Origin of the sequence: uncultured Arthrobacter sp., assembly GCF_947495145.1 — a bacterium.
Lineage (GTDB): Bacteria > Actinomycetota > Actinomycetes > Actinomycetales > Micrococcaceae > Arthrobacter_D.
Genome location: NZ_CANLXP010000022.1, coordinates 1 through 56,775, shown reverse-complemented (window position 1 = coordinate 56,775; position 56,775 = coordinate 1). Strand labels below are relative to the sequence as shown.

53 protein-coding genes are annotated in these 56,775 nt (G+C 60.3%); 27 read left to right on the top strand and 26 right to left on the bottom strand.

Going from position 1 to position 56,775, the window contains the following annotated elements; all coding sequences use genetic code 11:
* Positions 1–44 precede the first annotated feature (44 nt).
* The gene (locus Q0877_RS14370; RefSeq protein WP_299169012.1) at positions 45–299 is read right to left on the bottom strand and encodes an AlpA family transcriptional regulator; all 255 of its coding nucleotides are present in this window, start codon (positions 297–299) and stop codon (positions 45–47) included.
* Between the two features lie 411 nt (positions 300–710).
* Between Q0877_RS14370 and mobC the strand changes: the two genes are divergently transcribed.
* From mobC to Q0877_RS14355, 3 genes are read left to right on the top strand one after another with little or no spacing between them, the layout of a single operon-like run.
* The gene (gene mobC / locus Q0877_RS14365; RefSeq protein WP_299169010.1) at positions 711–1,130 is read left to right on the top strand and encodes a plasmid mobilization relaxosome protein MobC; all 420 of its coding nucleotides are present in this window, start codon (positions 711–713) and stop codon (positions 1,128–1,130) included.
* On the top strand, positions 1,127–2,668 hold the full coding sequence (locus Q0877_RS14360) for a relaxase/mobilization nuclease domain-containing protein (protein ID WP_299169008.1): 1,542 nt from the start codon (positions 1,127–1,129) through the stop codon (positions 2,666–2,668). Before mobC ends, Q0877_RS14360 begins: the two co-directional genes overlap by 4 nt.
* A gap of 2 nt (positions 2,669–2,670) precedes the next feature.
* Positions 2,671–3,438 carry a hypothetical protein gene (locus Q0877_RS14355; RefSeq protein WP_299169007.1) on the top strand — a complete coding sequence of 256 codons (768 nt, stop codon included), beginning with the start codon at positions 2,671–2,673 and terminating at the stop codon, positions 3,436–3,438.
* Here Q0877_RS14355 and Q0877_RS14350 read toward each other — a convergent pair.
* Entirely contained in the window at positions 3,435–4,934 is a 1,500-nt protein-coding gene (locus Q0877_RS14350; protein WP_299169004.1) for a pentapeptide repeat-containing protein, read from the bottom strand. The genes Q0877_RS14355 and Q0877_RS14350 overlap by 4 nt on opposite strands.
* Positions 4,935–5,049: 115 nt before the next feature.
* On the opposite strand from Q0877_RS14350, the gene Q0877_RS14345 reads away from it, so the two are divergent.
* Positions 5,050–5,550, top strand: a complete 501-nt coding sequence (locus Q0877_RS14345; RefSeq protein ID WP_299169003.1) for a hypothetical protein — start codon at positions 5,050–5,052, stop codon at positions 5,548–5,550.
* A 152-nt stretch (positions 5,551–5,702) separates the two neighbouring features.
* Here Q0877_RS14345 and Q0877_RS14340 read toward each other — a convergent pair whose 3' ends face one another.
* A complete protein-coding gene (locus Q0877_RS14340) occupies positions 5,703–6,044 on the bottom strand; it encodes a hypothetical protein (protein WP_299169001.1) in 342 nt (113 codons plus the stop codon).
* A 136-nt stretch (positions 6,045–6,180) separates the two neighbouring features.
* Entirely contained in the window at positions 6,181–6,420 is a 240-nt protein-coding gene (locus tag Q0877_RS14335; protein ID WP_299169000.1) for a hypothetical protein, read from the bottom strand.
* 239 nt (positions 6,421–6,659) lie between these two features.
* Between Q0877_RS14335 and Q0877_RS14330 the strand changes: the two genes are divergently transcribed.
* Positions 6,660–7,301, top strand: a complete 642-nt coding sequence (locus Q0877_RS14330) for a hypothetical protein (RefSeq protein WP_299168999.1) — start codon at positions 6,660–6,662, stop codon at positions 7,299–7,301.
* Between the two features lie 16 nt (positions 7,302–7,317).
* The gene (locus tag Q0877_RS14325) at positions 7,318–8,292 is read left to right on the top strand and encodes a zeta toxin family protein (RefSeq protein WP_299168997.1); all 975 of its coding nucleotides are present in this window, start codon (positions 7,318–7,320) and stop codon (positions 8,290–8,292) included.
* A gap of 426 nt (positions 8,293–8,718) precedes the next feature.
* On the opposite strand, the gene Q0877_RS14320 is transcribed toward Q0877_RS14325, so the two are convergent.
* From Q0877_RS14320 to Q0877_RS14305, 4 genes are all read right to left on the bottom strand, one after another.
* Complete coding sequence (locus Q0877_RS14320) at positions 8,719–10,221, bottom strand: NAD-dependent succinate-semialdehyde dehydrogenase (protein WP_299168996.1); 1,503 nt, start codon at positions 10,219–10,221, stop codon at positions 8,719–8,721.
* A 158-nt stretch (positions 10,222–10,379) separates the two neighbouring features.
* Positions 10,380–11,873: an FAD-dependent tricarballylate dehydrogenase TcuA gene (gene tcuA / locus Q0877_RS14315; RefSeq protein WP_299168995.1), complete on the bottom strand. Its 1,494-nt coding sequence runs from the start codon at positions 11,871–11,873 to the stop codon at positions 10,380–10,382.
* A 30-nt stretch (positions 11,874–11,903) separates the two neighbouring features.
* Positions 11,904–13,271 (bottom strand): MmgE/PrpD family protein, encoded by a 1,368-nt coding sequence (locus tag Q0877_RS14310; protein WP_299168994.1) that lies wholly within the window; start codon positions 13,269–13,271, stop codon positions 11,904–11,906.
* Positions 13,272–13,303: 32 nt separating this feature from the next.
* Positions 13,304–13,966 carry a GntR family transcriptional regulator gene (locus Q0877_RS14305; RefSeq protein ID WP_299168993.1) on the bottom strand — a complete coding sequence of 221 codons (663 nt, stop codon included), beginning with the start codon at positions 13,964–13,966 and terminating at the stop codon, positions 13,304–13,306.
* A 152-nt stretch (positions 13,967–14,118) separates the two neighbouring features.
* Here Q0877_RS14305 and Q0877_RS14300 point away from each other — a divergent pair, with 152 nt between their 5' ends.
* From Q0877_RS14300 to Q0877_RS14285, 4 genes are all read left to right on the top strand, one after another.
* Positions 14,119–15,513 (top strand): MmgE/PrpD family protein, encoded by a 1,395-nt coding sequence (locus tag Q0877_RS14300; RefSeq protein ID WP_299168992.1) that lies wholly within the window; start codon positions 14,119–14,121, stop codon positions 15,511–15,513.
* A 5-nt stretch (positions 15,514–15,518) separates the two neighbouring features.
* Positions 15,519–16,706 carry a 2-methylaconitate cis-trans isomerase PrpF family protein gene (locus Q0877_RS14295; RefSeq protein ID WP_299168990.1) on the top strand — a complete coding sequence of 396 codons (1,188 nt, stop codon included), beginning with the start codon at positions 15,519–15,521 and terminating at the stop codon, positions 16,704–16,706.
* A gap of 99 nt (positions 16,707–16,805) precedes the next feature.
* Positions 16,806–17,873 (top strand): YeiH family protein, encoded by a 1,068-nt coding sequence (locus Q0877_RS14290; RefSeq protein WP_299168989.1) that lies wholly within the window; start codon positions 16,806–16,808, stop codon positions 17,871–17,873.
* A 55-nt stretch (positions 17,874–17,928) separates the two neighbouring features.
* Positions 17,929–19,107 (top strand): MFS transporter, encoded by a 1,179-nt coding sequence (locus Q0877_RS14285; RefSeq protein ID WP_299168988.1) that lies wholly within the window; start codon positions 17,929–17,931, stop codon positions 19,105–19,107.
* Positions 19,108–19,328: 221 nt separating this feature from the next.
* Here the strand turns inward: Q0877_RS14285 and Q0877_RS14280 are convergent, their stop codons facing one another.
* The 7 genes from Q0877_RS14280 to Q0877_RS17130 form a co-directional block, all read right to left on the bottom strand.
* Positions 19,329–19,766, bottom strand: coding sequence for a carboxymuconolactone decarboxylase family protein (locus Q0877_RS14280; RefSeq protein WP_299168987.1), 438 nt, complete (start codon positions 19,764–19,766; stop codon positions 19,329–19,331).
* 164 nt (positions 19,767–19,930) lie between these two features.
* On the bottom strand, positions 19,931–20,716 hold the full coding sequence (locus tag Q0877_RS14275; RefSeq protein ID WP_299168986.1) for an ABC transporter ATP-binding protein: 786 nt from the start codon (positions 20,714–20,716) through the stop codon (positions 19,931–19,933).
* Positions 20,717–20,721: 5 nt separating this feature from the next.
* Positions 20,722–21,558 (bottom strand): ABC transporter permease, encoded by an 837-nt coding sequence (locus Q0877_RS14270; protein WP_299168985.1) that lies wholly within the window; start codon positions 21,556–21,558, stop codon positions 20,722–20,724.
* Positions 21,555–22,391, bottom strand: coding sequence for an ABC transporter permease (locus Q0877_RS14265; RefSeq protein WP_299168983.1), 837 nt, complete (start codon positions 22,389–22,391; stop codon positions 21,555–21,557). Before Q0877_RS14265 ends, Q0877_RS14270 begins: the two co-directional genes overlap by 4 nt.
* On the bottom strand, positions 22,391–23,383 hold the full coding sequence (locus Q0877_RS14260) for an ABC transporter substrate-binding protein (protein WP_299168981.1): 993 nt from the start codon (positions 23,381–23,383) through the stop codon (positions 22,391–22,393). The genes Q0877_RS14265 and Q0877_RS14260 overlap by 1 nt, the downstream gene beginning before the upstream one ends.
* An 894-nt stretch (positions 23,384–24,277) precedes the next feature.
* Positions 24,278–24,661, bottom strand: a complete 384-nt coding sequence (locus tag Q0877_RS14255; protein WP_299168978.1) for a RidA family protein — start codon at positions 24,659–24,661, stop codon at positions 24,278–24,280.
* Complete coding sequence (locus tag Q0877_RS17130; protein WP_367182182.1) at positions 24,654–25,298, bottom strand: bifunctional 4-hydroxy-2-oxoglutarate aldolase/2-dehydro-3-deoxy-phosphogluconate aldolase; 645 nt, start codon at positions 25,296–25,298, stop codon at positions 24,654–24,656. The genes Q0877_RS14255 and Q0877_RS17130 overlap by 8 nt, the downstream gene beginning before the upstream one ends.
* 81 nt (positions 25,299–25,379) lie before the next feature.
* Here Q0877_RS17130 and Q0877_RS14250 point away from each other — a divergent pair, with 81 nt between their 5' ends.
* Entirely contained in the window at positions 25,380–26,522 is a 1,143-nt protein-coding gene (locus Q0877_RS14250; protein WP_299168977.1) for an ABC transporter substrate-binding protein, read from the top strand.
* Here the strand turns inward: Q0877_RS14250 and Q0877_RS14245 are convergent.
* Positions 26,491–27,660 carry an amidohydrolase family protein gene (locus Q0877_RS14245; RefSeq protein ID WP_299168976.1) on the bottom strand — a complete coding sequence of 390 codons (1,170 nt, stop codon included), beginning with the start codon at positions 27,658–27,660 and terminating at the stop codon, positions 26,491–26,493. The two genes, Q0877_RS14250 and Q0877_RS14245, sit on opposite strands and share 32 nt — an antisense overlap.
* Positions 27,661–27,694: 34 nt before the next feature.
* Between Q0877_RS14245 and Q0877_RS14240 the strand changes: the two genes are divergently transcribed.
* The gene (locus tag Q0877_RS14240) at positions 27,695–28,669 is read left to right on the top strand and encodes a Gfo/Idh/MocA family protein (RefSeq protein ID WP_299168975.1); all 975 of its coding nucleotides are present in this window, start codon (positions 27,695–27,697) and stop codon (positions 28,667–28,669) included.
* Here Q0877_RS14240 and Q0877_RS14235 read toward each other — a convergent pair.
* Together Q0877_RS14235 and Q0877_RS14230 are read right to left on the bottom strand one after the other, a co-directional pair.
* Positions 28,666–29,397: an IclR family transcriptional regulator gene (locus tag Q0877_RS14235; protein ID WP_299168974.1), complete on the bottom strand. Its 732-nt coding sequence runs from the start codon at positions 29,395–29,397 to the stop codon at positions 28,666–28,668. The genes Q0877_RS14240 and Q0877_RS14235 overlap by 4 nt on opposite strands.
* Positions 29,381–30,385, bottom strand: coding sequence for a sugar kinase (locus Q0877_RS14230; RefSeq protein ID WP_299169016.1), 1,005 nt, complete (start codon positions 30,383–30,385; stop codon positions 29,381–29,383). The genes Q0877_RS14235 and Q0877_RS14230 overlap by 17 nt, the downstream gene beginning before the upstream one ends.
* 127 nt (positions 30,386–30,512) lie before the next feature.
* On the opposite strand from Q0877_RS14230, the gene Q0877_RS14225 reads away from it, so the two are divergent.
* The 7 genes from Q0877_RS14225 to Q0877_RS14195 all read left to right on the top strand — a co-directional run bounded on the left by Q0877_RS14225 (position 30,513) and on the right by Q0877_RS14195 (position 37,991).
* Entirely contained in the window at positions 30,513–31,862 is a 1,350-nt protein-coding gene (locus Q0877_RS14225; protein ID WP_299168972.1) for an ABC transporter substrate-binding protein, read from the top strand.
* Entirely contained in the window at positions 31,859–33,424 is a 1,566-nt protein-coding gene (locus Q0877_RS14220; RefSeq protein WP_299168971.1) for an amidohydrolase family protein, read from the top strand. The genes Q0877_RS14225 and Q0877_RS14220 overlap by 4 nt, the downstream gene beginning before the upstream one ends.
* Positions 33,421–34,551, top strand: a complete 1,131-nt coding sequence (locus Q0877_RS14215) for a pyridoxal-phosphate dependent enzyme (protein ID WP_299168969.1) — start codon at positions 33,421–33,423, stop codon at positions 34,549–34,551. The genes Q0877_RS14220 and Q0877_RS14215 overlap by 4 nt, the downstream gene beginning before the upstream one ends.
* Entirely contained in the window at positions 34,527–35,306 is a 780-nt protein-coding gene (locus tag Q0877_RS14210; RefSeq protein ID WP_299168968.1) for an SDR family NAD(P)-dependent oxidoreductase, read from the top strand. The genes Q0877_RS14215 and Q0877_RS14210 overlap by 25 nt, the downstream gene beginning before the upstream one ends.
* On the top strand, positions 35,239–36,210 hold the full coding sequence (locus Q0877_RS14205) for a phosphotriesterase (RefSeq protein ID WP_367182181.1): 972 nt from the start codon (positions 35,239–35,241) through the stop codon (positions 36,208–36,210). The genes Q0877_RS14210 and Q0877_RS14205 overlap by 68 nt, the downstream gene beginning before the upstream one ends.
* Entirely contained in the window at positions 36,211–37,083 is an 873-nt protein-coding gene (locus Q0877_RS14200; RefSeq protein ID WP_299168966.1) for a carbohydrate ABC transporter permease, read from the top strand.
* A gap of 173 nt (positions 37,084–37,256) precedes the next feature.
* Positions 37,257–37,991 (top strand): carbohydrate ABC transporter permease, encoded by a 735-nt coding sequence (locus tag Q0877_RS14195; RefSeq protein WP_299168965.1) that lies wholly within the window; start codon positions 37,257–37,259, stop codon positions 37,989–37,991.
* Positions 37,992–38,497: 506 nt separating this feature from the next.
* On the opposite strand, the gene Q0877_RS14190 is transcribed toward Q0877_RS14195, so the two are convergent.
* The 8 genes from Q0877_RS14190 to Q0877_RS14155 form a co-directional block, all read right to left on the bottom strand.
* A complete protein-coding gene (locus Q0877_RS14190) occupies positions 38,498–38,902 on the bottom strand; it encodes a DUF4913 domain-containing protein (RefSeq protein ID WP_299168964.1) in 405 nt (134 codons plus the stop codon).
* Between the two features lie 3 nt (positions 38,903–38,905).
* The gene (locus tag Q0877_RS14185) at positions 38,906–40,699 is read right to left on the bottom strand and encodes a type IV secretory system conjugative DNA transfer family protein (RefSeq protein WP_299168962.1); all 1,794 of its coding nucleotides are present in this window, start codon (positions 40,697–40,699) and stop codon (positions 38,906–38,908) included.
* On the bottom strand, positions 40,696–42,396 hold the full coding sequence (locus Q0877_RS14180) for an ATP/GTP-binding protein (RefSeq protein ID WP_299168961.1): 1,701 nt from the start codon (positions 42,394–42,396) through the stop codon (positions 40,696–40,698). The genes Q0877_RS14185 and Q0877_RS14180 overlap by 4 nt, the downstream gene beginning before the upstream one ends.
* 5 nt (positions 42,397–42,401) lie before the next feature.
* A complete protein-coding gene (locus tag Q0877_RS14175) occupies positions 42,402–43,919 on the bottom strand; it encodes an SCO6880 family protein (RefSeq protein WP_299168960.1) in 1,518 nt (505 codons plus the stop codon).
* On the bottom strand, positions 43,900–45,546 hold the full coding sequence (locus Q0877_RS14170; RefSeq protein ID WP_299168959.1) for a hypothetical protein: 1,647 nt from the start codon (positions 45,544–45,546) through the stop codon (positions 43,900–43,902). The genes Q0877_RS14175 and Q0877_RS14170 overlap by 20 nt, the downstream gene beginning before the upstream one ends.
* Before the next feature lie 115 nt (positions 45,547–45,661).
* The gene (locus Q0877_RS14165) at positions 45,662–46,429 is read right to left on the bottom strand and encodes a hypothetical protein (RefSeq protein ID WP_299168957.1); all 768 of its coding nucleotides are present in this window, start codon (positions 46,427–46,429) and stop codon (positions 45,662–45,664) included.
* A gap of 35 nt (positions 46,430–46,464) precedes the next feature.
* Entirely contained in the window at positions 46,465–46,758 is a 294-nt protein-coding gene (locus Q0877_RS14160; protein WP_299168955.1) for a hypothetical protein, read from the bottom strand.
* 4 nt (positions 46,759–46,762) lie between these two features.
* Positions 46,763–47,365, bottom strand: coding sequence for a DUF6668 family protein (locus tag Q0877_RS14155; protein WP_299168952.1), 603 nt, complete (start codon positions 47,363–47,365; stop codon positions 46,763–46,765).
* Between the two features lie 179 nt (positions 47,366–47,544).
* On the opposite strand from Q0877_RS14155, the gene Q0877_RS14150 reads away from it, so the two are divergent.
* From Q0877_RS14150 to Q0877_RS17125, 8 genes are all read left to right on the top strand, one after another.
* Positions 47,545–47,802 (top strand): helix-turn-helix domain-containing protein, encoded by a 258-nt coding sequence (locus tag Q0877_RS14150; protein WP_299168951.1) that lies wholly within the window; start codon positions 47,545–47,547, stop codon positions 47,800–47,802.
* Positions 47,803–47,825: 23 nt separating this feature from the next.
* Positions 47,826–49,235 (top strand): hypothetical protein, encoded by a 1,410-nt coding sequence (locus Q0877_RS14145; RefSeq protein ID WP_299168950.1) that lies wholly within the window; start codon positions 47,826–47,828, stop codon positions 49,233–49,235.
* Between the two features lie 46 nt (positions 49,236–49,281).
* Positions 49,282–50,385 carry a transglycosylase SLT domain-containing protein gene (locus Q0877_RS14140; protein WP_299168949.1) on the top strand — a complete coding sequence of 368 codons (1,104 nt, stop codon included), beginning with the start codon at positions 49,282–49,284 and terminating at the stop codon, positions 50,383–50,385.
* A complete protein-coding gene (locus Q0877_RS14135; protein ID WP_299168947.1) occupies positions 50,382–50,984 on the top strand; it encodes a hypothetical protein in 603 nt (200 codons plus the stop codon). Before Q0877_RS14140 ends, Q0877_RS14135 begins: the two co-directional genes overlap by 4 nt.
* A 728-nt stretch (positions 50,985–51,712) precedes the next feature.
* Positions 51,713–51,859, top strand: coding sequence for a hypothetical protein (locus tag Q0877_RS14130; RefSeq protein WP_299168945.1), 147 nt, complete (start codon positions 51,713–51,715; stop codon positions 51,857–51,859).
* Positions 51,860–52,229: 370 nt separating this feature from the next.
* A complete protein-coding gene (locus Q0877_RS14125) occupies positions 52,230–53,906 on the top strand; it encodes a MarR family transcriptional regulator (protein WP_299168943.1) in 1,677 nt (558 codons plus the stop codon).
* Between the two features lie 1,189 nt (positions 53,907–55,095).
* Positions 55,096–55,923 carry a ParA family protein gene (locus Q0877_RS14120; RefSeq protein ID WP_299168940.1) on the top strand — a complete coding sequence of 276 codons (828 nt, stop codon included), beginning with the start codon at positions 55,096–55,098 and terminating at the stop codon, positions 55,921–55,923.
* Complete coding sequence (locus Q0877_RS17125) at positions 55,920–56,492, top strand: ParB family protein (RefSeq protein ID WP_367182180.1); 573 nt, start codon at positions 55,920–55,922, stop codon at positions 56,490–56,492. Before Q0877_RS14120 ends, Q0877_RS17125 begins: the two co-directional genes overlap by 4 nt.
* The last annotated feature ends 283 nt before the right edge of the window (positions 56,493–56,775 follow it).

Below are 56,775 nucleotides of genomic sequence, written 5' to 3'. Positions count from 1 at the left end.
CACAAGAAGCCCGGCGAGTCGACAAGTGGGGCCACTTCAAACCGTCACACCGGGGCCACTCCAACCTGCCACAGCCACCTATCCCCTACAGGGAAGTGGTGTAGATGCGCGCTGCGTAGATCGTTGAACCAGTCATCGACGTCGGCCATGTCGTAGCGGATTGCGTTGCGCCCGAAGCTGTAGAACGCGGGACCGATCTGTTGGCGCCTCCAGGACGCCAGCTCCGCAATACTGACGCCGTACTTCTCAGCCACCTGGCGTGGTGTCACCAACCCATACATTGTTTGTCTCGCTTTCATCTCTCGATCACCGTTCCTTTCGGCAACGCCGTCATCACTTGGCCGCGAAGTGAATTGGCAAGTCGGAGTCGGGGGACCGTGGAATACCGGAGGGAGCGAAGCGAGTGAGGATATGCCGCGAAAGCCGTCGGCGGAGACTTGCCAAGAGAAGGGCGGACAGTACCTTCACCAGCCGAAACGGAACGGCGCAGCCGTGCAGGTCACATGGCGCGGAGCGCCTTCCTCAAAAGCTTGAGAACCCCACCCGCGACAAACCGGTGGGAGACATTCAGACTGAGCACCTGCGGAGCAAGCTATGCGTTTATGTGCCATAAACGCGGTTTCGCGTTGGCGCCTGCGGCTGGGCGGTGGCACACTGGGGGTGCGGGGCCTCCGGGAGAGGGGCGCTGCGCTGGGCCGGAAGGGGGAGGCATGGCGGAGGATAACGAGGTTCGCGAGCAGGACACCGCTGCCAAACCAGCGCGCCGTGTGTGGTCTTCCCGGCGCAAGCGCATCGAGGGTAAGACCCAGTACGTGCGGGTCTCGATGTCCGAGATGGAGCGGGCCAGGCTGCTGAAGCTTGAAGCGCAAACCGGGATGTCCCCGTCAGCGATCTTGGTAGACGCAGCCCTGGGTACTGGTGACCCAGCTTCTTTGCAGTTGCGCAAGCAGGAACTCGCGACTCTTCTGGAGATTCGATACCTCGTTGCTACTGCGGCGAACAACATCAATCAGGTCGCGCGTCACCAGAACACAACCGGGGAGATGGCTTCGAACGGGCGAGCCGTGGTGCAGGAAGCCCGTGAGGTCATGGCGAAGATTGTCGACGTCATCGAGGAATTGAAGCCGTGATTCCGAACATCACCAAGGGTGACCGTCCGGTCGGGCTGATGAAATATTTGGTCGGTCCGGGCAAGCGCAATGAGCACACGGACCCGCACCTGGTCACCGGCAGTCCCACGATCATGGCGTGGTTCGATGACGTACAGCTGGACGAGGGATCCGCTGTCATGGTCGCGAAGGAGTTGGACCTGAACCGGCGCACCTTTGATATGGAGATCCCAAACCATGTGTGGCACTGCTCGTTGTCACTGCGGGCCGATGAGCGTCCCGTGACCGAACAGCAGTGGGCAGACATTGCCCAGGACTTCATGGACGAAGTGGGCTTCACCGAGACAAGTGGCAAGGCACCCGTGCAGTGGGTCGCCGTTCACCACGGCAAGAGCATCGCCGGGAATGACCACATCCACATCGTGGCCTCCCGTGTGCGCTCCGATGGCACGAAGTGGCACGACGGAGCCGACTATCCGAAAGCCCAGCGAGCGGCCCGCGGCATCGAGAGGAAGTACGGCCTGCTGGAGCTGGGACAGTACGCCGAACGCGGGTTCAAACCAGCAGAACAGGCGGCCGACCGCGGACAGGAACCGGCACGATTCCGGATGGAACGCCTGGTCCGTTCAAGCGCGGTCGCCTCCCAACATGAGGCGGAATTCGTGCGCAGGCTCCGCCGCGGTGGTTTGCTGGTCAGCGCCCGTTTCGCCGACGGCGGGCGAAGTGTTGTCACGGGTTACTCGGTGGCTGAAAGGCCTCCGAAGGGCATGCGCCCAATTTGGTTCGGTGGAGGGAAGCTCGCCAAGGACCTGACCCTTCCCGCGCTGCGAACCGGTTGGCCGGATACGCCGCAGCAGGCACAGGAAGCAGCCGAGGAATGGTGGGCCGCGAAGCGCCACCACAGGATCGCAAACCCGGACGCCCCAGACATGCAACCAGGCTCTCCAGTCACCTCAGCGGCAGGTAGAGCGTTCGATGAGGACCTGGCGCGGAAGTTCGCCCTGCAGCTGGCAGGAGCCCGCCGGGCGATGACGAAGGTCGCTCCAGAGGATCACCAGACCTGGGCGCATGTGGCACGTGAGACTTCCGGGCTGCTCGGTGCCTGGTCACGTGCGACTGAACCAACCCCCGGGCCGTTGGCGCAAGCCGCGCGAGCGATGGCGAGGTCTGCTCACCGAAGTGGCATGAAGATCACCGAACCGGTCGACCCGCCCCTGCGGATGGGCGGCACCACCGCCTTCCTCCTAGCAGCCACCACCACACCGTCACCGGTCGCACAGGCACTCATCATGCAGCAGATGCTCCGAACCTTCGGCGCAATCCGCGCCATGCACGAAGCCCGCAAGGAACTCCGTGAAGCCGACGTCCTAACCCAGACGATACGGAACCAGCTCGCCGCCGTCGCAGCACCACTGCCGGACGTTCGAGAAGTGAAACTTCAGCCGGCACATGACGGGCCTAATCGGCCAGTCAAACGTCTGACCGAGGTCGACGGGTACGCAGCACGGCAGCACCAGATCGAACAACACACCACACACGATCAAGGAATGGGGAGATAATCGTGGACCAAACACCAGATGGAGCCGATGACCTGCTACGCGGACAAGCCCAGGCCGCGCTAGCTGTAGCCGGAAGACTCGGAGAAATGCTCGCCCGCCAGCGAGCCGAACGGCAACAAGAACTACAGCGCGCAGCCGAGGCAGAACGCCGCCAGCTTGAGGAACGCTTCGAAGCAGAACGCGCTGTGATGCGGACTCAGCTCGCCGCTGTACACGAGCCGCAGTTCTGGAAATCAGCGAAACCCCAAGACATCGCTACCCGCTACGCCCTCGCGCAGCAGTGGGAACCCTTCGATGACATGGCGCGGCTGTCCCGCGAGCACATGCACGACGAGATCAAAGTCCGGTACGACCTCACCCCGGAACAGTTCCTCGACGGGAGCGCATCACCATTGGAGGCCGGTGTGGATGCACCTCAGGAGAAGGCAACCGAGGAGCAGGAAGGGCAGCAAAGCAACATCCAAGCCGGGCGGCAGTCAGCAGCGGTCGCTGCGGGAGACCTGCAGAACGACACCGACACGCAGAACGCTGCCGCAGTAACTGAAGATCTATGGGACTCCGGCGACCGCCGCGCACAGCTCGCCGAGCGGCTCATGGACACGTTCGGGCACACCGACGAAGGGAAGGAAGCCGTCACAGCCGTTCTCGCCGCAGACCGAGACCAAGGAACGCATCCTCGCGAAAGCGTTCGAAGTGGGCACAAGCTCGCGAAGGGAAAGGAGTTCACCAGTCGTGGTGCTACTCGGAAACGAGAGGTTGGCCTCGGCTAGGAAGCTTCTTCAGACCGGACCGAGGGAGGCCAGTCCCAGGGATGCACGTTTTCGGGTCTGGGGATTGCTGCGTCGCTAGTCGGGTCGTCCCAGTCGAAAACAGGGGCTGGACTCCATACCAATGGATCCTCGAAACTGATGGAGTCTGCGCGACCGAAGCGCGCCGCTAGAAACGAGGTGTACTTACTGTTGAAGGATGCTCCCGTGAAGTAGTGGTACTCGCCGCTGAAGGCCGCATCCCTGAAGGAGGTGGTCTTGCCGCTGAAGGCTGCTCCCTGAAATGTGGTGTACTCGGCGCAGAAAGTCGCTTCGCTGAAGGAGGTGGTCTCGCCGCTGAAGGCTGCTTTCTCGAAGGAGGTGGTCTCGCCGCTGAAGGCTGCTTTCTCGAACGAGGTGGTCTCGCCGCTGAAGGCCGCTTTGTCGAACAACGTGGTCTCGCCCTTGAAGGACGTTTCCCAGAATCTGGTGGTCTCGCCCTCGAAAGACGTTTCCCAGAATCTGGTGATCTCGCCGTTGAAGGTCGCTCCGCTAAAGCTGATGTTCTTGCCCCTGAAGGTCGCTCCGCTAAAGCTGGTGTTCTTGCCGCTGAAGGTCGCATCTTCGAACAGAGTGTTCTTGCCGCTGAAAACCGCCTCATCAAATGCTGTGGTCTCGCTGTTGAAGGTCACTCCATTGAACATGGTGGTCTTGCCGCTGAAGGTCGCGTCTTTAAAGTCGGTGGTCTCGCTGCTGAAGACCGCTCCATCGAACATAGTGAAGCCGCCATTGAAGGCCACTTGGAAGAACGATGTATACCCGCCGCTGAAGGTCGCTCCGCTGAATGTAGTGTCGTCACCACTGAAGGTCGCTCCTTCAAATTCAGACTCCTCGAAATGGGCTCCGCTGAAATCGAAATTATTGGAGGACCAAGAGTGCGGCGCGTTCTGCTGTAGGTGAGCGACGATGACTCTCACAAGTGTCTGACGTACTACCTTGTCGTTCTGACGATATTGAAACTGTAGTTCTTCTTCAGCGCCGCCTTTTGGGAGTACAGCCTTTCTCAGCACTAGGGCAGACTGGTGATTGTTGCCGAGCTCCGGAGAGTAGGGCAACCGGAGATAGCCGCAGAGCACATCAATGCACTGCTGCTGTTTCAGTTTGGAAGACTGGTCAGCGACGCCGGCCATCGCGTAAACCCCCGCCAGCCGCACTGCCACATCCGAGTCGCCTAGCTGTTTGGCCGCGGCTCCGAAGGCTTCAACGAACCTGCCCTGCTCAAGGTCACGTTGCCGCCGATACGCAACAACAAGGGCGACGACCCCGCCCACGCCGGCAGCAATGGTCAGCGCTAGCCTGATCAGATCGGTAGGAGAGGTTCTCTGTGTGCTAACGCTCAGCTGAAGTGCTAACAGCCAAGCCGCAAAGATCACAATGACTATGGCCCCCGTCAGAGAGAAGAGCAACGCGAACCACAAGTTGATGTGCCGTACCCTTAGTGCCTTTGGCCACTTCCACATTCGCCCATGTTGGCACGGTCCTGGCATCGCGTCGCGCTGTAGCCCAACATAATCCGTGATAAGTAGTGCCTGCCGAGTCCAGCTGCCTGGTCGAGCAGTCACTTAGGATCTGGACATGAGTAATGCAGTGCCAGCCTTGCCTGACAAAGATCGTGACTTCTATCAGGCTTACTACCTTCTTCAGGCTCAACGTCAAGCGCAGCATGAAACCAATCGCTTAGCTGTAAGCGGTTTCGTGCTGGCTGCGTCGCCTGCTGCTGTCGGTCTCTTAGCTGGGACGGAAGAACCTACCAACGCACTGGTATCCATTGTTTTGGTATCGGTTGTAGTACTGAACATACTTGCTGCCCTCTATGCCCAGCAGTCTAGATATTGGGTAAAAGTGCATCAGAAGCGGGCGAGATGGGTTCTCGAGAAGTTGGCGCCTGAATTGGTGGGTTTGCACGAAGCAATACGTCTGGAAGGGCGCAAGAAGATTTTGGCAGCGAAATCAGGAGATGGCTCTTTCATCTCCGACGCGGTCCGAAGTGAAAGACTCCTAATTACATTTCATCTGGTATTTATCGTGGGAGCCGCGGGCTTCCTCGCATGGGCCCTGTTCAGTGCGCTGGCCTAGCTGTATACGGAACGAGTAGCAGGGGATTTAGCTCCCAGTCGGAAGAATTCTAGGTTCTGATGAGCCCATCCTGCACAAATCCGCCTGACTAGTGTCTCATTACGCCGATAATCGAGATCTGTAAAAGCTGCTTCACGGGAGTCGAGGGCGGTCTATTCGCTCTTGCAAGACAGGTCAAGCATCCGAAAGGCGTGCTCGATGATGTCGCTTTCGGGGTGAAGCTCTTCTACTTGAATGTTCCGTAGCTGCGAACTGAGGAGACCGTCGCCTGGTCTTTCGAAGACCGCCCATAACTGCAGGTCGTCGCCGTAGCGGGATGCGAATGTAACGCCATGCAGATCGGTGGTCTCGTAAATCCAAGTAGCGACGGCTTGGGTGAGTTCACGCGGGCGGGCGCCTCTCAGTGCTGCGGCGTCCAGGTCCGCCAATCCTAGGCCGAGGACCATGCCGATAAAGTGCGGATACAGGGCTGCGGTGGATTCGGGGCCAGTCACGGCGCAGTAGTTCCCCGCCAGTCAGCTGAGGTTGCGGCTCGGGCATCCAGCCATTCCCAAGGAACCTGTCCTGGCGTAATGGTGGGGTGCAGCACCGAGTCCTCATCGTCTTCGACAATGTCATTCAGCTCTGTGGCTAGCCCGGCGTTCGGCCACATGATAGGCATGCCGCAGCCGGGTCATCACCTCGGTCGAGGGCTTCCGCCTCACCGCCAGCCCACTGGCGCACTGCCCGGGTTTCCTTCACCGAGCCGATGTAGGCCACCAGCTTCGCACCCAGGATGTAGCGCAGGTCACGAACCAGTTCAGCATCCGGAAGCCGAATAGAATCTTGGTGCGCCTTCAGCCCTCCACGTGCTCCGGCAGCTGCCGTCATGGTTCCATGCTTCATGTAACGCACCCTGAATCAAGGGCAGAATCACAGGTGGGATCACAGTTTCTAAAGTTCCGTTATGTAGGACTGAGGTCCTGCGAAACTTCGCTTAGATCTTAGACTGACCCACCTCAAAGAGATGAGGCCGCGAATAGATTTATAACCTTGGTTATGCTTGCTAGCATGAGGTAATAACGTAGGTTATGGCACGCAGGTAACTAGGAGGCCGAGGGAGGCCAGATATGGTGTTTTCCAGTACTAAGAAGCCCGTCGGCGCCAAGACAGGAGTCGGCACTAAGAGGGCGGCTGCGGCGACGAAGAAGGCTGTTGCTGGCAGGAAAGCTGCGGCGACGAAGAAGGCTGTTGCTGGCAGGAGGGGCGCTGCGACCAAGACGACCGCCAGCACCAAGATGGCCACCGAGATGACGGCCATTGAGGCTGCACGTCGCGCGAAGGCACGGCGGGAGCTGGGCAAGCTTGATTATGTGCGCAGCGTTCGTGCGGCAGCAGAAGAGCTGGACCAAGCGGCGATTGCCCGTGAGTTGGGTGTCTCCCAGCCGTCCATCAGCAAGCTTCTTGCAGGTGCGGAGGCCAGGGGAGTGAAGCCGGTTTCCGACGGCTTTAGTGGTGCAGGTCCTTACGAGATCGCTGAGCGTTATGCAGCAGGCGACATCGACAGGGACGCTATGATCCGCGAGCTATCAAGCTGGCCTTATCCAAGGAACGAAGGCGCGGTCGCAGCGGCGGCGGAGTGGGAGTCTACGCCCTACATGGACACCGCAGGATCGTTCGCGGAGGTCGGCCAGGCCTTTGATGAAGGACTCATTGACGGCGACGCTTATGACCGAATCTTGGACGCCTCCGATGAGGTCCCCGAAGTCTAATGACTACGCTGTAAGCGTGACTACTGAAGACCAGGCAGCAGCGCACCGCGCCACCTTGGAGCGCCTGGGCACGGAAGGGGGGCCGCTAACCGCCCAGAGTAAGACCGCGACCGCTCAGAACCCCGAGTGGTTCAATGTCCGTCGAGGTGAGCCACGCCAGGGCCGCCGGCGATTGCACAACGAGATTCTGGCACGCTTCATTGAGTCACGCTCTGAGGTCCGCCGTGAAAAGAAGGCGATTGTCCTTGCTGGCCCTCCAGGTGCCGGCAAGTCCACCGCGCAGGCTGCCCTCATTCAGGCAACCGGGACACAGCCGGACCACTGGCTGCCAATCAATGCAGACGACTTCAAGGACGAGTTGCTGCAGCAGGCCCGTGAGGATGGAAGCTACGACCTCCACCTGGTGCCTGACGAAGTGCGCGCACTACAAGCAGCGGGGGAGAAGTTCTACCCGCGCGAGCTGGCAGCCCTGGTTCACGTAGAGTCATCTATCCTCGCTAAAAAGGCACGCAACGAGGCGCTTGAGTCTGGGATGAACGTCATTATCGACGGCACTCTGGGCAACGAGAAGCAGGCCAGGATACTGCTGGATCGACTGCAGGCGACGGGTTATGACGTCCTGGTCGCCGACGTCGAGACAACGCAGAATGTCAGTGAGGCGCGCACCATTGGCCGCTGGGAACGCGGCTACCTAGACGCCGAAAATGGATCGGCCGTCGGTCTCGACGCCGAGCTAGGCGGGCGCTGGGTTCCGCAGTCGTTCCCTGCATCACTGTTCAACGAACGAAGTGACACGGAATCAATCTGCGCGGCCAATGCAGCGGCAATCGCCGCAGACTACGGATGTGTCAGCGAGTATCAGGTTTACCGCGTCGCGGACAAGGACGCCGCCCCCAAGCTGGAAACAAGACAGGGCCGTACCATGCCGGGCTTACCGCTCATCGACAGCGACACTCTGCCGGCCATTCGTGCCGCGGGAGAAGCTCTTTGATCAGTGGCGGAATCACACCCGAATGAGTGCCGATAACCTATCTTATGTCAAGTAGAACCCGGCGAATCGCATTGGATGCGAACTGTCCGGACTTGGACACCTGTCCCCTCCCGTCAAGCCGTATGGCACGGTATCTCGTCGACTATGGGGCTGGTGGCATGCCACGCATGTTTGGCTGGAGGGGAAATGACTGATCCAAAGTTGCGTTCAGGGAGTGTGAGAATGCGCGCCGTTTGTAGGCCTCTTTGCTGCGGGTCACAGATCAGGACTCCCGCGCGACTTTCACCAGTTCTTGGACACTGAGTCGCGAAGGTGAAGCAGCGGCGTCGCAGGCTCGGGCCACCGGCTCACCGGCGGCGCTATACGTAGTCATCAGATGACGTCGCTCAAGTCTTAACCCACACGGTCATTCCGATTCGGGATTGGTCAGTTGGTGTAGGGGTCCGAGAGGCCGATGTACTGGGTGGTGGTGTATTCGGCGATGCCCTCTGATCCGCCTTCGCGGCCGAGGCCTGATTGCTTGACTCCGCCGAAGGGTGCGGCGGCGTTGGAGATGACGCCGGCGTTGAAGCCGACCATGCCGAATTCGATCTGCTCCGCCACGCGCAAGAGGCGGTTGAAGTCCCGGCTGTAGAGGTAGGACGCGAGCCCGTACTCGCTCGCGTTGGCGAGGCGGATTGCGTCTTCATCCGTATCGAACGTGGTCACGGGCGCGACGGGTCCGAAGATTTCCTGGCGCAGGATGTCAGCGTTGTTCGGCACATTGCCGAGCACCGTCGGCTGGTAGAAGTAGCCGGGCCCGTCAACAGGTCCGCCGCCTGTCTCGGCAACTGCCCCAGCGCCGACGGCGGCGCTCACCAAAGCGTGCACCTCATCACGGGCCCCTGCATCGATGAGGGGGCCGACCTGGGTGGCGGGTTCGGTGCCGCGTCCTGTGGTGAGTGAGCCCATGGCTTCGGCGAACCGGCGCGTGAATTCTTCCGCGACTGACTCTTGGACGAGGAAGCGGTTGGCGGCGGTGCATGCTTCGCCCATGTTCCGCATCTTCGCGGCCATGGCTCCTTCGACGGCTTTGTCCAGGTCTGCGTCGTCGAACACGATGAACGGTGCGTTGCCGCCGAGTTCCATGGATGTCCGCAGCACATTGTGGGCGGCGTCTGCCATCAGTCGCTTGCCCACGGGCGTGGATCCGGTGAAGGAAACTTTGCGTAGCCGGGAATCCTGCAACAGCGGTCCCGAGATTCCGGATGCGCTGGCCGAGGAGACCACGTTCAGTACCCCGGCGGGCAGGCCGGCGTCGAGCATCGTCTGGGCGAAAAGCTGGGCTGTCAGGGGCGTGAGCTTTGCGGGCTTGAGCACCATGGTGCATCCGGCGGCGACGGCGGGAGCCACCTTCCGGGTGGCCATCGCCAGCGGGAAGTTCCAGGGCGTGATGAGCAGGCACGGGCCGACCGGCTTGTGCTGGACCAGGATCTTGTTTTTGCCCTCGGGTGTGGTGAGGTAGCGACCGTAATCCCTGACGGCTTCTTCGGAGAACCACCGCAGGAACTCGGCACCGTAGGTTACTTCGCCGCGTGCCTCGGCCAACGGCTTGCCCATTTCCAGGGTCATCAGCAGCGCGAAGTCCTCGGCGCGCTCGGTCACCAGGTCAAACGCGCGGCGCAGGATCTCGGCCCGCGCTCTGGGTGCAGTCCGCGCCCAGGACGCCTGCACTGCGTCGGCTGCGTCGAGTGCGGCGACGGCGTCTTCGCTGGTCGCCGAGGCCAGGGTCGCCAGGACCTCCCCGGTGGCGGGATCGTGCACGTCGAAGGTGCCGCCGTCGGATGCGTCCTGCCACTGACCGTTGATCAAGAGACCGGTAGGCACAGTCGAGAGGAGCTCAGCCTCACTAGGGGGCAACACGATAGGGGCAGATATTGAAACTGTCATGGGGGAAGTCCTTGGAAAATCAGTAGCTGGAGGGGGAGCTGACGTCACTTGCAAGCGGAGAGGGAACGCTCCGGAGCAGATCCTGTGCTTATGTTCTGTCACACGCTGAGGTCGCTACTTCAAGCGCGAATCCGCGCTGGGGCAATCAACGCCTCGAGCTAGGCGACGGTCCCGGCCCGGCGCCCGAACACCGCACCGGCAGCCAGCCCTGATCCTCCTGGATAGTTGTTGCTGAATAGTCCGCCGAGCATTTCTCCGGCTGCGTAGAGTCCGGGAATATGATTCCCGCGTTCGTCCTGAACACGCCCGAATGTATCCGTTTTGAGCCCACCAAAAGTGAAGGTGATGCCACAAGTGACCGGATAGGCGTAATAGGGGGCGGTATCGAGCGGGGAGGACCAGTTACTCTTCGGCGGGGCGGTCGAGGACCATTTGCCGTCCTTGACGGTGGGATCGAATGAGCGATCGGTGTTTATCCCGCTGTTGTAAGCGGCGACGGTTCGTGTGAGGTGTTCGACAGGTACACCTATTTTTAGTGCGATGTCCTCGATCGTGTCTGCCGTCGCCAGAGAGATTCCCGGCATGTCATATTCCTCGGCGCGCAGCAAAGGCCGTACCTTGCTGTCATAGATCTGGAATGCGATGGAGTCAGGCTGGTTTAGCACCACCTTCCCGTATTTGGCATAGGTGTAGTTTCGGAAGTCCTCTCCTTCGTCCAGGAACCGTTCGCCCTCATTGTTGACCAAAATGCCCAGGAAGTAGCCTTGCCGAGTGAGTCGATTGGTCAGCTCGTAGTTGCTCTCGTTGTCCGGGTAGTACGCGTCCCACTGGACGCTGTGAGCGGAATTCCAGTCTCCTGCCTTGGCGGCACCAATACCCAGCGCAGCGTTGAGCATCGTGCCTTGATTGTTTGGCGTGCCGCGTACTTTGGCCCGGGCCCAACCTTCCCCGAGGTACTTTTCACGCATTTCGGGATTGGACTCAAACCCCCCTGCGGCCAGAACTGTCGATTCTGCTCGAACTTCGAAGGGTGAGCCATGTGTGGTTCCCTTCACGCCTACAACACGTCCGTTTTCCACCAGCAGCTCGGTGGCCTCGTGCGAGTAGCGGATGTCCACTCCAAACCTCCTCGCCACGTTCGTATGGTCCTTGACGAGGCCTTCGCCTCCGCCAACGTTGCCAACGTGCACACCACCCCAGAACAGGTAGGTGCCATCAGGATTCGTGTATGCCTGGCGCTCGTACATCAGCCGGTACTTGAGGCCCAGCTTGTTAAGCCACCGGAGGGTTTCTTGGCCCTCCTCCACCAGCACACGGGAGAGTTCGGGGTCATTGCGGCCCTGGGTCAGCTTCTCCAGGTCGCCAAGATATTCTTCAGCACTGTACGGCGGGACGGTGGTTCGTGTGTGGCGTTCGTCCTCCTCGATGAGTCCCTTCAAGTCGTTCAGCCCGTTATGGACGATGCGCGTCGCCCCGGCGGTGTAATAGCTGTTACCGCCGGCCAGCTCCTCGGAACTTTTCTCCAGCATGATGACTTTGCGTCCGCGTTCGGCGGCGGCGTGTGCTGCGCTGAAGGCGGCGTTGCCGCCGCCAACGACAACGACGTCGCTGGTCAGAGGCAGGTTCTCAAGAGTGTCTTGTGGGTTGCCCATAGGTTCTCCTTGGTGGGTGGGTGCTAATTGCTATTCCGAAGTTGCAGCGGCGATCAGGTCAATGACGGGCGCCATACGAGGGGTGCCGCTGAGTCCGCACAGGCCTTCATAGAGATAGCCGGCAGCTGTGGGTGCAAGCTTTGAGGTCAGGGATAGGTACTTCTCGAAGCGCTCCTCCGCAGTGAAGGGGGAAGTAGGTTCACCGCGCGGTTCATCCAGTTGCTCTTCGACAACGCTTGCCCCGGTGATAATCCTGACCGTGGCACGTCGGTTACGGGGTTCAAGGGATAGGTCGGTAACCATTCGGACCCGGCGCGCCAGGACTAGTGCCGCCTCATCCGGGCGGTCTTGGAAATCACTGAGGGAAGTCCTGCCGTACAGCAGCCCCAAGGCGACGCCGTAGGGCGTACTGAATTGGCGCTGGAGCTCGTTCTTGGGGTTCTGCCCTCCGGTCTGCTCATGGCAGAGCGAACTGACGGCAACTTCTATCAGAGAGTGTGGAAAAACACGGACGTTCTGCCTGAACAGTTCGATGGCGGCGTCAATGGCGGTGTGGCAAAACCTGCAGCAGGCATGGCGCTTCGTCCCTACCGCTTCAATGAGGAAATTTCGACCCAAGTCCGAGAGGTCGAGCTCGGGCATATTGGGACCAACGCTGGTGGCGTAGAAGCCATGACTCCCTTCAAGAGCGGTCAAGGGGCCTTCGACTCCGCACGCCGCCAAATCACAGGACTGCACGGCAGTCGACGAGGCCTTTCCAGCGTGAACGCGCTTGAGGTTCGACCCTGCCTGGACGAATTCGAAGGTGCCCCCGGCATATGAAAGGGCAATACCCATGGCCGAGGCGCATTGGTCAATACTCATTCCTCGGAGTCGCGCGACTGCTGCCACAGCTCCCAAGGACGTGACAGTTGCAGTGGTGTGGAATCCGCGCATTCGATGTTCGGGATTGACCCAGCGGGACAGCCGGACAGCGACGTCGTAGCCAACTATTACCGCTTCGAGGAACTGGCGCCCGGTGACCGGTAATTCTTGGGTAGCGGCCAACGCCGCGGGAATGATCACGACACCAGGGTGGGTTAGGCCGATGGCATCGGTATCATCCAGCTCCAGCGAATGGGCGGCGGTCGCGTTGATGTACGCTGCCTGCGGTGCAGACTGGGTCTTGGAACCATCGAAGCACATGAACCGCCCGGGCATCCCCTGCAGATTGACGGCCGCCCTAACTGCCTGAGAGACAGGAAGACCGCTGCCGCGTAAGCCGCAGGCAACGGTATCGATTACGGCGGCGACCGCAGCCTCCAAAGCCGTTTGCCGAACGTCTTCTGAAGAAAGGGAAACCAACTCGGCCAAACGCTGCGTAACGGTGGTGGTTACTGCTTTAACAGGCGGTGTCATACATCACATATTGATACGTGATGTTTCACATGTCAATCACCATCAGTGGTCAGGACATTTTTCACTGCCTCGGTAGCATCGGCCAGATGCTCAGCCATCGCGGCCGCGGCGGCCGGATCGCCCGCGCAGATCGCATCCACAATCTTCCGGTGATGTTGAGCTGAAACGGAGAGGCGGCCGGGTTGGGCGAGGTTGATTTGCCGTAGGGTTCTAACCCGGGCGCGGAAGACGCGGTAAACGTCGCGCATCACTTCGCTGTCGGCCATGTCAAAGATCAGGTCGTGGATGGCATCGACGCTCTCGACCCCGCCATCAACGTTATCTTCCGCCGCTGCGAGCTCCAGGTTAGTCATGGCTACGGAGAGGCGTTGCCGGTCAGCAAGTGTTCCATGTTCTGCCGCCCAAGCCGCAGCCAACGGCTCCACGGCTGACTTCAGTGAGTAAACCTCCTTGATCTCACGCATCGTGATTTGCCGAACGAAAGCTCCAACGCGGGCCTGTATTTCGACTAACCCTTCCTGACGCAGATTCTGCAGCGCATCGCGCACGGGCGTCTTGCTGATGCCCAATTGCTGAGAGATTTCGTCACTGCTGATTCTCTCCCCCGGCTTCAAATCACCTGCGCGGATGCGATCCCGGATCTCGCGTGCCGCCAGTTCGGCTGCTGACAGAAGCAGGTTCGTTTGCATTGCCATGTCCGGTCCTCTCCTAAAAACTTCCCATCCAATCAGTATGGATTGTCTGAAACATCTGACACAACCCTTGACATGTAAAACATCACGTATCAGACTGAATGTAGTCTCTTGCTCCACTACTTCCAGGAGCCCCGATAGGAAGGAACGCTCCCATGACTGAAACCGTAGAAACCAAGCCCGAGGTCCAGCGCGAGAATGCAGAAGGCGCAACCCGCGCTTTGGCCGACTATGTCAGCAACCTGCAGTTCGAAGACCTTTCCGCAGACGTTGTGCACAAGGCCAAATTGTTGATCCGTGATGGTCTAGGCAATCAGTTGGGTGCCTCAACCATCGCCGAGCCGGCCCGCGTAGCGCACTCCCTCATCGCCGAGTTCGGTGGAGCGGAACAGGCCACGATCACGGGCTATGGAACACGAGTGCCCGTTCCCCATGCCGCGATGATCAACGCCATGCTCGGACACGGAGTTGAACTGGACGACGCCCATGGTGCGGCCCTGACGAAGTCGGGCTCCCTGCTGGTCCCGACCGTGATGACGACCGGCGAGTACCTGCACCGTACCGGTGCCGAGACAATCACCTCTGCTGTAGCCGGCTACGATCTCATGGTCCGTATCGCTTTGGCCATCAACCCAGGCCATCGCCAGCGCGGCTATCACACGACCGGCGCCGTCGGTTCCATAGCTTCTGCCGGTGCAGCTGCCAAACAGTTCGGCTTCGACGCCGAGCGCACCGCCGACGCCCTGGGGCTGGGTGCTATGCAAGCCGCAGGAATCCAGGCTTACCTTGACTCCCCCTGCATGGCCAAGCCGCTGAGCCCGGGCAAAGCTGCCCTGAACGGAACCATGGCTGCGATGCTGGTTTCCAAGGGTTTCACTGGGCCGAAGATGGGTCTGGAGTCCCAGGAAGGCTTCTTCAACGCCTACGCAGACGGTGTGAAGCCGGGCGAAATCTTTGACGGCCTTGGCTCAGACTTCAAAATTATGGAGGTCGGCTTCAAGCCACATGCCGCCTGCCGGTACGCCCATGGGCCTATCGATGCTGCTCAGGAAATCGCTCAGCAGCACAATCTTGCACCTGAAGACATTGCAACCGTCAGCGTTCGCCTTTGCGCCCTTGCTATCCGCCAGTCCGGCCGCACCGTCACCCCCAACCTGAACGCAGCAATGGGTTCAACTCCCTTCGGTGTCGCCCTTGCCCTAAACGGCTACCTGAACGGGCTCAAGGATTACGAAGAGGGTTTCAAGGACCAGCGAATCCACGAAGTCGCTGCCGAGATCGAACTGATCGCCGAGCCCAAGTACGGCCTCATGGGCCGCGAGGCCGTGGTGGAGGTCCGACTGAACGACGGGCGAGTGCTTAGCCACGCCGTCAAGGGCCCCAAGGGCGAGCCGGATCTGCCCATGAGTGACCAGGAACTGGAAAACAAATTCCTGGATCTGGCCACCATCTCCATCGGTGCCACTCGTGCCCGGGAAGTCAGCGATCTGGTAATGAACCTGGACAACGTCGAAGACGTTGCCCAGATCACCGCGGTTCTCACGAAGTAGCAACCATGTCAACTACCAGAAGCATCCCCTGTCTCTTTGCTCGGGCCGGAACCAGCCGCGGCGCGTTCTTCCTCAAGGAGGATCTGCCTACGGACCCGGCCGTCAGAGACGCTGTCGTGCTTGCAGCGTATGGCTCCCCCGACTCCCGTCAGATTGACGGCATAGGAGGCGGCGATCCGCTGACCAGCAAAGTCGCCGTAGTGTCGGCCTCATCCCGCCCAGAAGCCGATGTGGACTACACCTTCGGCCAAGTCGGCATCGACGTAGGGGAAATCTTCTGGGTGGGGAACTGCGGGAACATGTCCTCCGGCGTAGGGCCTTTCGCCATACGCCGTGGACTGGTTCCCGCAGTCTCCCCCATCACCCAGGTGCGCATTTACAACACCAACACCAACAAGCTGCTCATCGCCGACGTGCGCGTCAATGCCGCCGGGGAGGTCGAGGAAGACGGCGACACCACGATATCCGGCGTCCCCGGATCCGGTGCACCCATCCTCTTGGACTTCGGTGACTGCGGGGGCGCCGCAACGGGTTCGGTGCTACCCACCGGTCAAACCTGCGAACCCGTCACTCTTTCTAACGGCACTACCTGCCAGGTCTCAATCGTGGACGCAGCTACGCCATTCGTTTTCGTCAACGCCAAAGACCTGTCCATGACCGGAACCGAATCGGCCGCGCAAATCGACGCTCACCCGTCATTACCTGGCCTGCTGGAAGAAGTCCGCGCCTATGCCGCCCGTGCCATTGGGCTCGTGAGCGGGAACCAGGTGGCCAAAGAGGTTTCCCCGTCCATTCCCCGTGTTGTGGCTGTTTCCCAACCGCAGGACTACATAGCCGCCGACGGCACCTTAATCCCCGCGGAGACCCTAACCGTGATCGCACGCCAGCAGTCCATGCAACGGACCCACAAAACCTATGCCGTTACCGGGGCGCTATGCACGGCTATAGCCGGTGCCATCGAGGGCACCATCGTCAATCAGGTCGCCAAGCCCACCGGTAAGCACTTCGTCATCGGCCACCCCGGCGGCATCATCTCCGCACAGGTCAAAGTGGACGTCCGAGGCGCGGACATCGCGGTGTGCAAAGCCTCCATCGTGCGCACCGCCAGAGCCATCATGGACGGCTCTGTCATCATCCCGAGCAAGGTCTGGGACAACGCCGGCAAACCGCTGGCAACGGCTGGATTGCTGTAGCTTCCCCTGCACCGCCAAGAGGGCCGGGCGACGGCCCGGACCATGCCGTTCCGTACGCCCGCAAAGGCGAACAAGGACATGCCGATAGAAGGATAGATTATGTCAGCACGCGGACCGCAAACCGTCCGAAGCGCGGAGGGTTCCACCGGTTCAAGGGTGTGGACTTCACGCCTCACTTTCGGGTTCCGACCAGGCATGGTTGCCGGGGTCGTTGCTTGTTTTGCCGCTGCAGCAGGGGTCATTGCAGTGCTGAGCCTGTTCCCCGGGGTCAGCGCGTTGCTGGTCGCGATTCTGCTCGGTGTCGCCTTCCGGAACCTGGTCGGTGTCCATGAACGCCTTGAACCAGGCGTCATATTCACGTCCAAGACCCTGTTGCGGGCGGCCATCATCCTGCTTGGTCTGCAGCTGTCGATCGTGGACATCCTGTCCCTAGGCTGGGGCGTTCTCCTCATGGTCGTCCTCATCGTCACCATCGGAATGCTCGCCACGTACTACGTGGGCCGGTTGCTTAACCTAGGACGGACCCAGTGCCTGCTCATCGCGTCCGGATTCTCTATCTGTGGTGCAGCGGCCGTGGCTGCATCCAGTGACGTTACGAAGGCCTCCGAAGAGGAGACGCTGACGTCCATCGCCCTGGTAGTGATCTTTGGCACAGCGATGATCCCGCTCATCCCCTTCCTTAGCCAGCTGATCGGATTTGACGCCGGCGCCACCGGCCTCTGGGCGGGCGGCGCCGTCCATGAAGTGGCACAGGTCGTCGCCATCGGCGGGATTGTTGGCGGAACAGCACTCAGTGTCGCGGTCATCGTCAAGCTGGCCCGGGTCATCATGCTGGCGCCCGTTATGGCCGTCCTGGCATGGTCGACCCGCAGACAGGAAGCATCGACACCAGGAGTGGCGGCGGCCCGTCCTCCGCTGTTGCCGGTATTTGTCGTGGCCTTCATGGTCGCCATCGTCGTGCGCAGCTTCGGCATTCTGCCCGAACCGGCCCTGACCGGCGCGAGCGTGGTCCAAGGCATCCTCATGACTGCTGCAATGTTTGCATTGGGCTGCGGTGTCAAAGCCTCCTTCTTCCGCCACATTGGCCCCCGTCCGTTCCTCCTGGCCCTCGCCTCCACCCTCATAGTCGGCTCTGTCGCTCTGACCGGCACCTTCATCCTTCAGTGAAGGTCATACCCGGAACCGCAGGCAGGCCTGCCGCGCCCACATCCCGGCTGAGCTGATGACGCGGTTCACGCTGGTCAGCGTCCTGCTCCACGCATTCTTCCTGCAGCTCGCCGTTGCCCTCATCCGCCCCACCACGTCCTACATCGCCCTAGATCTCGGCGCTACTGCGGTGTCCCTCGGGTGGGTTGTGGCCAGTTTTTCCCTACTTCCCATCGTCCTGGCTTTTCCGCTGGGACGAATGCTGGACGTCGGCAAGGAAAAGCGGGTGCTGCTCATCGGAGCGCTACTGATGCTCGCCACCGGCCCGGGACTCATCTTCGCTACACCTAACCTGACGGCCCTGTGCTTTTGGTGCACCTTGCTGGGTTTGGGCCACTTGATGAGCCTGCTCAGCGAACAGAAAAGAATCGCAGCCGGTACCGCTAATCACAACCGGATTTTCGGGATCTACACGACCAGTGCAGCGGCGGCGCAGCTGCTGGGGCCGTTCCTGCTCGGACTTATCGGTGGGCAGTCGGTCACACCCGACACCACTGCGCTGCTGGTGGGTTACTGTGCTACCGTTCTGGGCCTGCTCCTGGTCAGCCTTTTGATGCTCCGCAATCCGGTCGTCCCGTCCCCCGCCGGCCGCAGTCCCGGGGGCATCAGGCGGGCCTTCGCGACCAGGCCCGGTGTGAAGGAGGGCCTGGCAGCGTCGATTCTGATAAGCATGCTGGTTCTTTGCGCCATTGATCTGCTTCAGGTTTACCTGCCTGCACTCGCCGTGGAACGCGGTATGGCGGTCTCCGAGGTGGGCTTGCTCCTAGCCCTCCGGGCCGCCGGCACCTTGGTCTGCCGTTTCGGGTTGGGCTGGCTGGTTTTCAGAATCGGCAGGAACCGCATTCTCGTGGTGTCGTCGGGTATGGCGGCTGCTTTGCTTGCGCTGGTAGTCGTTCCAATGCCACTAACGCCCGCGTTAGTTTTGATGTTCTGCCTTGGCCTCATGTTAGGGATCGGCCAACCCCTAAGCATGGCAATGATCAGCTCCTACGCACCGTCGGACCATCAGGGAACCTGGCTCGCCCTCCGGCTAACCGGCTCACGGGCTGGACAAGTGCTTATACCCGTAGGGCTGTCGACTCTCGCTATCGGCGCGGGTGCAGGTGCCGTCCTCACCGGTACGGCATTCCTACTTCTGCTCTCTTCCCTCGGTTCTATCCGTCCGCTGGCACGGCTCGAACGCAACGAGACTTAGTATTCGCCCCCACGTAGGGTATGGGCCAATCGGAGCAATGTATTACGCATAAGGCATGAAAATTGATGCCCGGGATGACCAGCGCCTGCAGGAGCTCGCCTTGCATCGGTAACGGACCCCATCACGAACACTGCTTGGCTGCCTGCATTGCCACCGTCCTTCACAGCGGTTCTGTGAAGGACGGTGGCACTGGGGGGTGGAAAGTGAGGCGAGCTCGTTGGCTAGGAACTGCCGTTTCCGCCGTGGTGGGCCTCAACGGTGGGCTCGATGCCTTCGGCTCCGACGACTTCGCGCCACGCGTCGAAACCGGCCTGAAAGGCGACGATGCCTGCTTCAGGCAGGGCGATCTCGATGGCTTCCAAGATCTCGGCGGCGGTCACTCCCAGATCGAGCGCGACGCGGATGTGTGACTGGATGTGTCCCTTGGAGGCTCGCATGACTGTAAGGCTCACGATGAAAATGAGCTCTTTGGTCCTTCGGTCCAAGGACCGCTGGTTCAAATAGGCAGCGGAAACCAGATTGTTCGTTGCTTGCAGGACCTCGAAGTCCTGTTTAGCCATGATCTTGTGATAGTCGAGCACGTAGCCGCGCGTACGGGCCATGTCGTTGATGTATCCCAAGGCGTCGGTTTCGCTGGCTGCGGGGCTGGTATGAGGCATGGAATCCTTACGTGTATCTAACATGGGTGGGGCGTATATTGACTGATCCGACAGCCGGATATGCAATCAAACCAGGGTGAATAGATGCATGAGCCGGAAAATGGGCCCTGACAAGGGTTGGGGCAGGGCCCGTCGGCTCCCTGCCCCTCAAAGCCATGGCTTTGTTATCCAGCGATGCTTTCGTGACGGGTCTCGTCTGCCAATAGGTCGATCAGTTTCGCCCGAAGCGCCTGTACTTCGGGGTCGGACTCCGTGCGCGGTCGGGGGAAGTCGACGCGGATATCGTCCTTAATCCTGGACGGGCGGGCTCCAAAGACAACGATGCGGTCGGCGAGCATGATCGCTTCCTCCACGCTGTGCGTGACGAAGATGATCGTTTTTCCGGTTTCATCCCAAACCCGCTGTAGGTCACGGACCATGAAGTCCCGCGTTTGAACATCGAGGGCACCGAAGGGCTCATCCATTAGGACCGCTTCGGGCTCACAGGCCAGCGTGCGTGCAATAGCAACGCGCTGTTTCATGCCGCCGGACAGCTGCCGCGGGTAGGAATCTTCGAATCCGCTAAGCCCTGTGAGATCAATCCAGTGCTGCGCCCTTTTAGCCGCTTCCTGCTTGGCTACCCCTTTGAGCTCAAGACCCAGGGTGATGTTCCGGCGCACAGTGCGCCAAGGGTAGAGGACAAAGTCCTGGAACACGATGCCACGTTCCGGTCCGGGCCCCTTAATTGTTTTTCCTTCGAAGGCAACATCGCCTTCGGTGGGGAACTCGAAGCCGGCACACATGTAGAGGAAGGTAGATTTTCCGCAGCCGCTGGGGCCGATCAGGACGACGAACTCCCCGTCGTGGACTTCAAGGTCGAGGTTACTGATGGCCTCGACCGAGCGGTTGGTCCGTTCGTCGTGGAAGATCTTGCGCACGCCGTTGGCGGAAAACTTCACATTGGTGGACATGGTTGTCACCTTTCTTTGGTGGAGATTGCATACCAAGCATTGACGCGGCGTTCCAACCGACCGAACACCACCCGCTCGAAGGTGAAACCGACAATGGAGATGGCGACGATGCCAGCGAATATGGTCTTGGTGTCCATGAAATTCTGGGCTTGGAAGATCATGAAGCCCAGGCCGAAGGAGGTAGCCGCCAACAGCTCGACGGCGATCAGGGCGCGCCAGCCGTAACCGACAGATAGCTTCAATGCGGTGATGAGGAACGGCAGGGATGATGGCAGCACAACACGGGTGAAGATGGTGAACCTGCTGGCACCCAGACTAGCCATGGCCCACTTCATGTTCCGCGGAACGGATGAGGTACCCAACTCGGCGTTGTAGGCCATTACGACAGCTGCTTCAATGGCGATTACCGTGACTGGCACCCATTCGCTGAGCCCCATGAGAAGAATCAGGATTGGAGCCAGCGCGAGGGACGGGATGGCGAGCAGGAATGTGAGAATCGGGCGGAACGTGAGTTTGATGAATCGGTTGGAGCCCATCGCGATCCCGATTGGTAACCCAATCGCTGCACCGAGGGCCACTCCGAGGATCAGTCGGAGGAGGCTCCAGCCGATGTGCATCCACAGGGCATAGGCTGGCAACGCTTCCGGACCGGCCAGGGTAAAGAGCTGGCTGAATACGGTGGTGGGCGGCGGAACCAAGAAGGAATCGACGAGGCCGATCCGTACAACGATTTCCCAGAGCACCACCAAGACAATGACAGTTGTTGCGCCGCGGCGAAGTTGCGTGGTCGTTCGGTGGCTCTTCCGTACCGGCGTTATACGTTCGGTGACACTGAGAGTCATTGGGACTCACCCCACTTTCCAACGGTTCGGCTCTCCCAGTAGCGGAAGAACGTGTGGTCGATTAGGAGACCGGCGACGGCGATGACCAGAATCGAGACGTACATGGTGGGTGTGTCAAGCGAACTGCGTGAGTTGAAAATCAATGCACCCAAGCCCAAAGTCGCCGAGGTCAGTAGTTCCACCGCCACGAGAGTTCGCCAGGCATGTCCCATTCCCAAACGCAGGCCATTGAGGATCGCCGGCCAGGCAGCGGGAAGGATGACGCGGAAGAGGACATCGAGCTTGGTGCCTCCTAAAGAGCGCATGGCCCAGATCTGGCGTTCAGTGATTCCTTCTACCCCCGACTTGACGTTGTAGAGGATGGGAAACACCGCGCCAAGGACGAGGACGATCAACATCGTGGTATAGCCGCGGCCTATGGAGACCACGAAAACGGGGGTCCAGGCCACAGCGGGCAGTGGCAACATAAATCCCAACAGGGGCGAGAGGTAGTCGCTGGCTTTTCGGCTGAGTCCCAGCGCGATGCCGACGGCGATTCCCAACACTGCTGCGATCAGCAGGGCGGGCAACACGCGGGATGCACTCGTGCCCAAATTTGCCCAGAGAAGGTAGTTACCCGTCGGTCCGGCAAGTTCGACCATGCGTGTGAAAACAGTGCTTGGAGCGGGCGTGAGCCGTTCATCGAGAAGACCGATTCGCACCAGCAGTTCCGCCAACACCGCACAGGCGGCAAGGGGCGCGATGAACAACGCCAACGATTTAAGGGTGCCACTCCGCTGTTTCTTCTCCGTCAGCTTCGGGCCCGGATGCCGGATGGTCGTTTGCACCGCCATTACTGCTCCAGAGCTTCTTCCAGATATGAGCTATCGACCAGCGAGGCAAAATCCGGGACAGCCTCGATCTTCTTCTGATCAACCATCTCCTGGGCGAGACTCGACAGTTCGTCCAGGGCAGGTTGATCGATTGCGGGTGCCATCTTGATGTAGGTCAACGCTTCGGCGAGGACCTCAGGGTCAGTTTCCACTCCCTCGGCAGCCGATACCTCGGAGGCAATCTTTCCGGCGGATTTCGGATCCTCGGTGATTTCTTCGCCGACGTCCACTGCAGCCCGGAGGAATGCCACGAGCTTTTCCCTGTTGTTTTCGGCCCATTCCCTATCTGCGATCAGGAAGTTCGGGCTCTCCCCTGCACTTTCCAAAGTGTCAAGACGCTTGGCCAGACCCTTGGACACCAAGGTGGTTGCCGTGGGTTCCCACGCAATGCCGACGTCGGCGCTTCCTGCCTGCATAGCGGCGCCGACGTCCCCGATTTTGGTTTGGAGCACGGTGACATCTTGGAGGGATAGACCGTTCTGCTCCAACCAGACTTGGAACAGGGTGTAGGCTCCGCTGCCGTTGTCCACGGCTACGGTCTTCCCCCGAAGATCGGAAGGTTTATTAAGGGGAGATTCGCTCGTGGTCAGGACCGAATACCGACTGCCGCCGTACTGCCACTTAGCGATAAGCGAAATATTCTCTGGTCGCTGTGCAGCGATCGTGATGAGGCGTCCGGATCCGCCATTCGACACATTTACCTCGCCTGAGAGCAAGGCCTCGAAGGCCTCGTTACCGGAAGAGAAGCGAATCTGTTCAATATCAACCGAATGCGGTTCACCCCAAGCCTCACCGCGGAAGACTAGATCCGGAATGATGGTTTGTCCCCCGTAGGAGACGCCTTCCGCGGAAGAGGCGGCATGGCTGTTCCCACAGGCACCCAGGCCTAGGGTTAGAGACAACGCAGCCACAGCAGCCAACGCCTTCGTTGGTGCAGAACGTGGAGTAGACATGAGGTCTTCTTTCTCTCGTTGATCCGGGACAGTGACACTGATCACCTACCTGTAAAGTCTGATACATTAGGTATTTGATGTCAATGGCTATTTATCACGATAGTAAAACGGCGTTCAATGCAGCAGACGCGGAACTCCGGGCGATTTCCCATGGGCTGCCTCGCTCGGCCTCGATGGCGCAACGGGAGCGGGAAATTCGGGACGTCCTCGGACTGTGATGAAGAAACCTTTGTCCCGGGATCTGACATCTGCGCCGCGTTATCCCGCACACTGGATGTGCTAGGTGGGCAGCAACTTTCAAGAGCCTCCGGGAGTGTGCCCCGACGCAAATCCAGCGAGGGCTCACTTGAGACTCTCGCCTATCGAGGATTCGTAACCAGGATCGGGGCTCGCGATCCTGTCGAGAGTGGCCAGCTTTAGAAAGTTCGCGGTGGCGTCAGCCAGCATCCAACAAGTTCGGGCAGCAGCCCACCCGATGGCCATCTCCATGCAGCTCCGGTTTGTCTAACCAATCATTCGGTCGCTGCGTTGGCCATCGGTGTCCCTGCTGGTCTAGTAAGACGTGCGCCGATTAGAAGTTTCCATTCCTCAGTTACGTAGTTTGAGGATTAGGTTGCGGTGCAACTGGCCTTGAGGACTCGGGACAACCGCCCACGTCCTCCCAAGTTAAACGCGGGGGATGCAGTCATGTTCGGCTCTGAACACACTGGCTCACCAGCGCTGGTCTGCATATCGCACGGGCTGAATCACCAAGGTGCCTCCCCTAGGTGATTCAGCTATAGCTTGCTGCGCCCTCACCCGCCTCATCGACGACGATGCAAAGCAAGCGTGGTTCCCGTCGCGTGTGGTTGCTCCCCGGTAGGGAGCAACCACACTGCGCTCTGACTCTGGTGATTACCCGGCTAGTACGGCGACGGCATCAATCTCCACCTTCATGCCGAGTCCGAGACCTGCGGAAACCGTGGTGCGGGCAGGATAGGGCTTTTCGAAGAATTCGCCATACACCTCGTTCATCCCTTCGAACTCGGAATGCTCATTGATGAATACGCGAACCGTGACGAGGTCGTTCATGTTGCCCCCCGCCGCTTCTACAACGTATTTCAGATTCTGAAGCGTCTGCCGTGTTTGGTCTCGAACATCCTCCCCCACCAGCTTCCCGGTCTGGGCATCAAATCCGCCCTGTCCAGCCAAGTAGACGGTGTTGCCCAGCCGCACGGCCTGAGAGTATGAGGCGACCGGTGTAGGGGCGAGCTCCGTGCTGATTTCTGTTTTAGCCATTATCCTTCTGCTTTCTTGCTGGTTGGGTGTTGTTCAGTCGTGCGAAGAATCCGAGGGCGGCCGGATCCGTCAGGGCGTTGCCGACTCCGACGCCTAGCGCTCCGGCTTGGAGAAATTCGTCTGCATTAGAAGGAGTAATTCCTCCCACCGCGACGAAGTGCACGTTGGGGAAAGGCCCCCGTAGCGTCTTCAATGCGGACGGTCCGACCATGTCTGCCGGGAAAAGTTTCTGTACGTTGAGGGACATCGATAGTGCCCCGTGGATTTCAGTAGGGGTGGTCACCCCGGGCAGGATCGGGATGTTCAACTCCCGGGCATGCGCTATAGAGCTGGGGAAGAACCCGGGAGAGACAAGAAATTGGGCACCAGCCTCCTGCGCCCGATCAACATCCCTTGGGGTGCAGATGGTTCCGGCTCCGATTAGTCGATCGCTACTGTTGGACGAACGGGCGGCCGCTTGGAGAGCGAGGAATGCTTCCTCGGACTGTAAGGGGACTTCGACGAGTCGGATGCCTTGACTCCAGCATTGCTCAGCTCGTTCCACCGTGTCCTCGACGGTGAGACCGCGAAGTATCGCGACGGTGGGCGACGAACTTAGGTGAGGAACGAAGAATTCCGAATTCAAGACACTTCCCATCGTAGTGTGGCCGTAAACACACACTATATAGTGATTGCACATAGTGTCTACTTCATTGCAACATACGCAACGGAGGCGTGAGTGGAAAAACTGAGTGTATGGCTTAAGGCCGGGCATACCGTCGAGATCATCAGGCGGCTTTTACCCGAGTTCATTGCCAAAACGAACATTGAGGTTGAGCTGAGCGTGGTGCCAGAGCGGACGGCCCACGATTCCCTCGTCCATGGTGGTACCCCCGCCGATGTGGTGACCGTGCCGTTCTGGTATCTCGAAGAATTGATCGCGCTGGGGATGCTGCGCCCTCTCTCAGTTGAGCATTTCGGCGTTAGCGAGCAGGATTTCCAGCCGCGGGCTCTTCAATGCCTTACCCGTGGAGGCTCACTTTGGGCGGTGCCGCATACATTGACCGGCGCCATGCTGGCCTACCGCCGAGACGTCTTCGACCGTGAAGGTCTGCAGCAGCCCGCAACACCTGATGATGTCCTGTCTGCCCACCGGGAGTTAAGCGGACAAGGGCTAGCTGTTCGGTGTAGCGCGGAGTTTTCCTCGTTGGAAACCTTTGCTGGGTGGGCGGCAGCCAAGGACGTCAAGCTACTGCCGGATGCTGGTATACCCTCCCTCGATGCTCTTAGTGAAGGAATCAGTGACTTGGTTCAGGAGATGTCGGCCTCCAGCAGTCATCTGGCTACCCTTGACTACGCTGGTGTCGGTGCTCTCGTGGAAAAGGGGGCAGCTTCACTGCTGTTCGATACGAGCGCCTGGTCCTTCCAGTTCGAAGCCCCGGGTTCTCCAGTGCGCGGACGGATGGCCTATACGGGTATCGCTGACCGTGCTCCTGCCCAATTCCTGTACGCGGAAGGGCTTGGCATCACTGCGGGCTGCCGGAACGAGCTTGCCGCCCGTGAATTCATCGCCTGGCGACATTCGGAAAGGGTTCTGAGAGCCGAGGTCGAGGGCGTACGACGCATAGACATTCCTCGCCGGGATCTCCGCAGCAAAGGCTGGTTTGTTGATTATGTGCAGTCCCAAGGGCTCGCCAGGTGTCTGACAGCCTTGGATCAGTCGTGGGCGTCAACCGATGACCGGCATGTTGCGAGGAGGGCCGACTTCGTTGCAGCCGCACGAACCCTCATGCAAGCTATCAGTGGAACGATAGAGGGCAGATTCTCCTCGCTAACCGAGGCGCACGCGGTCACTTACGGACAGAGATCCCACCGAGAATGACTTCATTGATCGCCCATAGCGCCCGCACGTCCAGTGTGGGATCAGCATCAAGACAGAGAATGTCGGCACAGTTCCCGACAGACAGTGACCCGGAGGGCAAGCCCAGAAGCAGCGCTCCACGAACTGTCATGGAAAGTAGTATCTCTCGTGCTTTCATTCCCGTTTCAGCAAGGAGCTCCGCCTGCTCCTGCATGCCCCAACCATGCGGGTTGAACGTGGTGCCTGCATCTGTGCCCACCGCAATTGGGAGACCCGCGCCCACTGCGCGGGCGAGGGCCTCACGTTCATGCGGGGCGTGCGCCAGTATCTTCGCCAGCGTTTCGGGCGTAGCTCTCTGCCGGTCTTCGGATTGGACGAACCGTTCCGTCGCGACGAGCGTGCTGACCAGAGTGGTCGGAGAGTTCGGAAGGAGCCCTGCATCTTCATCGGTCAGATATGAGAAATGTTCTATAGAGTCCACGCCGGCTCGTATCGCATTCCTGATACCTTCCTCGCCGTGTGCGTGGGCCGCCACGCGAAGTCCGAAACGATGGGCCAGGTCCGTGACCTGGGACAGCAACAGCCCATCCATCTGTGTCGCACCGGGAACCGTGCCGGCTGTCACTACACCCCCGGTAGCGAAGAGTTTGAGGAAGTCCGCGCCAGCGGCCTCTACCTCTCCAATAATCTGTTCGTATTCGGGCAGCGTTGTCGCCCACCGGGACAGAAAGTTGCCGTGCCCGGCGGGGGAACTGACCGCGCCGCCACCAACGATCCTCGGCGTTGACGGTGGATGCAGGCGGCCCTTACGCAAATTAGTCAGCACAATGTCGTTCGGACTGCCTAAATCACGCACGGTAGTGACGCCGGATTCCAGATGTTTTGTGGCATTGGCCAGGAGTACTTCTTCCAGACCGGCGGCGGTGCTTTCGCGGGCTTCCCGCTCGACATCCGCGCCCCCGGACAGAGCCAGATGGACGTGGCAGTCGACCAATCCGGGGACGGCTATTTCGGCGGGGTGGTACGGAGTCCCAGCAGGGGCGCCACCCTCGTTGATACTGCAGATTCGGCCCTCGTCGTCAACAGTGATCCAGACATCCTCCACGACCTCCAGGGCAGGGCCGGTCAGAGCCTTTTTGAAACGAAATCCGATGTTCATGTCTCTCCCTCATCACAGATTGGACTAATCCCGAATGGTTGCTAAAAAACTCCGGACAGCAGTTGTTGGAACGGGCGACTTTGGGCAGCGATATGTCTCAACCATCGCGTCGCTTCCCGAATTCGAACTCGCCGGCGTTGTCGACCGGGATGGGAGCCGCGCACGCACTGTTGCGAAGGCCAACGGCGTGCCAGCGTTCGCAAACTTCTCGGAGCTGTTGGAACAAATTCATGTCGATGCAGTGGTAATCGCAACTCCTCCTGCGGCCCACTTCGATGACCTCCTGATAGCGGTCGAACGAGACATTCCTGTACTTGTCGAGAAACCGGTAGTGGCGAGCCGCTCGGATCTTCAAAAATTGGAACTGTTGTCCGACAAACAACGAGGACTGGTTCTTCCTGCACACATCAGTCGCTATCTTCCCTCTTTTGCGGCTCTCCGGCAGCGACTGCATGGTGAGCAAGTTCGGGCCGTTCGGGCAGTCCGCTATGTTCCGGCCGAACGCGTAGCCCTGCACGGAGAATCACATCCTTCGCTCAGCGCGATGGTGCACGACTTCGACCTCATCCGTGCGCTTGTTCCTTCGGACCTTGTGAGAGTGACCTCCGAACAATCGTGGATCGATCCCTCACGTCCGCATCCCCAGGCGGTGTTCGTCCATCTGGCATTCACAGACGGAACGGTTGCCTCGGTGGACAATCTTTGGACCATGCCGCACACCCGCCAATACATCGACGCTCGCCTGGAGGTATCTTCGGACAACGTATACGCGTCCCTTTCTCTCCCCAGCGGAGAAGTATCGTTCTCCACGGCGGAGGGAAATTTTGCACCTGCCGTGGAATTGGAAGGGTCAGTTTTTGGTGTACCGGTAGGAGCATTAGCTACACAGCTTCGATATTTCGCCATGCATGCTGCCGGAACGGCCACCGAAAAATCCGTAACGCTCGAAGATGCCCTTTGGTCTGTTCATCTGGCACTGAAGGTGGAGGAACAGGGGCGGCGGCCTTAGGAGAACTCTTTACTGATCGCTGTGGCTGCCTCCTGGAGCAACGGTACGATCTCCATCAGCTGCGCGCGCGGCAGTGTCATTACCGGTGCCGAGACCGAAAGCCCGTGCGTCACAATACCGCCGGTGCTCACCGGCACAGCGACGCAGTGGATGTAATCCTCGTGCTCGCGATCATCAATCGCATACCCCCGCTCACGGATTTTTTCGAGCTCTGCCAGATACTCGTCCGGGCCTCCGATGGTGCGCTCGGTATGTCGGACGTAACTGATACGGCCTGCCAGCTCACGACGTTCCTTCTCAGAGCGATGGGCGACGATAGCCTTCGCGACTCCGGTGCAATATAGCGGTGCAGCCGCTCCGAGCCTTGAATACATGCGCACCGTCTTTTGCGCTTCATACTTGTCGATGTAAAAAACTTCACCCTCGTCATAGGCGGCAAGGTGGACTGTCTGTTGGGTCCGCTCCCCGAGCCCACGGATGTAAGGGGCCGCGATCGGGCGAATATCCAGGTTGCCCAGCGCAGCAGAAGCCAATTTGAAGATCTGGGACCCGAGTCGGTAGCGATGGGAGTCGTTATGTCGAACAAATCCTTGGGTTTCCATGGTTTGCAGCAGACGCAATGCTGTCGACTTGTGTACTCCGAGCAGGGTCGCGATGTCCGCCAGGTCCCGGTCGCCCTCACCGAGGAATGGGAGGATTTGAAGGGCACGATCAACGGTTTGGGACACGGCTGAAACTACTTTCCGCTGCAGAGTTCGGTGCGAACTGAGCTCTCATCCAAGCTTCCTCGGGGAGCGCCAGTAACTCTTCAATATACTCCCTTGCAGGAAGAGCTCCGATATCAATCTCAACGCTCAGGGCGGTGTCAGCGGCGATCGTTCCCAGCCTTCCGCAGTTGCGCATCGGCATGCCGGCCAGATATCCCGACAGGAAGCCGGCAGCAAAGGCATCACCTGCACCGACCGGTTCCACGACGTTGACCGACAGTGCGGGCACCGCGACCTTTTCATTCCCATGGAAAATGGTGGAACCATCGGCGCCGCGCTTGACGACGAGAATCTCAGGTGAATCCAAGAGCCTGCGAACAGCAACTTCGTCTTGGGACCCCCATAACGCCTGCGCCTCATCCAGGCCGACGAAGACGATATCCGAGGATTGTGCAAAGTCGAGTACCGGCTGGCTGCCGCTTTTTGTCCACAACGCGGGCCGCCAATTCACGTCGAAGGAGATACGCGTATCGGCATGTTTGGTGCGAACGACTTCCCTCATGAAGCTTTCACATGTGGGAGATAACGCTAGAGTGATGCCGCTCAGATGGATGAGCTTGGAACCCAGGGAAGAGACTGTCTGAGCTGCGGTTTCATCCATCGTGCTAGCAGCGGAACCAGACCGGTAGTACCAGACCTTCGTTTGTGCGGCAGAACGATCTTTGAATGCGATCCCGGTCGGGAACTCGCGCGCTATATCTGTACGCTCGACATCTATCCCGAGCCCGCGCAGTTCTTTGAGCATGAAATGACCGAAAGGATCATCACCCACTTTGCTCACCCAGGAGACTTGCGCTCCCAGCATTGAAAGATACGCGGCGACATTCGATTCAGCGCCGGCGACCGAGAGCCGGAACAGCGACTCCGAGCCGAAGTGCCCGCGAGCCTCGGGTACCAGCATGGCCATGGACTCCCCGGCGCAGACGACGTCTGGGGCAGGCTTCGCCACTGATGCTTTCAAGGAGGTCTCCCCTACGATCCACAGTTGCCTGTGATTGACATTACAAAAAGCAACTGTAACTATTTATCCATTGGTTTTGCAACAGCCGTTGCGGCATATGCAATGAGGTGGAGACATGATGAAACTGAAAGATCACCGCTGGATTTCCCGCTTGAGCGTCCTCGTCACTGGCACGCTGCTACTTACCGCCTGTGCAGGCGGGGCAGCAGAAGAAGCCCCGGCAGGCGGACGGGAGTCCTTCGAAGGAACAAATCTCCGGGTACTTCTCAAGGAAGGCTACGAGATCGAGGCGATACAGGAGTTCAAGGGCGAATTCGAAGAGGCGACAGGAATCACAGTTGACCTGGAAGTCTACGATGAGCCCACGGCTCGGCAGAAGCTTGTACTGGACGCAACGTCGGGAACCGGGACTTATGACATCACGTCGTCATCATTCTGGAACCTTCCTGAATTTGTTTCCGCAGGTTGGCTCCAACCCCTCGATGAATATGTCGCCCAGGCCAAGGATGACTGGCTGGTCATGGAGGACATCCCGCAAGGAGCCATCGAATCTATGACGATCGATGACCAGCTCTACGCGCTTCCCCACACGATCATCGGCGGGATGTTTTTCTACCGGAAGGACGTTTTCGACGAGCTAGGCCTGCAGCCTCCCCAGACAACCGAAGAGATTCTTGCGGCGGCGAAAGTCATCAAAGAAGAGCGACCCGAGCTCATCCCGTTCACTGCGCGCGGGGCATCCAATTTCGCCAGCCTGGGCACCGAACTTGGTTGGGCCTATGGATATGGCGCGGAACTCTTTGACGAGAACGGAAACCCACAGGCGAATACTCCTGAAATGGAAGAGGCCATGACGGATTTCGTAACGTTGATGCAGGAATACGGCCCAGGGGATGCGGCTACGCAAACCTTCACTCAGGCAGGTGAAAAGTTCTCCTCTGGCAGTGCCGCGATGATGTTCGATACCTCAGGCTTCGGGACAATTTTTGAAGATCCCACTCAATCCAGTGTTGCCGGAAAGGTGGGATACACCCTCCCAACCGGTCCCAGCGGCGACCACCTGCAATGGCTGTACAACGAAGGTCTGGCGATCACTGCCGACAGCAAAAATAAGAATGCTGCCTGGCTATTCCTGCAATGGCGCATGTCCCGCGACATTACGACCAAGGAAGTCACCGAACTACACCGCACGGACGTGCCCAATCTGCACGTCCTCGAAAGTGAAACCTACCGGGACTTCATGGCAGAGCAAGGTCTCGAGGAGTTCAGCGGGGTCTTGCAGGACAGCTGGGAGATGACGACAGCGGAACACTGGCCTTTCTACCCCGAATTTACAGCCATCGGCGACACCTTCGCTAAGGAGATATCAGCTGCAATTGCCGGCAGCAAATCTGTTCCGGATGCACTTGAGACAGCGCAGAACGAGCTGACCCAAATCATGACGGATGCTGGGCATATCCAGTGACAAATAGCTACCTGCTCCGGGGAGGCACCGTTTTCTCCGGCGTCTCCCCACACAGGTCGCGAACCGACGTGCGCATAGCCGCGGGACGCATTACAGAGGTTGGCGCCTCGCTACCCGCGGAGGGCAGCAAAGTGGTCGACGTTGAGGGTCTGTGGGTCACCCCTGGTTTCATCGACGCCCATTCCCATGCAGACGCCGCGGCGCTGACAGGGGAGGGAATGGATGTACGAGCGCTCTCCGGGGTTACGACGGAAATAGTTGGTCAGGACGGGTTAGGGCTCTCATTTGCCCAAGGATCCGCCCACCAGGTAATGGCCGACAGCCTGGGGGCAATCGTCGGACAGCTACCTGAACCCCAGTTCTCCGACACGGAACAGTACCTCAGTTGCGTGGACCGGGGGGCCTTTGCACGGGTAGCCACACTTGTTCCGCACGGGGCTGTGCGCGCGACCGTTATGGGCCGTGACCTCCGGGAAGCCATGCCGAAGCAGAGAACAGAGATGCGACGCCTTCTCGCGGTCGGCATGGCACAGGGGGCAGTAGGTGTGTCGACCGGCCTAACTTATGCACCCGCGCTTGCCGCTTCTACGCAAGAGCTCATCGACGTGACCTCCGGGTTGCCAGCAGACACACCCTATGTCACGCACTTGCGCAGTTATGGTGCCGGACTAGACGAATCCATCGATGAAGCGTTTGACATCTGCACAAAAAATTCTCTCTCGCTCCACCTATCCCACTTCCATGTTTCGGGCCCGGGGCGTGCAGGATCAGCAGAGCAGTACCTTCAACGCTTCCAAAAGTCATCCCGTCCCGTCACTTGGGACACCTACCCGTATACCGCCGGTTGCACATTCATCGGCGCACTTCTTCCAGCTTCTGTTCAGTCGAACTCCGTTGCTGACTTAGCTGCCACGCTCAGCGGAGGTGCAGCGGCCTCGCTTGCCAGAGAGCTCGATGCAGTTGGGCCGGGACCTACCGTCGCGGCAGGATGGGAGGCGATTCATATTGCGGGGCTGGAGGCAAGCCCGCTTCGCTCCTGGAACTATCGCTCGGTGACGGACATTGCCGAGGAAGCCAATGAAACCTGTGGCAGCATCATTCTGCGGGTCTTCTTGGAGACCGCAGGAAATGCTTGCATCCTTGTAAACCAAGGACACCCCGACAACATCCGTGACCTGGCCTCCGCGCCTGAGCACATGGTCGGTTCCGACGGCATTTTTGGAGCCGGGATGCCCCATCCACGTGTCGCTAATTCCTTTTTTCGTTTTCTCGACTGGGCGAACCGCGGGGTACTGCCGGTGTCCGTGGAGGACATGGTGGCGAAAATGTCGGCCAGAACGGCGGAACGTTTCGCTCTGGGTTCAGGGCGTCTTGCTCCCGGCCAACCGGCCGACGTCCTCGTCATCCAGCCCGACGCTCTGGAAGAAGGACCAGAGATGGGTCAACACCGTCCACGGGCGTTGTACCGGTCGTTCATTGGAGGCGAACCTGTTGTCGTTGACGGCTCCTGGCAAGGGCCGAAACTCACCGGCCTCGCCGCAAGAAGGAGGAGCCTTTCGTGACCAACATCTGCCAAAATTGCGGAACTTCCGCACCCCGCTCGACCGGGCACTGCCCCGTCTGTGGAGGAATCTGCCTCCGGTCCGGCATCTGGACTGCGAATCCCAATGACCTCAGATCTGCAACGCCGCTTCTGAAAAGCCGCATACCCGGGCTGGAGGGTACATGGATGAAGTTTGAAGGAGCGAACCCCAGCGGATCCTTCAAGGATCGGGTCATGAGCACGTTGGTCGCCGAAGCTGTAGAGGACGGGGCACCAGGGGCCGTGGTCGCCTCATCCGGAAATGCAGCCGTCGCCGCAGCCAGCCACTGCGCGCGGGCGGGTCTTCCGCTTCTAGTAGTTGTGCCGGAGCGCGTACCCGCACCGATCTTGGACATGGTTGGCCTTCGCGGGGCTGCCGTCCTGCGCGTTGGAGAAGGCCCTGCTGCGGTACATCACCTTGCGAAACTCGTCTCGGAGAGGTTCCAGCTCCCCAACCTGGCCTCAACTTTCGGGGCATCCGGGTGCGAGTTCGCATGCCGATCCATCGGTCACGAGATGGCGGACCAAATGGGAGAGCGTCCCATCGCTACTGTGGCCGCTTCCGTCAGCGTCGGACCCGTGCTGCTTGGAGCAGCACGAGGAATTATCGAATCGGGACGTGATTCCCCTCGCCTGGTGGCTGGACAGGCTGCGGGATGTGCTCCCATCGCCCGAGCCTTCTCGGTGGGTGCCAAGGAAGTGCACCCCTGGGAGGACCCTGTCGACACCCGCGCGACCTCTATAGCCGACCGGCTCACCGGATACTCCTCTGAAGCCACCTACTTCCTTAACCAGGTGCGGGCCAGTGGAGGCCTTGTCGATGCGGCAGCTGATGAGGAGCTTCAGGAAATCCGCGGACTGCTCGCCTCCCATGACGGACTTGATGTAGAGCTTTCCTCCTGCGCCGCAGTGGCAGCCCTTCGCCGGTCGGAACTGGGCGGGTCTGATGCCGTATGCATTCTCACCGGCTCGGGAGTCAAAGAGACGCTGACTGCGCTCTCTCAATTCAGTCAGCCTCAAAATATCGATGAGTTTTTCCTCTCAACAGTTGGGGAGGAAGCCGCCATGAAGGAGGTCCAAACGTGGATCCACGAGTATCAGTCATAACCGGCGGGGCCAGCGGGATAGGTTTGGCCACCGCTCGACTGCTCCGGTCTCAGGGACCCGTTATCGTAGCCGATCTCGATGATTCGGCGCTCTCACGTGCAGCCGAAGAGGGGTTGGAACCATTCCTCATGGACGTACGGAAACAAGAGGCTTGGGCGTCCCTGTCTGATTACATCAGCAAAACTTATGGACGCCTCGATGGGGTCGTTCATAGCGCAGGTACTGCTCCTATCGCCAGGCTAGTCGACACAACTGATGAACAATTCGATTTGGCCTATGAGACCAATGTTCGATCGATTCTCGTCGGCACGAGGGAACTGTGGGATTTGCTCACGACCTCAAAGGGCAGTGTTGTCAATGTTGCCTCGGTCGCTGCCCTCGTCGGACAGGACCGGTCAGCAGCGTATGTTGCTTCCAAGGGAGCAGTCCTCGCCCTCACCCGGGCCCTAGCTATTGAACTGGCCCCATACGGTGTCCGTGTTAATTGCGTCTGCCCGGGAACGACCATGACACCGATGTTGGAGCGGCATTTCGAAAGCCTCCCATCCGGGGGTGAAGTTAGGGAGCACCTCAGACGCCGCCACCCCCTGGGCAGGCTCCTGACCCCGGAAGACATCGCCCCCACCATTACGCACCTGCTCTCACCCTCAGCGTCAGGGGCGACAACAGGAACCAACGTGGTCGTAGATGCCGGCCTCACAGCTTCCTTCGACTACGGCAATGTGTTCTCAGGAGGGGTGCACGATGTTAGCTAGGACCGTTCTTGGTTCCGTAGAACTAGACCCAGCTAGAGCAGTGCTCCCGCACGAGCACCTGGTCATCGATTACAACCAAAAGGAAGGTAGGGCTTCACCGCCGCTGAAAGAAACCGAAGACGCCTGCGTCGAGGCTCTGCAGGAACTGCCCAGTCTCGGCATACAAGCCATTGTTGACTGCACCCCTCCTGGCTACGGCCGCGATCTAGCATTTCTCCGCCAAGTCAGTAGCCGAAGCGGGGTGCATATCATCGCCAGCACAGGCACGTTCTGTGAACAATGGAGCCCGCAACCGTCATGGGCTCAAAAGGCCAGCGTCCAAGAACTCGTCGATGCCTTCACAGCCGAAATTGACCGCGGCTGTGGGGTAATCAAAGTAGCAACGAGCCATGGCACCGCCAGCGATAACGAAATCAAAGCTCTCAAGGCAGCCGCCCTCACACATCGCGGCACCGGTGTCCCTATTGTGAGTCACACGACAGGCTCCCTCGGACTAGAACAAGTCCTCATGTATGAGGAGTTGGGCGTTGAGCTATCCAAAGTGCTCATCTCACATGTCTGCGCAGACGAGGAACCCATCGACTATGCTCTGGCCATTGCACGTCGGGGTGCCTACGTAGGCCTGGACCGGATCGGCCACGCTTCCCATCCAGATAAACATTGGATCTCCATCATTCAGAGATTCCTTGACGAAGGGCTGGAAAACAAGGTCCTGCTCAGCCACGACAGCGTGCAGACATTCGCAGGACCGGACGCCATAGCAGGCCATACCTTCAGGAACATCCGGCACCTGCCAACAACATTCCATAAGAACGCAACCTGTGCCGGGATAACGGAAAACACCCTCAGACAGCTCACGGTCCACAACCCGTTGAGATGGCTGGAACCGAATCGAGTGAGTTAGTTGAAAACAAGCAAGCAATATAACTTTCTGGCCCTAGCACCATCAGTCCTTGTGTTTGCTCTGGTCCTTGTATTTCCCATGATCTACATCTTCAATCTGATGTTCAAACGGGAATTACTCACCGCGCCCGCCGGTAACCGGTACATCGGCTTCGACAATTTTGTCCGCCTTGCGGGCGACGAACGATTCTGGCAAGCAACCGGCCAGTCAGTCGTCTTTTCAGGCGTATCGATGGCGGTCAGCATCCCTGCCGGTATCGCCATCGCTCTTCTGATAAGCCGTAGGCTGCGCGGTACAGGCCTGTTCAGAGTGATCCTGATCGTTCCGATGGTGCTCGCACCTCTCGTCGTCGGAGCCATGTTCCGCTTCATGTTCGACTCAGATGGATTCATCTCATGGGCGTTCGGCCTCATCGGGATTACGGCACCCAGTTTCCTGTCCATTCCGGGTGTTTCGCTGGTCACCGTAGCCTTCATTGACGCCTGGCAATGGACACCGTTCGTGGCCATCGTGGTTGCCGCCGCCATCGAGACGGTCCCGCCAAGCGTCATGGAAGCAGCACGGATCGACGGTGCAAACGCATGGCAGGAACTGTGGCACTTCATTTTGCCCCAGATTCGCCCCCTGCTCGTTCTTGTCGCGCTCATCCGCTTCATGGACAGCTTCCGCGAGTTCGACAAGCTGTTCATCATGACCAACGGCGGTCCGGGAACTTCGTCCGAAACCCTCCCCATATTCCTGTGGCGCCACGCCTTTCAGTACCTGGACCTGGGCTATGCGGCAGCAATCGGATTCGTAGTTCTAGTCATCATCAGCGTGGTCAGCACTATCATCGTGAAATTCTTCAGAGCCAGTAAGGGAGTATCGGAATGAGTGCAAACATCGCTCCCGTCCGAAAGACGAACGCGCATCAACCGCCCACCTCCGGGAACCCTGCCTCATCGACGCAGAAACGCAGGCCACCCAACTATAGGAAGCTGTGGGACATCCCCCGCTACCTCGCGATAATAGCGATCAGCCTCCTGTGCTTGGTACCCATCGCCGTCATGCTCAGAATCGCCTTGACCCCGCAGGTTGACTGGCGGCGGATGCCCATTGATTGGCTCCAGGCAGCCGACTGGAGCGCATTCGATCGAGTCCTCAGCGGTCCTTTCCCCGGGGCGCTTCTCAACAGCTTCATCATCGCCATAGTCACTACAGCAATCGTCATCGTCCTGGCCGCTATGGGCGGGCACGCTCTGGCCCGCATGCGCGGCAAGCACAAAGAGCGCTTCCTGTTCCTGGTCCTCGGCACCCGCATGGGCCCCGCAGTCGTATTTGCCCTGCCCATATTCCTGCTCGCTTCGAGCGTCGGTCTAGTGGATACCTACCCGGGGATCATTGCTGTCTACATTGTTTACAATCTCGCCTTCGGCATCTGGATGATGCACGGATTTTTCCTCGACATTCCTCCTGAAGTGGAGGAAGCAGGACTGGTCGATGGGCTGTCCGAATGGGGGGTCTTCCGCAAACTCTCCCTCCCAATGGCCAGCTCCGGAGTCATCGCGACGGCGACGCTTGTATTCATCCTCACCTGGAACGAGTTCTTCTACGCTTTCGTCCTCACCCAGCAGAGAGCCAGCACCTTCCCCACAACCATTCCCGGCTACTTTGGGGCCTTCCAAGTGGAATGGGGATCCATGTTTGCGGCCAGTACGCTGGGCATTCTCCCACCCGTAATCTTCGGAATCCTCGCCCGGAAGTGGCTAGCTAAAGGACTTTCGGGAGGCCTGGTCGACTAAGGCTAGGAAGAGCAGAATGATGCTCGCTGTAGCTTTCACTTGCGCCTTCGCGGTCCAGTCGCTCACGTTCGGTTATCCGTCACTGTGGAAACGGTCCAGCGAGTCAGAGTGTCGAGGCGCCCGCACTTCTGACCCTCGGGAACGTCCGGTTCGGAGAGAACGTGAGTTCCCGCAGCTACTACAACGTCCGCGCTGCGAACGCCGATGTCCCAGTGCTAGCGCTCTGCCCTCCCCCACTGGTCGCTTCTCGAGTCGATCTAGTCGAAGGTTCCAATTGGCTCGTCGGCCGACGAAGCCCGTCAGCATCTGAAGGCGGCTCACCCGCAAGTGGACGGCCTGAGCTCTTTCCCCTGGGCTCCACCCGCCACAAGTGGATGATCCGGAAACATGGCCCAGCTGGTTCACCGCCTACATTGCGCTGTCTGCGTCTCATTCTTCGGGCGTGGAGCACTCTTCCAAAAATCATCCGCGATTAGCGGATACTTCTACGTCGTCGGACAAATCGGTTAGTCCAGATCAAAGAGCTCAGCTGGAGGCGGAGTAAGCGGCAAGGGAATGCCTGTGGGTTTGTGGTCGCGGGGTGTGCAGCCGGCGAAGGGTCCGTCTTGGGCGAAGAGGACGCGCATGGTGGCGTCGGCGTGGTCCCGCCACCACACCATCATTCCGGTGGTTGGGTCGAGCCGGGATGCTTCCCATGCCCGCCACAGTGCGGTGAGTCGGCTGACGGCTTCGGCGTGGAGCCACCATTTGCTGCACCAGGTGAAGGTGTTGCCGCGGCCTGCGAGGTCGACGGGCCTGCGGTATTGCTGGGCGAGCATTTGAGTGACGAACTGTTCTACGTTCGCGTAGTACAGGCGTGGTTCCTCGTCCGTCAGGTCGTTGTTCGCTTCGTCGGCGGTGTCGATGTCCACCGGCTACTCCCCCGCCATCGCGGACCACCGGTTGCCGCCACTAGCGCCAGCAGGAGTTGGTTCGCCGGTGAGGCCCGCTGTGATGGGTCGTGGCCTGTTGCGGGCGGCCTCTGATGCAGCAACCTTGTCAGCGTAGGGGCGGTCGCTCACCTGGACGGTCCGGAGCAGGACAGCCCGGGCACCGGATCCGAGCATTACGGCCCTGCCTTTGGGGAGGGCGGCGAGGTCGGCCACGGAGAGGATGTCGTCGGTGGAGTCCTGCCGGCTGCTGGAGCTGCCACCTTTTTGGCGTGAGGTGGACACGGACGTGTACCGGTATTGGCCGATGAGGTCCGAGAGCATCTTCAGGAACTGTTCCTCTTTGACGTTGCCGCCGTAGGTGAAGACGTTCGCTGTGGAGAACAGTTTCTTCATGCCGGATTCACCCCACACATCAACGCCCTGGGACCACGACTGCAGGAAGGTGGACACGACAATCCCGCGGGATCCGTAGTGGCTATACAGGTCGGGCAGGTTGCCCCACCGGCAGACGTTCGCCGCCTCGTCCAGGACGCAGACCATGGGGATAACCAGCCGGCCGCCGCGCTGGGTGACGGCGTATTCTTCGGCAGCAGTCGCGCTGGCAACGGTCAACGACGTGACGAGAGGCCCGGCGGTTCCGGCGCCTTCCTTGGACAGCGCGTAGAGCGTGTTCTTTCCTCGCACGAAGTCTTCCGGGACGAATTGGGGTCTGCGGTCCCCCGGCCCGGTTGGGTTCACCCAGGCGGCGATCTTCTCGTTCTTGAGGCAGGATGCCATCTGCCGGGCGGTGCCGTAGACGCCTTCGCGCTGCTTGTCGGGGGCCGCGATGACACCGCCGACCGAGTCGGCTTCCTTAACCCAGCCGGCCTCGTCGAGCAGCCGGACGGCTTCGTCATTGGTCGGGCGGGAAAGCCAGGTGTGTACTCGTTCGATGGGTTGTTTGCCGACGGCGGCGGCGAGCAGCAGTCCGGCGAGGAGGTCTTTGCCGGCGGTGTCGAAGTAGGCGTCGCCTCCTTTCGCGCCGACGGCCCGGGAGCCGAGCGCGAAGTTGTTCGCCATCTCGGCCGCGCGTTCGCTGTCGGTGACGTAAGACAGCGGGTTCCACCACCAGCTGGGTTCCTCATTGGCGACGCTCTGCGGGTCGAAGACCCAGACCTCTCCCTCTTCGGCGCGGATGTCGCGGGTGAGATCTGAGAGGTCCCGCTTGTTCGAGGTAGCGATCACCGGGCCGGGGGCCTCAATGATCGATGGCGCGGCCTGTGTGGTGGTCTTGCCGGTGCGGGTGCCCCAGATGTGCAGGAGGGTGTCCTCCCACGAGGCGTACAGTGTGTTTCCGCCGCGGACCATGCGCCCGATCATCACGCCGGGGGCGTCGACGCCGAAGCGGGCCGCTTTGGCGCGGACCTGCTTCTCGGTGAAGGGCTCGACATCCTTCACTGAGGCCATGCGCGCCGCGGCGCGATCATGTTTGACGGCCCTGCTGCCTTTGCGGATGCTGCGGACGACGAAGACGACGAACAGTGCAAGGAGGAGGACACTGGCTGCGATCAGGAGGAGGATTTCCGTGCTGCGCCACGGCAGAGCGCCGGTGAAGGTTCCCAGCGCCCGTGCCCAAAAGTCAGCGGGAAGCCCTTCAGCGCGTGGCACCAGCTTGTGGCTCAGCGTATTGAGGCCGTACAGGGCGGCGGGGACGCCGATGAGGGCGGCAACCAGCAGGGCCAACAGCGCTGTCTCTCCGGCGGATCCGCCTTTGTGTTTGCGGTCCAGTGAGCTCACAGTTCGCCTCGCTCCTTCGCGGCGGTGCGTTTGGCTTCGTGCCACTTCTTTTCGGTGTCGTGGACGCGGGATAGGCGCTCACTGGGAGTGAATTCCATCCTGAAGGGGATGCCTGCGCGGGAGCCGACCTTGATGAAGAACTTTCCCTGGCCGGGCGGCGGCTCCGTCGTGCGGTCGTCGTAGTACCAGGCGGCATTGTCAGCGTCCTGCAGCCAAGCGGTCAGCTCCTCATCCGTGAACGCTTCTTCGGTGGTGCGCTGGAAGACGTCGTCGTTGGTGTAGCGCGTCTTGTCGTCCTTTGAGCGGTTCCAGGCCGGCGGGTCCTGCCAGGTCGCCAGCTGCTCCTGCTCGCGGATGCTGAGCTCGACGGACTGAGTCAGCAAAGGCATTTCCGAGCGGGCCAGTCCTCCGAGGATTTTGATGCCGCAGCGGTCCATGATGCCTTTGGCTTTGTGCCGGTCCGCTTCGTCCTTCACCGCCTGGAGGTCCGATGGCGTGTGGGAGGCCATGATCTGACCGACCCCCCACTCGCGGTTCAGCCGGGTGAGCGCATTGACCTGGTCGACGATGCCGGGCCCGGCCGCGAGGGTGTTCCACAGCTCGTCAAGGATGATGAGGAACCGCTGGCGTTCAATCACACCGTCGTCAGCGAGCATGTTCGAGGTCGTGACGGTTCCGATGCCGGCCGCCCAACAGGCCATGAGGGTCGCCGCACGCAGGTCGGTTTCCGTCTGGGAGATCCTGGACAGGTCGAACACCATGGGTTTGGTGGCATCGATCCGGTGCGTTGAGGGCCGGGAGAACATGTCACCGAACGCGCCCGCCCCGCAGAGGCTGTTCAGGGAGGATTCGAGTCCTTCGGTGATGGAATCGTAGCGTTCGTCGTTGCCCCGGTCCAGGGCAACCTCCCGCACTTCAACGGGCCGATCTTTGAGGACCTGGCGGAGGTCGGACATCAGCGGAATGGTCCCGGCGGCATTGTGGCGGGATTCCAGGACAAGGAGGCACCGGTCGAGGATCGCCCCCTCACGTTCATCGAGCGGGGTCTTGCGGAGGATCGCGATCAATGCAGCGATGGTTCCTCGCCGACGGGCGTGCAGCTCGGTGAGCAGCTCCTCACGCTTGGCCGGCGACAGAAGTTCGGTTGCCGCCAGGGCGCCTGCGTCATCGAGCGGGTTGATGTGCCCGACCCCGCGCCCCAACGGCAAGGGGGAACCACCGAGTTCCTCGATCATGCCCACGTGCTCGCCCTTGATGTCCCCCAGGATCAGTGGATTCACACCGAACGCGCACAGACCGATAGCCATACGCCGCAAGAGAGATGACTTACCCAGTCCGGGGTTGGCCATGACGAACGCGGAAGGATTCGAAATCAGCCGCACGTTCTTGAACCACGAGATCGGATCACAGCAGACCGGTTCATTGGACAGGAGATTCCGGCCCAGCGGGACACCCTCAAGGGGCGCCCCGCCGCCCATCGGGAACGGGTAGAGCCCACAGACCTGGTAGTTCGTTCCGCGCATCTCCCGCACAGGATGCAGCAGCTGCGCCTCACCCAGGCCCCTGCCTTTGATACCCCTCGGGCCCGGCCGCTTCACCACTGATGACGTGGATCGACCGGAGCGCTTCTTCCCGGCAGTTGTGGCAGGTTTCTGCGGATCGGTAGACCTTGTCTGCGCGGGTGTTGCTTTTTCCATGGTCATCAGAGTGCGTCCCTCACGGTCTTGGGTAGTGCCAGGTGATCCGGGATGACGATGCCCAGCGGTAGTCCGGCCGCGAAGGTCGAGTCCTGGGCGCCGTAGGCCTCCTCGAGGCGTATCCGGGCGGATGCACCGAGGTTTTCGATAGCGGCTTCAGCGTCGGGTAGGTCGTGTTTTGAGCGGACGGTCGCGGTGACGATCATCGCGAAGTTCAGCAGGCCCGCTCCATCAGCTTCCTCCTCGGCGGTGGCGCGGGCGGCCCTGGTCTCACGGGTATCGCGTGAGGTGGCACGGTTACGCGAGGACGCGTTGAAGGTGGCCGTGTTGACGTCGTTTTCCACCAGCTGGGCGGCACGGGCGGCATCAATAGGCCGGTACAGCATGGTGACGCGCTTACGGACGACTTCGGGGCTCGGCGCGACCAAGGCCTGCAGGACATTCGCCTGGACCGTGGAACGGGGCGGTACGGACATTGCCCAGGACTTCGACCACGCGTTGTTGTGGTGGTAACGGTCCCAGAACGTATCGGCGGCCTGCGGGCCGACCTCGCTCCAATTCAACAGCGGCGCTTTACCTTCGGCGTGAGCCCGATCGAACAGCACCGACTCGGCAGGGTCATAAGCCACCCGGATGACCTCGCATAGTTCCTGCGCCGTGAGCGGCGTAGCGACCCCGGCACCGGTATTGCTCAGACTCGCAGTGACATTCGGCAGCCGTGCCGCCAGGTCATTTGCTACCTCGTCGGCCTTCCGGATCCGCCCACCGGACCGCAGTGCGGCACGAAAAGTCACCGCGATATAAGCACGAGTCACCGTGGCGCCGGTAGGCAGCGCGGCGACGGTTTCCTGGATGACCGCCCGGGCGAACTCCGGTGCATTCGGATCAATACGGCTCTCGACCTTGCGGGCGAGACGGAAACCGGAATCCGGTGCTGTCTCGATCGTGACCGATGCTGCGGTCAGACCGGGCTCGTCGGTGAGAAGGCCGAGCCAGTGCGACCAACGGTCCACCCAGCGGTTGATCTGCTCCTGATCGACCATGCCGCCACCATCCGGTTCGGACCCCAGAACGACCGTGTAATGGTTCCGCTGCGGGACGTGCAGGAGGGCGAACGGTCGCCCGTACGCGTCGGTGTGCTCGCTGATGGTCGATCGTGCCGAGATGCCCGGTAGCGTGGTCGTCCCGCCCGGTACCCGGCTGACAGGGCCGGCACGATAAACATCGGCCCCTGTGTACTGGGCGTTCATCCACCCGAAACGACGGAAGATACGCTCAACCAAGGTCCGGCCGTGCTTGTTCTTCTGCAATGACAGCAGCAGAACCACGGCGATGATGGCTTCGAACAGGAGAGCAGCCACCCACATGTTGAGCATCATCAGAATGACCCCGCCGACCACGCCGAGGACCAGGACAACGGTCCCAGCAGTCGACAGGCCAGCAAGGCCTTTGCTAGTCGGTACCCGGTAATTGCCATAGACGCGCGGGCGGACGTCGACAGTGTCAGCTTCGGTTTGCGCCATTAGGACCATCCTCGTTTCCGGTGTTGCTCGAAATTTCCTGCTTCATCTGCTGTGCCTGCTTCTGAATCTGTGCGGTACCTTGCTGCAAGGCAGCACCAGCGATCCCCGCGGCACCACCAGCGGCCGTCGCGCCAGACGGGCTGGCACCGCTTCCACCGGGCGGTGCAACCCCCCGCCCGGACCCGTCAGTTCCTGACGTTCCGGCATCTGCCGGAGGCGATGTCGTTGGGTTCCCCGAACTGCCCTGGGCCCCGCCAGAAGGACCTTGCTGAGCCCCTTCCTGGACAGCTCCAGCGACAGCTTCGCCGCCCTTCTCGGCTGTCTGAGCGGCAGCTACGGCGGCTCCAGCAGCGGGAACTGCTTTAGCTGCGCCACCAGCTCCAGCGCCTGTGCCTGCGGCATCAGTTGAGGAGGCCCCTTCGGTCTCGCCAGAGGACGACCCATCCTGCGAGGACGATCCCTCCTGTGAAGATGGTCCTTGCTGCGGGGTTGGGGTACTTCCGAAGCCCTGGCGGCTGCGTGCCAGCCGTGACGCACCCTGGGGAATCGCTGCACCGAGAGCGGCCATTCCCATCGCACCGGCACCACCGCCCGAGGACGACATCGCCCCAAGGGCGGGGCTGAGGAAGCCAATGAGTACCGGGAGCGCAATGACGGACGCGGCAATCAGGATCAGCCCCGCGGAGAACTGCAGAAGCCCCTGACCGGAGAAAAGCCCGGAGGTGGTCAGAGTGACACCGGTTGCATAAATCAACGCGGCGGCGGGCTTGTAGAAGGCAAAGGCGAGGGTCCATGCAACGATCTTGCTGAACCAGGTTTTCCCGGTTTCGGTATTCATGAATGCCGCCGAGAGCGGAAGAACCCCGGCGATCAGGAACAGCATCGCTGTCCGAAGCACCATCAGCATGATTTGTGTGATGTTGATGCACACCGCGATGATGCCACCGATGATAATGAGCATCTGATTGCCGCCTAGGAAGACGCCGGCCTCGCCTGCGCCCGGCATAATTCCGAGAAGCAGCTGGACATCAGCCTGGAAATCATCGCCGATTCCTGCGTCGATGATCTGTTCCGCTAGTGCGTCTGTGGCCTCGAGCAGAACGTTCAGTAACGCCACACCGGAAGCGGTCACTATTGCCAGTGTCAGCAGCCCCTTCAGAAGGTCCTGCGCCGGCTCGCCGCGCTGGGTCCATACGATCCGCACGCCGGCCACAACCATGCTCAGCGCGGCTAGAGCGAGGGTCAGATAAAAGGTTTGGTCTTGAATGAAGCCCACCGCCGGGGCGGAAGACGCTGCCCGCTGCGGAACGACAAACCCTGCGAGCGAAGTAGCTCCACCAATGAGGGCCGTCGCTCCGAAGAGAAGAGTTGCCCTGTTGACGAGGTCTGAGCCATCGCCACGACGGGCGTTTGTTACCAAGGTGATCGCCAGGAGGATGAGCGCGATTGCGCTAATACCCATGCCAATCCATGTCACATACCCGAGGAAGGTTCCGACCAGATCGTTGAAAGCACCAGCAGGGGGTGCCTCAGCGGACCCAGCGGCGCCCGTAGTCAGGTCCGGAGCATCGATCGTCGTCCAAAGTGTGCCAAGCTCGGCGATCGTCGCAACAAGTGCGGCTGTCACGGCGTTAGCGATTGCTTCGATTGCATCGCCAGAGGCACCGGAAATGGCATCCGAAATTCCTTGAGAGGCCTTACAGCCGAGGTCCACGATGCCGCATTCCTCTTCTGCTGGGACGTCAGCCAACGCTAGAGCCCCACAAGATATAGCCATCGAGATCAGATATCTGGCCTTCAACGGGGCCGCTAGAGCCATCGTCGTTGTACCGCACGTACCAGTCGCCCTGGTGCCATTCCATGTTGAGAGAAGTCGTGAAGTACAAGAGTTCTGTCCCGGAATCGCCGGAGGCGACGAGTTCCAAGGTGGCCTCAGCGTCTTCATAGGACAAAAGGCGAAAGCCTTCGATCTCGACTGGAGGAATGGAAGTATCTCCGGAGTCGATCCTCCGCTCAATCAGTTGAACAGTCTCAATCTTGCCTGGCCCTTCCAATGCCAACTGCCGCGTAGTGGCAAGCAGGAGTTGAGGATCTCCGCTAGCAGCTATCTGGTTGGCAGCCGCTAGAAGCGCACCCTCTGGTGTGTGGGAGTAGCACGAGCGGACGCCCGTTTGTTCGTCGACGAGCCCGGGCCCGTGTTCGACTGACCTTGGGGCTGCGATACCGCCGAGGAATTCCCACTCCACGTCATCAGGTGCAGAGGTCAGGGTTGCTCCCCCGGTGGCTTCCAAGCCGCACACGGACTCGCCGGAGACTGACTCCGACGCCGTCGCGGTGGGTGAGCTCGTCTGTGGTTGTACCGGAGGTGCAGCTTCTGGTCCCTCTTCATTGCCCAGGAAGGTGAAGAGAATGATGCCCATTCCGATCAAGAGGACAACGGCTATTGCGGAGATGATGAAGGTGGGTTTGGTCCACCAAGCATTGTCGGTTTCTTCTTCTGTTCCCGCCATGGCTACTCCTGTAGTGAGACTGGTTTGTCGATTGTTCAGGCGCCCGAGATGAAGGTGATGAGTGAGGCTCCGCCGGTGACCATCGACACTGCGAGGACGATCTTGATGACACTGGAGATTTCCTCCGTGGTTTCACCGCGGCGTGCGTCGAAGGCCATCTTTCCGCCCACGACGAGCAGGCCAAGGACGCAGATTCCCAGCGCAATCCACTTTCCGACGCCCACCATGCGGTTCCAGGCTTCACCGATGCCCGGAGGGGCTAGCGGTTCGGAGTCGGGCAGGGTGCCGGCGTTGATGACGGCGTCCTGGGTCATAAGAAGCAGTTCCATAGGTCTAGTCCCCTTTAGCTCTGATGGTGGTGTTGATGACCTCACGAAGATTGGTGAGGACTTTTCTTGGCTCGCGGGTCAGCGACTCGGGGTCGACTGATCCTGCGAGGCGAAGCTCTTCTATCCAGGGCACGACCCACGTCTGTGGGACACCGCCGGCTGTGATGCGTGTTTGGTTGTGCAGGGCTTTGGGTGTCTTGCCCGGGGCGTCTGCGATCACCACAAGTCCATGCAGAGTGATGGTTGGGTGCGATCCGGCAGCCCAGTCACGGGCAGCAAGCTGGGCGGCTTTGAGGCCGCGGTGGTTCTGCCGGGCTACCAGGAAAACGTGGGCAGGCTGGACGGACGGGTCAGCGGCGGAGCGGGAGGGCCAGCGATGGTGACACGGCACTCCCCCGAGTAGGTCGGCCAGCGTGTTCTCACCGGCTCCGCCGTGTACGCCGAGCCAGAACACGTCCGAGCTGTCCGTCAGGAATCTGGCCATACCTTCGCCGGCGGCCAGGCCGAGTAGGCCCTGTTGCGGGCCGGCGACACCTCTAAGAACTTCTACAGCGTCCCGGATCTCGGTTTCTGTGACCACCGGAGCGATAGCAGGCTCCTGTGTCACGTAATCGCCCCAGCGATTAACCATCTACTTTTGCCCCCCATAACGACCATAGACTCGACCCTGACCATAGTAGACACGATCTGAGGCGGATTACTACTAAATGTTTACTTCACTGTACTTTACTTTACATTCACACCACATCGTGTATCGTGCTGATCATGGAGGTTGGGGTGGTCATAGTGTCTAAGGCACTGGACGATCTCTTCGACGCTTTGCCGCCACGGCTCAGTATTGAACAGCTCACCGACCTTCTCGGTCTCTCCGATAAGCAGGTGACATATCGGTGGCTGCGGGAAGGCAGGGTCCCGGCTATCAAGCTGGGCGGATCCTGGTTGATCCTGCGTGATGACGTCAAAGAGCACCTCAACAGCAACTACAACATTCCGAGATCAGGCGCACCGGCGGCGATCGAAGGAACTCCACCAGACGACATTTAGGGGAAAAGGCGATGGCGGAAGCTTTGAGCAGGCCAGTATGCACGGCCACGATCGGTGACGATGACACCGTCATGGTGGTGATCGATGGAGTCGAACGGCAGTGCGATTCCATGCCTGAAGCGATCACCTACCTCGCCGATACCGCCAAGGACCTCGGACGGCCCCTCAAAGTGACAGCCACCGACCCTTCCTCCCCCACCAACCCGGAGTCTTTCCTGATCGTCGACGTCGACGGTTCAGTGGCGGAAGACTCTTCCGTGCGGGCCAAGCGCGCAGCGCGGCGCGGGATTCCACACACAGCCAAATCGGGGGCACCCGCCGGATATTCGGACACTTCCTCTGCAGGCAACGTCGCCGTGGACGTGGCTGCCGCTGATGAGGACCCCACCGCAGAGCAGGCCACCGTTGAGGAACCGGCGCGGAACGAACCAGCGGTGGCCGCCGCCGAAACTGAGCACGAACCACTTCCATCAGTAGCACCAGCCGCTGTGCCCGCTGCCATCCAGGTCGAACCCGATGACCCGCGCATCCGGTTGCGTCCGGAAATTCCTGCAGAGAAAGCGCTAACCCCTGCCCGCGAGGGATGGCGTGGCTGGATGAACACGGCATTCAAGACCAGCCTGACACCTACGGCCGCGGAGCAGGCCAACCGCGACCGTCGTACGCGCATCCAGCGCCCCCTCGACTCGCACCGCACAGTCGCGGTGGTTCAGCTCAAGGGCGGGGCCACAAAGACAACGGTCGCCTATCACCTTGCGGCGACCTACGGGCGGATCAGGGGCGGCAACATCCTCGCCGGTGAGTTCAACGAGAACCAGGGAACACTCGGGGAGCGGGCCCTCGCCGGCTCGCACGACCGGACAACGCTGGACCTGATCCGAAACCTGAGTTCGGTTACCCGCCGTACCAGTGACCTCGTCCGCTATGTCCGGCCGCAGGGTGATGACAGGATCCACGTTCTCGCATCCCCACCAGAAGGCGCTGACCGGCGACGGGTCGACGGTAACTCCGTCAAGGCCGCACATGATGTCCTGCTCTCGCTGTACAGCCTGATTCTGCTCGACACCGGCAACTCAGCCCAGGCCTCGACCTGGCGTGCCGCCGTCGACGTCGCGGATTCCCTCGTCTTCGTCGCGCAGAACAAAGCCGATGACTGCCGGCTCCTCGAGGCAACCGTCGAGGGAGTCAAAGCCGAAGGACACAGTGACAAGCTCGCGCGGTCCATTCTCGTGGTCACCAACACGGCGCAGCCGAACGCGGAGCGCCTGGCCTGGCTCCAGGAGTACGGCGCAGCGATCGGTCTCGCGGCAATCGCAGTCGTCCCGTTCGACCGGTCCCTCCAGGAAGGCATGGCCTTCAACTACGACATCCTCAACCCTGCCACCAGGCACGCGTACGAGTCAGCCACCGCTGACCTCACCGATCAGCTGTAAAGCCGAGCACAAGCACGTCGCAACGTTCTCAACGGGTTAGGAAGTCATGTCCAGGGGGAAAGCTCTCGGCTGCGGTGCGGCCGCACTGGTAGCTGCGCCTGTCGGCGCGGTCATGGCGATCGTCGTCCTCACCGCGAGCATCGCCGAGGACGAAGAAGCTCAGCAGCTGGAGCGCGCCTCGTGCGTTGTTACCGGGGAGGGGAACGGCTCCGTTCCCACAGTGCCCAACGGGTGGGGTCCCCTTGTTGAAGGGGCCGCCGAAACGGCTGGCCTTCCCTCGAGCGTGGTCGCCGCGCAGCTGGCTCAAGAGTCAGGGTGGCGAGAAGACGCCCAAAGTCCTGCCGGGGCACAAGGCGTCGCGCAATTCATGCCCGCAACCTGGGCCAGCTACGGCAACGGCGGAGACCCATTCTCAGCACGCGACGCGATACCCGCCTACGGCCGCTACATGGCCGCACTGATGAACGAAGTCCAGGCGCTAGCCGGGAACGACGCTGACCTCCTCGTGCGTCTCACCCTCGCCGCGTACAACGCCGGCCCCGGCGCGGTACGAGAACACCAGGGAATTCCCCCCCTTCAGGAGACCCAGCAGTACATCAACAGCATTCTGGACACTGCGCAAAGCAGCTTCTCGGCGGAATGCAAGGCACCCACCGGAGCAAGAACATGGGACGGCGACCTCGGCGACGGAGAATGGACCACTCCCCTGCCTGGAGGGGAATTCACGTCGGGGTACGGGCAGCGCAACGTAGCAGGGCTCCCGGACTGGGCACAGAACCACGTCGGAGTGGACATCGCCACACCCGGCGCCGGACATGGCGACGGAGGAACCGTCATCGCCCCAACCGATCTGCGCATCACCGGAATCAACGACAAAGACGGATGCGTCATCGCCAAAGAGAACGGCGACGACCCAGACTTCGGATTCGCCTTCTGCCATCTCAACGATTACGCCGTCGACAAAGGAGACGAGCTCACACGGGGCGACGTCATCGGGACCGAGGGCAACAAGGCCGATCTCGGAGCCGTTCCGACGCATCTTCACCTAGAGATCTACGCGCCGGACGCTCCCGACCTAGTCTTCCCCTATGAGGGCTACAACATCGACCCCGAACCGATCCTCAAAGAAAAAGGAGCGTGGCCCCAGTGAGAGACCCCCGCGCATACCTATCGGCCGCCGGTATCTGCCTAACCCTGCCCCTCACACTCACCGCCTGCGGCGCCAGCGAGGACCGCGCCGGAGCAGCCCCCGAGACCTCTGCCCCAGCCACCTCCGATCCGGCGGCTGCCCACCCAACACCGGTCGGGGGCACCTTCGTTGAAGCATCGGACGCAGACCGCACCGACGCTGATTCAACAGCAGAAATCGCAGCTCTGATGCTCCATTCCTGGGACACCACTAACGACCGCACCCAGACGGCAGCAGCTGTCCGCGCCAAACCACTCATGAGCGAGGACTGGGCCGCCCAACAGATCGAACCCGAACGGAACGCAGCCCAAGGTGCCTGGCTCGGACCGGCCCAACACCAGGCATACAGCTCCCCCTCCATCGTTCCAGCACTCGGTGACGTCTCCGAAGACATCGCCGAGGACAAAGCAATCCGCGCCTACGACGTCCGCTGGCAGTGGGAAAGCCGAGACGGAGAAAAGCTGACCGCCACCGGCCAACGAATCGTCACCATCTACCTGGAGGAACACGACGGGCGTTGGTACGTCGTAGGGCACCAGTTTCAGGACATGAGCCAATGAACCTTGTATCTGGGATAGTGCCGCTTGGGACAAAGCGGATAGGCGAAGAAGCCAGCAGTATCTGCCGCGAACTTCTCATACCTCCAACCATGGTTCGCACCTGTGGTTGCACTCGCGAGCTACTCGTAAGTATCAAGACTCTCCCAATGAGGGCGACACGCCGAAGAAGGCAATACTTTGGAAGGGGATCCGTCGTGCATAGATATTGGTCCAGCTCGCGGCCTGAGCTGCGCATCCAACATGGATGGCGAGGTAAAAGGGTTCCATTACTTCCACTCGAGTGCTTCACCGGACGTATAACGGCGCACCAGAGGGTTTCTTTATCTGTTTTCAGTATTGGTTCCATTACTAACATTGGAGCCTCGCCAGACTCTGCGGGTCGAGAGGAGAGTTGCCACTCCAAGCAGGCGGTGCTTCCGCGCCAGCACTGGGAAGTGGGCTCAGGAATATCCGGACACGAAGAGCGGTCGAAGGTCCCACACAATGGCCAAGGACTTTGGTACTTTGCTCATGAGTTGAAAACAGTAATTGCTTTGGCCCTTTTGGTGAACGCAATACGAGGCTCAACTCATGAGGATCCGCTGTGCGAATCACCGGCCAGCTACAGGTCGGACGGACGCACTGACGTAAAGGACAGATGGACGATGGCTGCATCAGGACATCCCCGCGGAGGCGGGCGCCCCAGCAAGGGACCTCGTCAGTTCGTGGGTGGCAAGGTTCCCACGCGTATGGCTGAGCAGGTTGCTAAAGCAGCCGAACTCGAGGGTCTGACCATCACCGACTTCATAGAGTCTGCTTTGGCTATGCGGCTGCAGCATGTCGATCTGACCGCACGAAATGACCAGGAGGAACTGCCTATCGCGGTGGCCTCTTAACGCATGAAGAGGCCCGCACATGGCGGGCCTCTTATGACGAAGTTGCAGCCCTTCACCTAAATGCTTGCCGGCGACCAGGTGAAAAGCCAGTACAGATCCCTCACGGGATTTGCGTCAGATAAGTCCGAGGGCTTATCTGTTCCCCCTCATCGGAAGGAACATCCTCATCGTACAGCAGCGCCTCTCCGCGCGCCCAGAACATTCAGAAACGGGCGCCCCGCGTGTCGCCTTGGTCCAAGATGACCCCGCGACCGTCTTTGCAGCACTCGCACCACTCCTGGCCGGGCAACCCCGCATCCGCATCTCCAAGGACGGAGGCCGGAGTTACCCCCTGCACAACGAGCGGGATCTGAGCGATAAAGCACCTACGATGCCGGCAGCAGTACGCATCTTCGGTAAGGATGGGACCTGCCGAGCGCTCTTTTTCGACTTCGACTCATGCGTAGATGGCATGGACCGGGTGGACGCCGAGGTTCACCTCTTCACCAGCTGGCTATACAAGCACAGCATCCGCTGGATCGCCGACCACTCCCCCAGCGGCGGCCGCCATATCTACGTCCCGCTCGCTGAACGCTTGCCCTTTCATGAGGCTCGTGAGCTCGTCGAAGCGATAAGCACCCGCTACCGAACCCTGGATAAGTCTCCCCACCAAAGCATCGACCGCGGCTGCATGCGCACTCCTGGTGCCGTACATAAGCGCGGCGGCTACCAGATCCTCGATATGAGCCTTTCCATGGCCTATGACATTGCGCGCCGGCCCAACGCCGCTCAACTGATCCAGTCACTCAGGAACGACCTTCAGGCGGAGATAGCCGGTGTGCGTGCGCTGCGGCTCGAACAGGGCTATGAGGGGCCCAAGGACGACGGAGCGAAGATCGACGGCCCGCGCAGCCGGATGTCACGTCGGATGCTCGACATCGCCACCAAAGGGATCTACGACACAGCACGCTACAGCTCACCCTCGGAGGCGCGTCAGGCCGTCCTGGTTGCAGCGGCCGCCGCTGGATTATCCATTACAGATGTCGACCGGCGGCTGAAGCAGGGACTCTGGCCAGGGCTTGCCCAATTCTTTGCACGTTACTCACCTTCACACCGTGCGGCTGCGCTGAAGCGCGACTGGGACAAAGCAATCCATCACGTCAGGACAAAACGGACGCTTAACGCACCGGGTAATGACAATGTCCATAAATACCCCACTAGCCAGCCAAATACACAGCAGCAAGGGATCCTTGGTTCTCCAATTATCGGTTCCGATCACGAACACAGATTCATTCGGACCTGGCGCAATGCCTTAGCTATCGCGGAAGTCCGTTACAGAGGTACCCGCCAAGGTCTGGCACGAAGGATGGTTCTCCGCGCTCTCGGCGCTGCAGCACATATGACAGGCAGTAGGTTTATCGAGTTCGGTGTCCGGTCGATCGCCGTTGCCACTGGAATGGACCACACCACCGTCGCTGCGCATCTGAGAGCTCTGCGCCATGAGTCAGAACCGCTCATTACCCAGATTGTGGAAGCCAAGGGCACGCATGCCGACCAGTACATGCTTACGCTTCCGGCGAACCTTCAGAGCGCTGCAGAAGCTATGTCCTGGCGCGCCGGCAAACTCCACTCCCTCCGTCCGGCCTTTAGGGAGCTCGGCTTGCCGTCCGCGTTCGTGTACGAGGCGCTCGAGCACTCCCCCACTCCCCTATCGACCACGCAGCTGGTGGAGGCGACGGCGCTGAGCCGGACTGCGGTTACTGAGGCGCTGGAGATCCTCGCCTCCTGGAAGCTGGTAGCCCGGGGTGGTCCAGACAACCGCGGCTGGTCAATGGACCCGTCCGGCAGTCTCGCTTGGCTCGCCGAGTATCTGGGCGTCATCGACGCGGTCGCTGCCCAGATCACCCACTACCGGGAGGAACGTGCAGCCTGGCATTCCTGGCTTGCTGGACGCGCCATCGAAGGTCAACCGCTCCTCTCCCCCGGCGACCCCTATCCCTGGCATCTCGCTGAGCCTCCTCCCGATGATTGGGAGCTCTCGGAGATGGCGTTCCGACTGACCGGATAAAACTACCGTTACTTTCGATACCACCGTTATCAACAATGGTGGTATCGGTTCCACTCCCCCACCATGCCTCCGCGACGTGGCACGGTGCCGGGAAGTACCGGCGGAAAACCTCCGGTACTTCTGAAGCTTCCGAAACTGACATAGCTTCCACAAGGAGCTACGGTACCAATGGAACCATTAGGTGAAATGGAAGTTTTGGCACCAACAGTCCCGTTACAGCTATTTGAGGTTGTCACCGAACTTCCATTACTACCGAAGATCCGGATGAGCGTTTCACTGAGGCAACGCCCTGGTCAGTGAAACGCCAGGCGCTGCACATGCCGGCAAAGCTCAAAGTGGACCGGACGAGTCCAGCGTGGATTGCCGCCAGCCTCCAGCCGGCCGGCTTCAGGATCCTTGATGCAGGCCGAGGTACGGTCTAACAGCTGCTGGATGGGTGAGCTGAGAGAATTAATGGTTCCATTACTCACATTGGTAGCGGTTCAGCTGATAATAAAATTTTCGGAAGTAATACTCCCACAACTTACAAAACTTCCGGCGGTAGTGAGGGAAGTGATGGAAGTTATGGGAGCGTAAGAAGCAAGGGTAGTCATAGAAGTATCGGAAGTAATTGGACCGCACCCCCCTGGCAAAATGGCTTTGTGAGTCGCTCAGGAAGTAATGGAAGTTTTGCGTCCGTTGCCCCGGATTCCCTGCCCAGAAGTGGCAGCCTTGGAACGACCCCAATAGGCACTATCTCAGGTGATTCATCTAATGGAACCGAAGCTACCGTTTCACTGTCGCCAGCCGACGCGGGCCCCCGGCAGTAATGGAAGTATTGGCAGCGAAGAGACCGTTGGAAGCATTGGTTCCATTCTCGTCGAGGGTGCGAGCTACCAACGGTAGTAATGGAAGTAAAGAGCATTGGAAGTAGGCTTCCAATGGAAGCTACGGGTACATAGCATCCTTTGCCCCCGAGACTTCTAATGGTAGTAACGGTACTAAACCTTCTAAAGTTACCAAAGCTACCGGCGGGAGTAATGGAAGTTCGACTACCATTTCGCCCTCGTCCCGCGTGGCGCGAACTGGGAACAGCCGGCCACCGCTACTGTGAAGAAAAATCGGTCTTGCCGGCCCGGTTCGTCCCTGACCAGGACGCTTCCTGTCAGTCTCGGCTCGACCGCAGCGCGACTACGGAAGGTACTGGCAGATGCCGGCGAGAATCATTGCAGTTTGCAACCAGAAAGGCGGGGTCGGTAAGACCACCGTCGTCACCGGGCTCGCCGAGTCGTTCTCCCAGAAGCTCGGCAAATCCGTCCTAGTGATCGACGCTGATCCGCAACGGAACACCACGTCGGCGATGGGGGTAACGGAGCCAGAGTTCACCCTGAACGATGTCCTCTATGGGGATCCGGACAACAACCAGAAAATTGCCCCTGGCGTAGCCGGAGATGCCATCATCCCGGCCGGTGAGGAATGGCAAGCCAGAGCGGACAGGGGAGAGGACTACCCCACGGTTGACCTCATAGCTTCTGAGCGGAACCTGGCGTCGCGGGAGCGCGATTCCATGATGGCCCGCGAGCACCGTCTGCGTATCGCATTGAAGGGAGTCGCCGACGAGTACGACATCGTGTTGATCGACTGCCCGCCGTCATTGGGCCTCCTCACCGTGAACGCTCTGACCGCCGCGAGCCATGCACTGCTGGTCACCGAACCGCGCGTCTCCTCAGTCGAAGGACTGTCGGAGATCGTGACGACCATTGCCGAGGTGCAGGAGAACCTGAACGAGGACATCGAGCTGGTCGGCGTCATCATCAACAAGGAGCGCAAGGGCCGGTCCGATCAGACCTACTGGATCAACAAGGTGCGCAGCGACTTCGGCGACCTCGTGCTGGATCCGCCGCTGCCCGACCGCGAAATCTTCGCCAGGTCTCAAGCAGCATCCCAGCCCCTCAGGTCATTCGGGTCCGCAGCGAACATCCTCAGGTCCGATCTTGAGCAGCTTGCACAGCTGATCTGGAAGGGGAGTGGGGAATGAGCCGCCCTGATCCCGCCCCCAGAAGGGGAGGGGAGGTGGACCCGCTGGCGAAGCTGCGTCCCAAAGGTATGAAGAAGGCGCCCTCCCGCAGTGTTGTCGAAGAGATGGGTGCAGCTGCCGAACCGCCACCGCCGGCACCCACCCTCCACGCTGTGCCAAGTACCAGGGATGAGCCAGAGGTTGTCCCTGAACCGGCGGCTGAACCGGAGAGGTTGACGCAGCAGCAGGGACAGCCTGTGCAGCCTCTTGCAGCACCTGAGCCACCGGGCAGACCAGATCCGGAGCCGAGGGAGCCGGAGGCTGCACAACAGCCGCTCGCCGCGCCTGTCTCCCAGAATGCTCAAAAGAAGCTAAAGAAGACTGGGTATTGGGAGCCGCCAGAATTCGGCGAGAGGATGCGTGCTGCATTCGTAGATACGTCCGCAGCCGAAGGCCACGAATCTCTCTCGGCTTTCATCTGCGCCGTGCTGGAGCGTGAAGTTGAACGCTTGGAGGAGAAGTACAACGGCGGTGAGCGGTACAGGAAGGGTACGCGCGGAGTGCGCCGAGGGCGGCCCGTGGGTAGCTGATTTGCTGAAGCCGACTGCATCAACCACCAAGGGCGAGGAACTGGCGGGTATGTGCAGCTCCATTGCCTCGTGCGCGAGGGCACATCACACGCTCTTCCGCGGAAGAACGTGTGACCAGGTAAGTTCCCGAGCCCCCATCACGGATGGGGGCTCTTGCGCCACTGATTAGGACCTCACTGCGTTCGGGCTAACAGGAAACCGCTCTGTTTTTGCTGCTGTCCTTATGTTGTTGAGCAGGTAGTTCGCAGGGCAGTTGTAGTGTCTTGGCTACCCAGGGGTGATG

Excerpts from the sequence above, each read along its gene's own strand:
- Q0877_RS14370 (WP_299169012.1), bottom strand. The coding sequence starts at position 299 with ATGAAAGCGAGACAAACAATGTATGGGTTGGTGACACCACGCCAGGTG.
- mobC (WP_299169010.1), top strand. The coding sequence starts at position 711 with ATGGCGGAGGATAACGAGGTTCGCGAGCAGGACACCGCTGCCAAACCA.
- Q0877_RS14350 (WP_299169004.1), bottom strand. The coding sequence starts at position 4,934 with ATGTGGAAGTGGCCAAAGGCACTAAGGGTACGGCACATCAACTTGTGG.
- Q0877_RS14345 (WP_299169003.1), top strand. The coding sequence starts at position 5,050 with ATGAGTAATGCAGTGCCAGCCTTGCCTGACAAAGATCGTGACTTCTAT.
- Q0877_RS14335 (WP_299169000.1), bottom strand. The coding sequence starts at position 6,420 with ATGACGGCAGCTGCCGGAGCACGTGGAGGGCTGAAGGCGCACCAAGAT.
- Q0877_RS14330 (WP_299168999.1), top strand. The coding sequence starts at position 6,660 with ATGGTGTTTTCCAGTACTAAGAAGCCCGTCGGCGCCAAGACAGGAGTC.
- Q0877_RS14320 (WP_299168996.1), bottom strand. The coding sequence starts at position 10,221 with ATGACAGTTTCAATATCTGCCCCTATCGTGTTGCCCCCTAGTGAGGCT.
- tcuA (WP_299168995.1), bottom strand. The coding sequence starts at position 11,873 with ATGGGCAACCCACAAGACACTCTTGAGAACCTGCCTCTGACCAGCGAC.
- Q0877_RS14310 (WP_299168994.1), bottom strand. The coding sequence starts at position 13,271 with ATGACACCGCCTGTTAAAGCAGTAACCACCACCGTTACGCAGCGTTTG.
- Q0877_RS14305 (WP_299168993.1), bottom strand. The coding sequence starts at position 13,966 with ATGGCAATGCAAACGAACCTGCTTCTGTCAGCAGCCGAACTGGCGGCA.
- Q0877_RS14300 (WP_299168992.1), top strand. The coding sequence starts at position 14,119 with ATGACTGAAACCGTAGAAACCAAGCCCGAGGTCCAGCGCGAGAATGCA.
- Q0877_RS14295 (WP_299168990.1), top strand. The coding sequence starts at position 15,519 with ATGTCAACTACCAGAAGCATCCCCTGTCTCTTTGCTCGGGCCGGAACC.
- Q0877_RS14290 (WP_299168989.1), top strand. The coding sequence starts at position 16,806 with ATGTCAGCACGCGGACCGCAAACCGTCCGAAGCGCGGAGGGTTCCACC.
- Q0877_RS14285 (WP_299168988.1), top strand. The coding sequence starts at position 17,929 with ATGACGCGGTTCACGCTGGTCAGCGTCCTGCTCCACGCATTCTTCCTG.
- Q0877_RS14280 (WP_299168987.1), bottom strand. The coding sequence starts at position 19,766 with ATGCCTCATACCAGCCCCGCAGCCAGCGAAACCGACGCCTTGGGATAC.
- Q0877_RS14275 (WP_299168986.1), bottom strand. The coding sequence starts at position 20,716 with ATGTCCACCAATGTGAAGTTTTCCGCCAACGGCGTGCGCAAGATCTTC.
- Q0877_RS14270 (WP_299168985.1), bottom strand. The coding sequence starts at position 21,558 with ATGACTCTCAGTGTCACCGAACGTATAACGCCGGTACGGAAGAGCCAC.
- Q0877_RS14265 (WP_299168983.1), bottom strand. The coding sequence starts at position 22,391 with ATGGCGGTGCAAACGACCATCCGGCATCCGGGCCCGAAGCTGACGGAG.
- Q0877_RS14260 (WP_299168981.1), bottom strand. The coding sequence starts at position 23,383 with ATGTCTACTCCACGTTCTGCACCAACGAAGGCGTTGGCTGCTGTGGCT.
- Q0877_RS14255 (WP_299168978.1), bottom strand. The coding sequence starts at position 24,661 with ATGGCTAAAACAGAAATCAGCACGGAGCTCGCCCCTACACCGGTCGCC.
- Q0877_RS17130 (WP_367182182.1), bottom strand. The coding sequence starts at position 25,298 with ATGGGAAGTGTCTTGAATTCGGAATTCTTCGTTCCTCACCTAAGTTCG.
- Q0877_RS14245 (WP_299168976.1), bottom strand. The coding sequence starts at position 27,660 with ATGAACATCGGATTTCGTTTCAAAAAGGCTCTGACCGGCCCTGCCCTG.
- Q0877_RS14240 (WP_299168975.1), top strand. The coding sequence starts at position 27,695 with ATGGTTGCTAAAAAACTCCGGACAGCAGTTGTTGGAACGGGCGACTTT.
- Q0877_RS14225 (WP_299168972.1), top strand. The coding sequence starts at position 30,513 with ATGATGAAACTGAAAGATCACCGCTGGATTTCCCGCTTGAGCGTCCTC.
- Q0877_RS14205 (WP_367182181.1), top strand. The coding sequence starts at position 35,239 with ATGCCGGCCTCACAGCTTCCTTCGACTACGGCAATGTGTTCTCAGGAG.
- Q0877_RS14195 (WP_299168965.1), top strand. The coding sequence starts at position 37,257 with ATGCTCAGAATCGCCTTGACCCCGCAGGTTGACTGGCGGCGGATGCCC.
- Q0877_RS14180 (WP_299168961.1), bottom strand. The coding sequence starts at position 42,396 with ATGGAAAAAGCAACACCCGCGCAGACAAGGTCTACCGATCCGCAGAAA.
- Q0877_RS14175 (WP_299168960.1), bottom strand. The coding sequence starts at position 43,919 with ATGGCGCAAACCGAAGCTGACACTGTCGACGTCCGCCCGCGCGTCTAT.
- Q0877_RS14165 (WP_299168957.1), bottom strand. The coding sequence starts at position 46,429 with ATGGCGGGAACAGAAGAAGAAACCGACAATGCTTGGTGGACCAAACCC.
- Q0877_RS14160 (WP_299168955.1), bottom strand. The coding sequence starts at position 46,758 with ATGGAACTGCTTCTTATGACCCAGGACGCCGTCATCAACGCCGGCACC.
- Q0877_RS14140 (WP_299168949.1), top strand. The coding sequence starts at position 49,282 with ATGTCCAGGGGGAAAGCTCTCGGCTGCGGTGCGGCCGCACTGGTAGCT.
- Q0877_RS14130 (WP_299168945.1), top strand. The coding sequence starts at position 51,713 with ATGGCTGAGCAGGTTGCTAAAGCAGCCGAACTCGAGGGTCTGACCATC.
- Q0877_RS14125 (WP_299168943.1), top strand. The coding sequence starts at position 52,230 with ATGCCGGCAGCAGTACGCATCTTCGGTAAGGATGGGACCTGCCGAGCG.
- Q0877_RS14120 (WP_299168940.1), top strand. The coding sequence starts at position 55,096 with ATGCCGGCGAGAATCATTGCAGTTTGCAACCAGAAAGGCGGGGTCGGT.
- Q0877_RS17125 (WP_367182180.1), top strand. The coding sequence starts at position 55,920 with ATGAGCCGCCCTGATCCCGCCCCCAGAAGGGGAGGGGAGGTGGACCCG.